This window comes from Aquimarina celericrescens (assembly GCF_042682765.1).
Classification (GTDB): Bacteria; Bacteroidota; Bacteroidia; order Flavobacteriales; family Flavobacteriaceae; genus Aquimarina; species Aquimarina celericrescens.
In genome coordinates this window covers 230,687-288,357 of the sequence record NZ_JBHUHY010000016.1, presented here as the reverse complement: position 1 = coordinate 288,357, position 57,671 = coordinate 230,687, and the positions used below count along the sequence as shown (strand labels likewise).

The following is a 57,671-nucleotide window of genomic DNA, read 5'->3' as shown; positions in this document are numbered from 1 at the left end:
AGGAATTTGAGTAGTGATTATGGCCTCTGCAGGTATCACATCTGGATATTTAACCAACCAAGAGAGAAATAACAACAGCAAAACCAACACCAAAATCAATAAATTACCCCATCTAATCATCCAATGCGGCACTCTGGTAAGGATCTCCTGTACCTCTTCACTTCTTAATTGTATTTCGTCTAAAGCTTCTGGCATTTTTTAAAATTAAAAATAATATTAGAATGTTGAACAAGGTTTTTATAATTTCCAGTATTCAGTATTCAGTATTCAGTATTCAGTATTCAGTATTCAGTATTCAGTATCCCGTGTTTAATTTCTGGTATCTATCATCTAATATCTCAAATCTAATATCAAAAATCTCACTTACCCAATTCTAATTGATTTTTCACCAAATTATAATAACTTCCTTTCTTTTTGATCAGTTCTTCATGATTACCGACTTCTATGATTTCACCTTTATCCAAAACTACAATTTGATGCGCATTTTTCACAGTACTTAAACGGTGTGCGATTACCATTACTGTTTTGTTCTTGAAAAAAGTATCTAATTTCTCCATGATTACTTTTTCATTGTTTGCATCGAGAGCAGACGTTGCCTCGTCAAAGAACAAGAATTTAGGATTTTTATAAACCGAACGCGCAATAAACAAACGTTGTTTTTGACCAGTACTTAAACCTACACCTTCCATTCCGATTTTTGTATTGTAGGACAAAGGAAGTGATTCTATAAATTCCTTGATATTAGCAACATCAACTGCATGCGCCAATTTTTTCTTATCTACATAATCTTCTCCAACAGCAATGTTATTAGCAATAGTATCATTAAAAATATAGCCTTCTTGCATTACTACTCCAAAATGATCTCTCCAAGCTTTTTGTGATACATGTTGCAAATCATGAGGCCCGATAAAAATCTGTCCTTCATCCGGTTCATAAAACTTGAGTAAAAGTTTCATTAGCGTTGTTTTTCCACTTCCGCTAACACCAACTACTGCTGTTATTTTATTGGCAGGGATAGATAAATTCAAATTTTCAAGGACCTTTTTGTCAGATCCAACATATCTAAAAGCAAGGTTTTTGATTTCAAAACCAGAATTTTCAGGAATTTCTTTAATCTTTTCGTCACCAGCATGCTCTTCGTCTTCTTTATTGTGTATTTCTCCCAAACGCTCCAAAGAAATTTGTGCATCCTGTAGCTCTCTTAAAAAATTAATTAGCTGAGTTATAGGAGCATTAAGTTGACCCACAATCGCAGTGATGGCAAGCATCATACCTAGTGTGATATCACCGTCTATCACCAGTTTTGCAGAAAAAACGGTAATAAAAATATTTTTAAGCTCATTAATAAAAGACGATCCTACATTTTGATATTGCTCAAGGGCTAAATTTTCTATTGATATTCTAAATAGTTTGGCTTGAACGAATTCCCAGTTCCATCGCTTTCTTTTTTCAGCATTATGCAGCTTGATTTCCTGCATACCATTAACCAGCTCAATAACTTTACTTTGCTCTTCACTTATTTGAGAAAAGCGTTTGTAATCCAGTTTCTTACGTTTTTTAAAGAAAATAAGGATCCAGGCAAAATAAAATGTACTTCCGATCGCAAAAATACCAAAGATTGGAATGCTATAGTAAATCAACACAATACTGAATACAATGAGGTTAACCATTGAAAACAGCACATTCAATGAGGACATTGTTAATATCTGTTCTATTCGTTTATGATCATTGATTCTCTGTAATAAATCTCCTGTCATCTTAACATCAAAATAGGAGATAGGAAGGTTCATTAATTTAATAAAGAAATCTGAAATCAACGAAATATTAATACGAGTACTTAAATGAAGTAAAATCCAACTTCTAAGCACATCGATTAGCGTTCTTCCTATAAATAATGAAAGCATAGCAATCAAGACAAGGTAGATAAAATTAATGTCTTGATTCTTGATCCCCACATCCACTATACTTTGAGTAAGAAAAGGGGTAATAAGCTGCAATAAACTACCAGCACCCAAACCAAGAGCTAATTGGAACAGGAATGATTTATACTTAAATATGTATTTAGAAATAAATTTAAACCCAAATTTCTCGTCTTCCTCGTCTAAATTATCATTGTAAAATTTTGGAGTAGGTTCTAATAAAAGTGCAACACCTTCTTCTGTATTTTCGTCTGCATTATTTCCAATCCAGGCTTTTATAAATTCTTCTTTGGTATAAGTAATGAGGCCATGAGCAGGATCTGAAACAAAAATAGTGGCATCTCCATTACGCTTATACTTAATTTTATAAACCACTACATAATGTACCTTATTCCAGTGAACAATACAGGGTAGAGGAACTTCATCTAATTTTTTAAGAGAAAGCTTTACACCCAGAGATCTAAACCCTATTTCTTCAACAGCATCACTAAGTCCCAAAAGAGAACTCCCTTCTCGTGTAGTCTCACTTAGTGTTCGAAGTTTTTGGGTATTAAGAACTCTTCCGTAGTGTTTTGCTATTATCTTAATACAAGTTGGTCCACAATCCTTAGATTCAGCTTGTTTATAAAACGGAAATTTAGGCATTAAGCGTATTTAATTATATTGATTTTGTGTAAAATTAAGATCTTCTTAATCCAGAAGATCTTTTACAAAGAAAAGTAATTCTTTTTTATTAAAGTTGAATTAATAAGTTTTGATTTAAAAAATAACTGATCAATGAAAGTTTATATTTTAGTTTATTCTTTATCAGAATTTCGTTTTTTCAAAAAAAAAGGCTGCCTTAAAAAGGCTGCCTTTTAAAATTATTGGCTAATTAGATAAATAGTTGTATATCTATTGTTCCTTTCCTATAGACCAGATCGAAAAACTTCCAGCAGGAGCGTAAATCGTCGTATTGCCTTCAGCATTAGTAACAGGAGTCAATTTTGAATTGTTTGCATAATCAACAAGCGTTTTATTAGACCAATTTGTTTGTATCTCGTATTGCTTTGTATTGTTGCTTATATTCATATATAGGATAAGCCCAGGATTGTCACCGTTACCATTTCTTTTCATAATGTATTCGTCCTTATTCGCTTCAATAATTTCAATATCCCCTGTGGCGATAGTACGATTAATTAAAATAAGGTTTTTAATAGCGTCCTTAAAAGATTCGTTTTCATAGTCAAGATAGAAAATGGTGGGATAGCCATCATGAGTCAGCATATAGGAATAAGCCAAAAGCTTATTAGAATAGCTTATGCTATTATTAACGTTTTCATCTTTTTCTGTATCGTGATTAGCCGTAAAAGTAACTGCCTTGTCAGGATATATTTTACGCAGCATATTGCCTTCTTCTCCTAAAGCCGTTAGATCTTTGTTACGATCTAATGATTCTTCTAACCTGTAGAAGCAAGCAAAATCGAAGGCAGGAGATCCAGAAGCATCAACCCAGTCTTTTAGCACTTGTTGATTACCATCAAAATTTTCTCCCACAGAAAATCCTCCCACTTTATCATTCCAGGCTTTTACCCATTTGGGCGCAAAACTTTTTACATAATCAAAACGCCACCCATCAAAACCTAAGGTGTTTTTATAGAATTCTGCGACGGAGTCATCTCGGCCCCATAACCAATCTTGCACATACTGTTGGTCATGGCATAAGTCAGTTTCAGCAAAAAATAAAGCTTGTTCATCGTTACTATGAATATCATTTGGATGAAAATGTTCATTAGTTCGGTTAAATTTACCGGAAGCGTTTCCGTTTTCTTCATTAAATAAAGAATACACTTCGGTACCTCCTCTAAACGGATTCGACTGTAAACCCCCACCAGAATTATGACCCAGTACAATATCAGCAATGACTTCAATCCCATTATCATGAGATTTTTGTATTAAATTCTCTAACTCTTGTCTTGAACCAAAGCGAGTTTCCTTATTTTCTGCTCCTCGTTGACTAAATTCTCCAACATCAAAATAGTCCATAGGGTCATATCCCATAGAAAATTGACCTGATGCACCCTTACCTGGGGCGGGTAACCAGATTCGGTTGACCCCTGATGCCGACCAATCTTCAATTTTAGAACTTACCTCGTCATACCAACCTCCAATGGGTTCTACATCCCAATAAAATGCCTGCATCATTACGCCGGCATCAGCTTTGGTAAATGCAGTAAGATCCAATCTTAAATCCTCTTGAACAATTATTTCTTCTTGATTGTTTGAAGAGTCATCATCATCCGAACAACTTAAAAAGCCAGCCATACAGGCACCAAGAAAAAGTGTACTTTTTATAGTGTGTTTTATAAATGTTTTCATATTTATTATAGTTTAGAGGCTGTCATAAAAACAGCCTCTTGGATACCACTTTTGTTTAATTTGTTACTGGAGTTAAAGAGTAGGTATATGCTCTTGGATTACTAAGATCCAAGATAATAACATATGTTCCTCCGGTTTCAACAGCGATATTGGATCCTCCTTCGTTTAATGAACCATCTCCGTCATCGTCATTTCCATAATTGAATGACCAAGAATCATTAGCTCTAAATTTTATTTCACCTGAGGTGAGGTCTAAGGTTATAGACCATACTTTAGTATCCTGATCATAAGTTAGATCATGATCTTGATTTGGACCCGCTTCGGGTGGTGCAAAACCTAGCGGTGTAGATGAGCCGGTAACAGCCCAGTCTGTTTTTGTAAGTGAATAGGTCAGTGCTTCGGTATCAACATTTATTCTATAATACCCTGCAACAGGAACAACTATATTTTTACTCGCATTATCTTGAAATAAAGTTCCAGAAGTCCCAGAGTCATCAACATCTCCATAATTTCCATCGAAATTAACATTAGTAGGAGTGATTTTAAAGTTAGAATTGTCGTTGGCAAAGTAAACATATCCTTCAAATTTTGAGCTAGTAAAGTTTTCTGCTGTAAGAGTTGGTGTTAACGGGTCTGCTGGATTCCAGTTTGCTCCATAACCGCTGTCTTGTGCATAATCTCCCGGTAGCCATAACTTAGGTAATTCAGTTGAATAGGGTGTTAACGTGATAGCCAAAATATTTGAATCCATGGATACACCACCATTACTCCCCAAAGAAGAGATTACACGAATTTCTAGTGCTCCTTCCTTATCAATTTCTAATCCAGCTTTAATTGCAAGATTGTTCAAATCTTTTACTGTCCAAGTATAAGAGCGTTCTACTGTTGATGCAGCATTTATTTCATCTTCAAAGTCGGTTCCCGCTGCTGCAACCATAATATTGTAGGTCACCGGTGTTTGAAAATTATATTGTGCATCGTTCCATACTACGGTAAGAGCTTGATTGTCCTCTGCATCTTTATTCAACATTACTGTTGAATTTGCAGTAACGATAGTGGGTGCTGTTGCCTCATTTTCTTGAACCATAAATGTAGGTTCATCATCTTCTACACATGCATTAAAGCATACTAATGCCAAACATGCAAACATTAAAATTGATATCTTTTTCATGACTGTATAAATTAAAATTTTTGTTAAAATATTAGAATCCATCATTTTGTCCTAAATTTGGATTGGCTGATCTACTGGAGGCAGGCACTGGAAATAGCTTAAACTTCTCTGCGATAGCAGTTCCATTTTGGGGACCACCTTTGAAAGACCAGATATAAGCTCCACCAGTATAAAGACCGTATCGAACTAAATCTTGTCTTCTATGAGCTTCCCAATGTAATTCTCTGGCACGTTCATCTAAGATAAAGTCCAGCGTTAGTTCTCCCTCAGTTATATTACCGGAAGTATCGCCAAAAGCACGTTCTCTTAATAGATTAATGTACCTGGTAGCTGTAGTAATATCTCCACCACCACCTTCAAGGTGAGCTTCGGCGTACATTAGATAAACATCGGCGAGTCTAAAGAGAGGAAAATCTGTATCCACAAAAGTTTGATCTTGACCGGGCTCTCCAGTCGAAGTAAGATTAGAATATTTTGCCATTAAATACCCAGAAGAAGTGTCTAATAAATCTGGCCCTACAGCAATATCTCTAGCTTCTGGAGGAGTCGGAGAAGGATCTATAGGTACGTCAAACTTTACCAACGTATTTCTCTCGTCGTTATTAAAAAGGGGATCTTCAAAGGTTAAGGATAACTCTTGTCTAACTCTAAATAAGTTTCCAAAACCAATAACACCAAAATCTGCCGGAGCTGGTTTGAAATCACCATTTCCATTTTGTTGCCCTTGCATAATGATAGAAGCACCACCAAAATTTCGAACAGCAACCCCATCGGCAATAACTGGGAAAATAATTTCATTTTGAGCTCCGTTGGTATTGTTGTCTGCATTGAAATTGTTTAAATAATTAGGCGTTAGACTGTACCCACTATTGATTATTTCATCACAAACTCTTAAACAATCGGCAAAACGTCCATTTTCTGCTCCTAGATATATTTCTGCATTCAAGTAAAGTTTAGCAAGAATCATTTTTGCTACTCCTTTAGTTGCTCTACCATATTGTTCTGCATTACCTGGATTTACATCCAGAAGATCTGCTTCTACTTCGAGTAATTCAGTTTCGATATAATTAAACAGATCCTGTCCTGAAATTTCTGGAACTCTTGTAAATCCTACAAGATCATTTTCTGTTGCAAAAGGCGCTCTTCTGAAAAGGTCAAGTAAATGATAGTTTGCTAAAGCTCTCAGAACTCTGGCTTCAGCTCTATAAGTGATTACTTTTTCTCTAGTCGGGGCATCAACTCCTCGTTGATCAAGTTTTTCATTGGTTGTTTGCCTTAGAAACTCATTGGCCAATGAAATTTCAAAGGTTGCTCTTGCCCAAAACCCTAAAACTATTACATTGTTGGCATCCCAACTATTCCTTTGGATCTGCCGAATACCTTGATCATTTTCGAAATTCCAGATTACCTCGTCAGACGATAAGCTTTGTAAGTTAAAAAGTCCTCTGATGTAATTTCCAGTACCAGCATCGATCCCTGCAAGATTAGAGGTACCAGGGTCATCAAGCCCAACTACGGAAAAGTTTGCGTATACACCTGCAATGGCTCTGTCGTAACCTCCCGGTTGATTGAAAACATCTTCGGCAAGTAAATCATCATCATCTTCGAGTTCAATATCAAGATCTCCTTCGCATGAGCTTAAAATCCCAACAAGGAGAAATGCGTATAAAAAAGATTTATATATTTTCATTTCAATTGTTTTTTAATATTTATAGTTGATTCCAAACAAGAAGGTGCGACCTCTTGGAAATATAGATTGATCCCTACCATCATTTTGAATTTCTGGATCTAAACCAGAGTAGTCTGAAATAAGAAAAGCGTTTTGAACACCTGTCCATAGTCGTAAACTAGATACCCCTTTCATAATATCGCGAAGCGTATATCCTAAAGTAATATTTTCCATTCTGACAAAAGATGCATCTTCAACGTAAAAATCAGAGAGAATAACATCTGGTGTGCTAACGAAGTTAGAATTTAATAGAGAAGTGGGAGCATTGTTAAATACATTTCTGAACAAATTACCAGTTTGGGCGTTTGCAGAGGCCACATTGTTATAAATATCATTACCAATACTTGCTCGTAAGTTAAAACTGAAGTCAAAATTATAAAAATTTAGATTAGATTGTATCCCCATTGTGAAATCTGGAGCAGGTTTTCCGGCAACATATCGGTCATCATTATTTACTTCACCGTCTCCATTAAGATCAGCATAAGCCCCTTCAATAGGTCTTCCATTTGAGTCATAAACTTGAGCAAAAGTAAAAAATGAAAAAGGAGCTTCACCTTGTCTTTGAATTTGAATATTATTTCCTGTACCTCCATCGATACCTCCTACTATAATATCTTGACCAAAAGCTAATTCTTCAATCTCCTGATTGATATAGGTTGCATTATAACTCAAATTCCAATTCACATTTTCGTTTTGTATTATATTGGTATTAATTGAAAACTCAATACCCTCTGTAACGAATTTACCTATGTTTTGAAATCCTTGATTCGAAAAATTAACGGCATCTGGCACCGGGGCTTGAGAAAGTAGATCATCAGACTCTTTTCTAAACACGTCTACAGAACCACTAATGCGATCATTCAAAAATCCATAGTCCAAACCGATATTGTATTCAGTAATTTTTTCCCATTCTATATCTTCATTTCTAAACTGAGCTTGAACAATATTTATTACTTGTCCGTTAAGTATATATTGGGTATTAGGATTACTTCCTCTATATCGTTCTATGTAAGCGTATGCTTGATCGATATCTTGTTGTCCTGTTATACCATACCCTAAGCGCAATCTTAGATTACTTAATGTTGATGAATTCTTAAGAAAGTTTTCTTCACTAATTTGCCATCCAAAAGAGGCGGCAGGGAAATATCCCCATCTATTGTCTTCACTAAATCTAGAAGTACCATCTCTACGTATAGATCCGGTTAAAAAATATTTGTCGCTTAACTTCAAGTTAGCTCTTGCGAAATAAGCCAACAAAACTACGTCGGGTTCGATATTTCTTTCAGGTAATCTATTAGGGTCCCTTTGATCTTCAGTTTTAAATTCTTCTATTTCGAATTTTTGATAAGAATAACCCGCTGTTGTTTCTATATCTAAACCACCAATTTTTTTGTTATACACCAAATAAGCATCTAGTAATTTATTTTCAGAGGTAAAATCTGTATCAGATTTAAATCCATTAAATTCTCCGAATTCGGATCTAAATGTATTTGCACTTTCTGTAGAACGTTCTTCAAATCTTTTTGTCTCACTAGTATCCATACCCAAATTCAATACTGCTCTTAAGTCGGGTAAGAAATGCAATTGATAATCGAATTTTACATTTCCAAAATATCTTCTCACATTAGCAATATTTCTGGTTTGTAATAATTTTGCCACAGGATTTCGCTGAACGTTCGCTTGAGCAAACCCATCGTTATTTAGATATTCAAAAAAACCTCCATAAGGAGAAGTAGGGTCAAAAACAGGTTGCGTAGGGTCAAATGTAATTGCATCTTTTTCAACACCTTCGGCAAATCTATTTTTTTCAAAGTTTAAGTTTGCGTTTACATCAATTTTTAAATGGTTATTAAATAATCTAGGGTTTAAAGAAAGAGAAGTATTTGTTCTTTCAAACTTTGAAGTTTTTCTTAATCCTTCCTGATCTGCTCGTCCAACTGATATCCGAGTTGGCAGAACATCTAGTAATGAACCGCTAATTGAGAGATTATGGAGAGAAGAAAAAGCGTCTCTATATATTTCATCTTGCCAATCTGTGTTGGCATTTCCTAGATCACCTACTCTATCAGGGAATCTTTCAGCAATTAAAGCCCGGTATTCATCGGCAGAAAAAACATCAACAGTTCTGTTTGCAGTTGTAATGCTTGTTTGCGTGTCTAAATTAATTCGTAGATTTTTTTTACCCTTTTTAGTTGTAATAATAATAACCCCATTAGCACCACGATTACCATAAATCGCCGCTGCAGAAGCATCTTTAAGGATTGAGAAAGACTCGATATCATTTGGATTAATAGAAGATAATACAGATCTGGAACCATTATCTTCATCTCCAGGGTCGTTGATAGGTAAACCATCGATTACTATGAGAGCATCATTAGATGCATTCAAAGATGCTCCTCCTCTAATTCTAATCTGTGAGTTTCCTGCCGGCCCACCATTAGTATTAATATTAACCCCGGCGACACGTCCTACAAATAAATTTTCAGCAGTTACATTATTTCCTGTATTAAAATCTTCTGAAGTTACTAATGAAACAGATCCTGTTAGCTCTTTCTTTCTAGACGAACCATATCCAATTAGTACAACTTGCTCTAGTTCTGCTGCATCTTCTTGCAATGTCACATCTATAATCTCTTGACCGGTAAATGTAACTTCCTGCGGTATAAATCCAACATAAGAAAATACAACAATGTCGCCGTTGTTTACATTACTTAGAGTGTAAGCTCCGTCAAAATCGGTTGCGGTACCGATTGTAGTTCCTTTAACAATGATATTTGCGCCAGGAACTGGTTGACCACTTCCGGCATCAGTCACTGTTCCCCTAATAGTTGACTGTGCAAAAAAGCTCATTGGTATCAACCACAATAAAAACAATGCGCTTTTAGTAAATGTTTTCATAAAATTAAATTAGTTTTTGATTGTTTGAAGTCTTATATTTTCACTTTCCGGGAACCAATTTAATGTAAAATTTGTGTTAAGCTTCATGACTATTGTCAGTACAACCTTACGAAAACGTTTGCGTGTGAATAACTTTTAAAATTTCGTTAAAATTTTAAGTTTAATTGTGATCATATGACATATTTTCGCATAGAATTTTGGCTTTTGGATAAAAAATAAGAGTAGAAAAATAAGTTGTAACAAAATACGTTGTTGCCTGATAATTATGATTTATGATCATTTTTTAGTTTTCAAAAAACATCATTCTTTTAAAAATTCAATAACTTTTAATCAAAAAGAAGATGAAACAAAAAGTTACGTTAAAACAAATAGCAAAAGAACTGGATGTTTCTATTTCGACTGTCTCCAAAGCTTTGAAAGACAGTGTAGAAATAAGTTTAGATACTCGACAAAAGGTGAAGGCCTTCGCCAAGCTTTATAATTATAAACCAAATAACATTGCTTTAAGTCTTAAGAATAGAAAAACGAAGACTATAGGGGTTATTATTCCAGAAATTGTTCATCATTTTTTTACTACTGTTATAGGTGGCGTAGAGAAAGTCGCGAATGAAAAAGGGTATAATGTAATTATATGTTCTTCTAATAATTCATTTGATAAAGAAGTGATCAATATGGAAATGTTGGCTAGTGGCAGCGCTGATGGATTTATTTTATCTGTTGCCAAAGAAACACAACTTAAAAAGGATTATCATCATATAGAGGAGACGATGAGTCAAGGTATGCCAGTAGTACTTTTTGATAGAATCATAGATGAGGTAGTTTGTGATAAGGTTATTATTGACGATGCGAAAGGTGCACAAACGGCAACAAATCATTTACTTACTATAGGTTGTAAAAAGATTGCTATTCTTACCACGGTAGATTATATAAGTGTAGGAAAACTTAGGACCAACGGATATTTGAGAGCGTTAAGAGCATATGATATTCCAGAAAAGGAAGAATTTATCCTAAAAATTGAAGATATTGATAATTGTGAAACTGAAATTTCAGAATTTCTTAAAAACAAAGATATAGATGCTGTTTTTGCGGTAAATGAATTGTTTGCGGTTACCGCGATTAAAGTGTTAAACCAACAAGGAAAAAAGGTTCCAAATGATATTGCTGTTATTGGATTTACCGATGGGATTCTTTCAAAACATTTTATCCCAAGTCTAACTACAATTAGTCAACACGGTGAGGATATGGGGATTAGAGCAGCAAAACTACTTATCGATAAACTTGAAGGAGATGAGGCTTCAACCGAAGAGTATAGAACCGTTATAATTGATACTAGTTTGGTTCAGAGACAATCTACAAAAAAAACTAACAAGTGATTCTTGCTTATTGAAAAATAATAATATCTTTGCTTTTAGTCAAAACTTATATTTTCACTTTCTACTAAAATAAGTTTTGATAAGTCATGCGCTTATCAGTGTAATCATTTAATTTCACTTAATGAACAAGCGTAAATTAAGCTTCTGGGAAATTTGGAACATGAGTTTCGGTTTTCTGGGAATTCAATTCGGTTTTGCATTGCAGAACGCGAATACTTCAAGGATTTTTGAAACCTTAGGGGCCAAAGTAGACGAACTAGCTGTTTTTTGGTTGGCTGCACCTATTACAGGATTATTAGTTCAACCAATAATTGGGTATTTTAGTGACAGAACCTGGCATTCTAAACTAGGAAGAAGAAGACCTTATTTTCTGGTAGGAGCAATACTTTCGTCTATTGCTCTATGCATTATGCCAAATTCGCCAACTTTATGGGTGGCCATAGGTACCTTATGGATTATGGATTCTTCAATAAACATTTCTATGGAACCATTTAGGGCTTTTGTGGGAGATAATCTCCCTGAAAGCCAAAGAACCAAAGGTTTTGCTATGCAAAGCTTTTTTATTGGCTTAGGAGCAGTTGTAGGTTCTGCATTGCCCTATATTTTTTCTAACTGGTTAGGTATAAGCAATACCGCAGAAGGAGGTGTTATACCGGATTCTGTAAAATGGTCCTTTTACATAGGAGCTATTGTATTTCTTTTAGCTGTATTGTGGACCGTTTTTAATTCTAAAGAATATTCTCCAGACGAATTAGAAGCTTTTGAGGATCATAAACCCGAATTCACAGTTGAAATTACTCCAAAGGAAAATGTAAATAGAATAGCAAAACTTATGAGAGCAGGAACAATAATGACTGTTTTTGGCGTTATTCTTAATGCATTTCTTATTTATCTAATGTTAGATAAGGAACTATATATTTTGTCAGGAGGTATTCTATTAGTTGGTGTATTATTTCTAATTGCCGCATGGTTCAGAAAGTTAAAAGGAATTAATGGATTTGTAACTATAATGACAGATCTTTTGTATATGCCGAGTACAATGAAACAATTGGCGGTAGTTCAATTTTTTTCTTGGTTTGCATTATTTTCAATGTGGATCTACACTACGCAAGCCGTAACAAGTTATGTTTATGGCTCTACTGATCCAACATCTCAACTATATAACGACGGGGCAGATTGGGTAACGGTTCTCTTTGCAGTATATAATGGAGTTGCAGCGTTGGTTGCATTTTTACTTCCAGTGTTGGCTAAGTTAACGAGTCGAAAAATCACGCATCTTATCAGCTTGGTACTAGGAGGTTTAGGGCTTTTATCTATTACAATTTTTAAAACGCCAGAATTATTGATCATATCAATGGTTGGTATAGGTATAGCTTGGGCTAGTATTTTATCAATGCCATATGCTATGCTCGCAGGTGCATTACCGCCAAGAAAAATGGGTTATTATATGGGAGTTTTTAACTTTTTTATAGTGATACCCCAAATTGTTGCAGCCTCCATATTAGGTTTTTTATTGAACACTTTTTTTGGTAATGAAACTATTTATGCTTTAATAATTGGGGGAATTAGTATGATCGTTTCAGGTTTTTTAACGTTAATAGTTAGTGATAGAGCGACAATAGAAATAAATGAATAATAGGAAATAAATGAAGAAAGGATTTATATTTGACTTAGATGGAGTCATTGTGGATACCGCAAAGTACCATTTTCTTGCTTGGCAAAATCTTGCTAACAGTTTAGGGATTTCTTTTTCGTTAGCACAAAATGAACAACTAAAAGGAGTTAGCCGAGTACGATCTTTAGAAAAAATATTAGAATGGGGGGATAAGACCATTTCAGAAGAAGAATTTACCAGGTTAATGCGTGAAAAAAATGAGGAGTATCTCAATTATATTTCAAAAATGGATATTAACGAGATTTTACCAGATGTACCAAGAATCTTAGATAACCTTATCTCAAGAGGGCAAGCCATTGCTTTAGGTTCGGCAAGTAAAAATGCAAGAGTCATTCTTGAGAAGGTACAACTCATAGATAAGTTTCATGCTATAGTAGATGGAACAAATGTTTCTAAAGCAAAGCCAGATCCCGAGGTGTTTTTAATAGGTGCTCAGCAATTGGATATTTCTCCAGAACATTGCATCGTATTTGAAGATTCTGTAGCAGGAATTCAAGCAGCCAATACAGCCAATATGATAAGTATAGGTATTGGTGACGCCAAAGTATTGCATGAAGCAGATTACATTTTTACAAATTTTACAGAAATAAAAGAAGAGTTTATAAATAATTTGGTTTTGGCCAGAAAAGTTTAGAAGAAGATGAATCAGGATTATATAAAACCAGATAACTGGTCGATTATTGAAGAGGGATTTGATGTTGATAGAGTTAAGTCCTCAGAGAGCCTTTTTAGTATAGGTAACGGAGCAATGGGGCAAAGAGCTAATTTTGAAGAGACATATTCTGGTCCCACTTTTCAGGGAAGTTATATTGCAGGAGTTTATTATCCTGATAAAACTAAAGTGGGTTGGTGGAAGAACGGATATCCAGAGTATTTTGCAAAAGTACTTAATGCTCCTAATTGGATTGGTATAAATGTAGAGGTAAACGGTGAAAAATTAGATCTATACAGATCTAAAGCTGTATCTAATTTCAGAAGAGAACTGAACATGAAAGAAGGTTGGTATCAACGTTCTTTTACTATTGTTTTGCTAAATGGAATTGAATTGTTCGTCAAATCAACCCGATTCTTGAGCCTGGATCTTGACGAAGTAGGAGCAATTAAGTACGAAGTGACCCCTTTAAATCATGATGCAGAGATAGTATTCACGCCGTATCTAGATTCTGGTATCACCAATGAAGATACGAATTGGGATGACAAATTTTGGGATACTTATGAAGTATCACATAAACGTAATTCAGCTTATATTTTGTCAAAAACCATGAAAACTGAGTTTCATGTATGTACGGGAATGCTAAACCAGGTTTTTATTGATGGTGATAAGGAAGAAGTATACCCAAAGGTGGAAACAAGAGAGACATCTGTTAAATTAAATTATGAAGTTCACGTTCCTAAGGCAAAAACAGCTGCCTTAGTTAAGTTTGGCGGATATACTGTATCTCTCAACCATAAAGAAGATGATTTGGTAACGGCTAGTACAACTGTACTTAAGCAAGCATCAGAGTCAGGGTTTAATACATTGTTGGAGCTTCAGAAACAAGCATGGTCCAAAATCTGGGAAATGGCAGATATCGTTATTGAAGGAGATGTAAAAGCTCAACAAGGAATACGATTTAATATCTTTCAGTTAAATCAAACTTATCTTGGTAAAGATGCTAGACTAAATATAGGCCCTAAAGGGTTTACAGGAGAAAAGTATGGCGGTAGTACGTATTGGGATACAGAGGCATATTGTATTCCATTTTATATGGCAACCAAAGATCAGGTAGTAGCCCGCAACCTACTAACGTATCGTTATCAACATCTTGAAAAAGCAATTGAGAATGCAGAAAAACTTGGCTTTACCAATGGTGCTGCATTATATCCTATGGTAACCATGAATGGTGAAGAGTGTCATAACGAATGGGAGATCACATTTGAAGAGATACATCGTAATGGCGCAATGACTTTCGCGATCTACAATTATCATCGTTATACAGGTGATTATAGCTATATCCCAGAAAAAGGTCTAGAGGTAATGATCGGTGTTGCACGTTTTTGGCAGCAAAGGGCTACTTTCTCCACAAATAAGGATAAATATGTAATTCTTGGAGTTACAGGCCCTAATGAATATGAAAACAATGTAAATAATAATTGGTATACTAATTATTTGGCCAAATGGTGTATCGAATATTGTGTTGAAAATATCGAAAAAGTAAAGGCTGAATACAACAATGATTATAAAAGAATCATAAAAAAAACTAATCTGACTCAAAAAGAAATTGATGCAATGTTAGAGGTGGCCAAGAAAATGTATTTTCCATATTCAGAAAAGCATCAGGTATATTTACAGCAAGATGGGTTTTTAGATAAAGAATTAATTACTGTTGCAGATTTAGATAAATCACAACGGCCAATCAATCAAAAGTGGAGCTGGGATCGTATTTTACGTTCGCCTTACATCAAGCAAGCAGATACTTTACAAGGTTTTTACATGTTTGAAGACCAATTTACAAAAGAAGAACTTGCACGTCATTTTGATTTTTATGAGCCGTTTACAGTGCATGAATCTTCACTTTCTCCTTGTGTCCATAGCATTCAAGCCGCTGCTTTAGACAGAATGGATCAGGCATACTCTTTTTATTTAAGAACCTCTAGATTAGATCTTGATGATTATAACAAAGAAGTAGAAGAGGGATTACATATCACAAGTATGGCCGGTACCTGGATGAGTATCGTAGAAGGATTTGGAGGTCTTAGAATTATAAATGACAGATTAGCATTTACACCCAAAATTCCAAAAGAGTGGAAAGGATATACTTTTAATGTGAACTTTAGAAATCAAATTTTAAAAGTTAGTGTTTCTCAGGAAGGTACTTCTTTCAATCTAGAAGGTGATCAGGAGTTGATTATTTATGTAGATGGAAAAGAGTTTAATATCTCTCCAGATAGTCTAATCACAGTATAAATAAATTATGATTTAATTAATAAAGAACACCCCAAGAGCCCTTGTTTTTGGGGTGTTTGTTTCTAGATATAATCACACAAATATAAAATTTAAAATAGATGAAAAGTAAACTAATTGTATTGATGTCTTGCTTTTTCATAGGGTTGACAAATGCTCAAATAGAAAAAGTTGAACCTCCGTTTTGGTGGAGTGGTATGCATAACCACCAATTTCAGTTAATGTGTTACGGTAAAGATATCTCTAAATTCGATGTTCAAATTGAGGGCGTGGTTATTAAGGATGTTACAAAAACTGAAAATCCAAACTATATTTTTATAACCCTAGACACTAAGGAAATAAAACCAGGAACCATTTCCATAGATTTTACAGAAAACGAAAAAGTAGTATTCTCGCAGCCTTATGAGTTTAAGGTAAGGAAAGAAAACTCTGCAAATCGAAAAGGTTTTGATAGCAGCGATGTGATCTATCTTATTATGCCAGATCGATTTGCGAACGGAAATCTAAAAAATGATTCGCATCCCAATACAGTTGAGAAAGCCGATCGATCAAATCCCGGAGGTCGCCACGGAGGCGATATACAAGGTGTGATAAATCACCTGGATTATCTTAAAGATCTTGGAGCTACAACATTATGGAGTACTCCTTTGCTCGAGGATAACGAACCTGTCTATTCTTATCATACCTATGCCCAAAGCGACTTGTATAAAATAGATCCGAGGTATGGCACCAACGAGGATTACAGGCGCCTGGCTTCAGAAATGCATAAGTTGGAGATGAAATTGATCATGGACTACGTAACCAACCATTGGGGCTCTAAACACTGGATGATTAAAGATCTACCTACCAAAGATTGGATACATCAGTGGCCCGAAGGATTTAGAAGGAGTAATTATCGCATGACTACCCAGTTTGATATCAATGCTTCAAAAGCAGATGCAAAGGGATGTATGAATGGCTGGTTTGATACTACTATGCCCGATATGAATCAAAGCAATCCCTTACTTCTTAATTACATCACTCAAAATGCCATTTGGTGGATAGAATATGCAGATCTAGATGGCTTGCGAGTAGATACCTATTCGTATAATGATAAGGAAGGAATTGCAAAATGGACTAAAGCGATTATAGATGAATATCCTGATTTTAATATTGTAGGGGAGGTATGGATGCACGACCAGGCTCAAATGGCCTATTGGCAGAAGGACAGTAAAATAGGGGCGATTGATAATTTTAATGCTCATTTACCTTCTGTCATGGATTTCACATTACACGATGCTTTAACTGTAATTTTTAATGAGGATGAAGACACTTGGGATAAAGGGATGATCAAAGCTTACAATAATTTTACCAATGATTTTCTGTATCCTAATATCAATAATATTCTAGTGTTTCCCGGGAATCACGATACTAATCGTATTAACGAAATATATCAGGGAGATATAGATAAGTATAAGATGGCAATGACCTTGATCTTTACCACTCGAGGGATTCCACAAATTTATTATGGTGATGAAATAGGAATGCTGGGAAATCGGGATAAAAAAGGAGATGGTGATATTCGAAGAGATTTTCCCGGTGGATGGCCAGGAGACACACAAAACGCATTCTTACCATCAAATAACAAAAACGGAAGAACCAATGATCAGGAAGCATTTCATTCTTTTACCAAAAAAGTGTTGAACTGGAGAAAAAACACTTCTGTGATTCATACTGGAAAACTTTTACAATTTATTCCTTTTGATAATGTATATGTATACTTTAGATCTAATGAGGAAAAAAGTATAATGGTGATTATTAACAATAATACCAAAGATCAAAAAATTGATATTGGTCGTTTCAAAGAAGGGCTCAAAAATTTCAAAACAGGTACCGATATTATTACCGATTCTAATATAGATGTTACGGAAGAATTTACCATTAAGGCAAAAACTTCGATGATACTCGAATTAAAATAAACGAATAACCGCAAAACATTTTTATGACCATGAAAAAGATAATTTTAAGCATGCTAACCATAGGGATTATATTTTCCTGTGGAAAAGTACAAAAAGAAGAAACTGTAGGTACAGTACAAACCGAGATTCAAAAAGAAAAGAAGAGCACGCTTCCTCCTGTAAGTGACGCTACGATGGAAAATGCAGTGATCTACGAAGCAAATATTCGTCAATATTCTGAAGAAGGATCTTTTAAAGCATTTACAAAAGATATTCCTGTTCTTAAACAACTAGGGGTTAAAATTCTTTGGTTAATGCCAATTTATCCTATTTCAACAACTAAAAGTAAAGGGTCGTTAGGAAGCTACTATGCCGTTTCTGATTACACCAAGGTGAATCCAGAGTTTGGAACTATAGAAGATTTTAGGGAATTAGTAAAAACTGCACATGATCATAGGATCTATGTAATCTTGGATTGGGTAGCAAATCATACAGGTTGGGATCATGTATGGTTAAAGGAACATCCAGAATATTATACCAAAGATAAAGAAGGAAACATTACGCACACTGTTGGTACAGATTGGACTGATGTAGCAGATCTTAATTATGATAACCAAGAAATGCGTGAGCAGATGAGACAGGATATGATCTATTGGGTAAAAGAAGAAGGAGTGGATGGTTTCCGTTGTGATGTGGCGGGAATGGTACCAGTAGATTTTTGGGAAAATACTGTTGAAGAGATTGAGAAGATCAAACCAGTGATTATGTTAGCCGAAGGTTGGGAACCAGAATTGATGGAAAATGCTTTTGATATGGGATATGGTTGGGATACCCATCATAAAATGAATGATATCGCCCAGGGAAAGGCCAATGTAGAAGAATGGGATAAAAGAATGATCCAGGTGGATACCCTGTATGCAAAAGATGATATCTTAATGAATTTTACCTCTAACCACGACGAGAACTCCTGGAATGGTACTGTGCAAGAGAGAATGGGAGATGCCAAGGAAATGTTTGCAGCACTTTCGTATTTGACACCTGGGATGCCATTAATATATTCTGGACAAGAATATGATATGAATAAAAGACTGTTGTTTTTTGAAAAAGACACCATTATCAAGAAGAAAGGAAAGTTTTTTCCTTTATATGAAAAATTAGGTAAACTTAAAAATAACAATCCTGCTCTTAATGGTGGTAAGAATGCAGCATCGTATGCTCGCATTAAAACTTCTCATGATGATAAAATTTTGGCTTTCAAACGAGAAAAAGAAGGTAGTGAAGTGATTTTTGTGGCTAATATGACAAAAGAACCTGTGAAGTTTGATATAGAATTTCAGGGAAAATTCAAGAATTACCTTTCGCAACAAGAAATAGAACTAAAATCCGATCAAGCTAATAGTCTTGGCGCTTGGGAATATTTAGTACTGGTGCAGGAATAGTCAAATTTATGAACTTAATACTTCATTATTCATGAGGATAAAGATCATTCATTGTAAAAAGAGATCGAGTAACTAATGGTTTTATAATTGTTTATAAGTTATATGCTTAATAAAAACTTATGCTATATTATTAATCGGATTTTAGAAACGGGTCTCATTTATTATTATTGATTTCAATTTTCTGGTAACAAAACAATTGTTGAAAACCTTAAATATATAAACTACAACATAGCAATAAGGGTACATTGATTTATTAATTTTGTTTCTTTGTATTATCACATTAACCAATTGTTATGTTGCACTTTAATACATTTGCCAGGTATGTTGTTGTGCTCAATATACTTTTATATACATTAGGCTCCTTTTCAATCATTGATAAAGACAGTAACGCAGAGAAGAGGATTGATTCCTTAAATAACGTTGCTTACCAGTATTTTTTAAAGAGTAATAAAGATGGTCTTGCTATTGCAAATCAGGCTCTTAAAGAAGCCGAAGCCATAAATTATTTGTATGGAGTTTCAAAAGCTAGAAATAAATTGGCTTTATATCTTACAGTCGATGGTGAATATAAACAAGCTTTGGAGCAATTGTTTATTTCCATAGAAATTCTAAAATCACTTCTTTCTGAAAAAGATCTGAGTAATGATTTGACGAAAAAATACAATAGAGCAATGTATTCTACCTATTTATTGGTTTTTAATACCTATCGTATTTTGGATTACCATGACTTGCAGTTTAAGTATTCTAAATTAGCTGAAGAATATTTATTAAAAACCGATTATAAACCGTCAGAATTAATTAGGATAAAAGCAACCAAGGCCTCAGTTTACCAACAACTTGATTTACTGGATAAATCGCTGTCTCTGTATGAAGAGATAATGGTTTATTTTAAGGATAAACGAGATACTTTGATAATGGCAGACCTTTACGGGGTTATTGCAGGTATTTATAGAGATAAAAATGAATTAACAAAGGCAGAAAGTATAGCAGATACAGCACTATATTTGGCAAAAACGATAGGTCAAGAAGATATTATTAAGAATACATTATTGTTAAAAGCTCAAATATTTAATAAGAAGCAAGATTTTAAAAAAGCACTAGAGTATGCAGATAAAGCTTATAATTCCCCCAAGGGAGAAAGTATTAAGTCATATGTTGACCTAGAAAAAGGTAAAGCCTTTTTGGGTATGCAAAATATTGTGAAAGCCGAAAAATTGTTACAAAATGCACTCTCTTTATTTCTTGAAGAGAATATTAAAAGTAAGATAAAAGAAACTGGCGAAGTTCTAAAACAAGTATATACACAGACCAATAATATTTCTAAACTTACTGAGTTAAATGTCGTCATAGAAAATTATGAAAAAGATTTATTGAAATCTAAACTAGCCGTTTCTTTGGTGGGTTTAAATCAAGATGATCCTTCTTCTGCTATGGATGAAAAATATGTAGATTCTTTAATTGAGTATGATGAAGAAGTATCATTGCTAACAAAGATATTTTTAATATTACTAGTACTTTTCATCGCTATATGGGTACTAAAGAAAATTTATTTAACGAAAAATTAAGATTTTGTAGGTAAACTTTAAATAATGTTGAACTTTAGAAAGATATCAAGATGTCTATTTTTGTATTCATACCATATGTTTCAATTTTGTAAGGTATTAATCTAAATTTACTATTTATACTACTAAGTATATATTAGGATCTTAAAATATATGGTTTTACAAGTTCTTTATTGTGAAGTATTTGAAATTGGAAGGGAAATTATGAGTTAAACATTTAAAGCTACTATTAGGGAGTAGGGTTTTAAACAAGTAACTTTTTTTGGAATTTTTCATGTAACAGTAAAAACTGTGTAAAATGATTTTAAAAAGAAATGTTTTTAAGAAAATACCGAATCTCATTGGTTTTTTAATTTTCAATAACTTAGTTTTTTATATAGGTTTAAAATTTAATTACATCCAGTTACCTATTGAAAAAATAATCTCCTATAACAACTTGCATATACTAGTCTCATTATGTTTTCTTTTTTTGTTTTTTGTTTTATTGCCAGAGTTTATGACTAGAAAATCCAATATAAAAAAGAATAACGTTGATTATGTTGCGTATTTGCTTTTCGTATGGGTAATGATGGCATTAATTTCTGCTATCATTCATCAAAAATTATTACTTTCAGAATATATTTTTGGTCAGATATTTCTTTTTTATGCATTTGTTCATTTGGTAGGGATTTTCATTTTGTCGTTATCTTTTACTTTTTCTCCATTTAGTAATGAAACAGTCATTACTTCCAAAAACAGACAGCATCCAAAAGGTGATAAAACTAAAAGTCATGCCAGTGAGAATGTAAAGTCATATTTGGTGTTAGTAGGCAAGCTAAAAAGTGATCGATTGAAAATAAATATAGAAGATTTATATTATATAAAATCAAGCGATAATTATTGTGAGATTAAATATATAATGGAAGAGAAAATTAATATTGACCTTTTCAGAGTTAGTATTCGGGATTTAGAAACCCAGATACAAAACGATAATATTTTAAGGGTTCATAAATCATATATTCTTAATTTAAATTACATATCTTCTATCGAGGGGAATATAAATAATACGAAGGCTATATTGAAGAATTGTAATGCCAAAATTGCAATTGCTAGGTCTAAAAGGGATATGGTTATAGAAGCGTTTAAGCAAATACAAAAGAGAGATTCTTTTTTTGTTGAAAAAGTGTCGGTTCGCGATTAGATATTAAAAAGAATGTCGAGGACTCATTGGACAGTGTCAAAAGTTACTACCTAAACATTTCTTTACAGGATAGTATCCAGACATCTTAGTCCCTATCGTTGTATTGACAGATATAAAATTCAATATTTTCCAAAGATTGATATTACTTCATGATGATACAAAACCTAAATAATTTTGCATACGTCTTTAAGAAATATCACTAGCAGTTATTTGCTGTTTTTTTATTAACTGCTTTGGGTCTTCTATTTTTAAAATTTTAATATTATGTTTAACGTAATTCTTATGTACTCGCAGAAAATTAAGATCTTGGATCATAATTATATTTTCAATATCTCTTTAAAATAATCCCGTTGAATTGTATGTTTTTTAACTCAGAAAATGCTCTTTTTTACTTATAGCCAATAGGCGTAATTGTAAATTGAGGACCGCATATATGTAAGCAGTCCTCAATTATTAAAAATCATACAAACTCAAGATACTGAGTTAATTTCTATAATTTAAAAACATAGCATTGTACGCCTTCGTACTTAAAACCAAAATTTTTAACCGCATTATTCCCTTCTCCCTTATCTGTAGTGTAGAGATAAGTATCCTTATTGCGATATCTATATAGTGCTACTGTACCATCTTTTGATTTTTTATAAACATAACCAGCTATCCCTTCGTACTTTTGGAAATAATTATCTCCTTCAGATTTATTAGTTGTGTAAAAGTAAGTAACTTTTGATCCGTTATAACTAACAAACCTGTATAGAGGTACTATGTCTGTATCATTGCCTATTCGGCTGTTCAATACATAAAACGCATTTCCTTCGTCTCGATAACGACTGGATTGTTGTCCTAAACTATTAATTTCATTTTGATCATAAGTATAAAAATATGTCTTACCAACGTTATCGTAGAACCTACGCATGGTCTCGTCTCTTAACTTAATCTCATAAAATCTTACAAAATCCTCGTATTTTCTCAAAACGGCAATTGATGAAGGCAAATTATATGTATTACACTTTAAGGCTGATTCCTTATTGCTGGCTGCTTCTGATCTTAATTGTTTTGCCAAATTCCTTGTTCCAGTATCGCCGGCATTATCAACAATTACATCCATTACTTTATATACATAATCCCATTCGTTTTTGAGTTTTATGCATTTCTTAGCAAGTGTAGGATCATCGTTAAACCCTCCTTGTGTTATATATTTGCTGTAGTTAGAGGTTTTTTGCGCTAGTACTACAGAATTGAGAGGATCAGTTTTAACATGATTAGTGAATCTTTTTAATTCGTCGATATATGTCTGAGGATCACTAGTAATACTTTTATCTGGTGTGAATCCTGATGAATTAGTATCAAAATCGACTGTTTGAACCTTGGATAACAATCTTTCTGATTCTACTTTTTGCTTATCAGTACCAAAACCTATCCCAAAAACTTTTAAAATACCTAATCCAAATCCAGCCTTGAGTGTCTTTCTCTCGTACTCAGTTAATAAGGTACTATCAAAATTAAACACGAAATTAAGAGAAGCACCATATATAGCACTTTCAACATACAAATCACCATATTTCTCTCTAAATCTATCGGTATCATTTTTAGCTAGATTTTTGGCTGTACTAGTCAAGGACTCATATCCAGGTTTACCTAGAACATCATACTTTGAGGTAACTACATCTATTTTTACGATGACCGAAACTTTATTTTTATCTTCTGTTGAAACCTTTGTCAGTCCCGGCTGGTAGTAGAAGTTAAAATCGATATAATCTCGATATTTAAAATTAAGACCTAGAGAATCAGCGTTTCCTTTTAATTTGTAGAGATTATAGGTGTCTTCTACGTAAGCATAGCTACCTGATACTGCTTTCAGATCAGATGGAAGGTTTGACTTAACTATGGCCTGATTTCCACCTTTATGCTCAAAGGGTGTGGCGTACAATCGAGATTCTCCTGACGTAAAACCGTATCCGGCCCCAATAAATGTGCCATCGTCTAATTGATAACCTTTTTCTGTAGCAATAGATTCTGTTGTTTGTTCTATGCCATCATCTTTGTCACAAGAATAAAACATGGTAGTTATCGCCAGCGCGAATATAAATCGTTTTTTCATTTTAATAATATTTAAATTTAAGTTAATTGAGTATGATTATTGATCAATATCTAAATGTAAATATATAGTCATATGCACCCTCAATTTTACGTGTTGTTATAAAAGGAAAGGTTTTACTGTTAGGTGTGAGTTTTTGTTGTTAACGGAAAGTTTCTGTTAGAAATACAAAGTATGATATAACTTTTAACTGGTCTGACCAACTCATTAATATGAGTAGTAATAGCTAATATTGCTATTGCAACACCAAGAATTTGAACTTAAAAAACTGAGTTATTTGTTTAATTTAAAGAAATATTTAGGATAATAGAACAGTATATCTTTTGATACAACGATTTGTTGTATCTTAAAATTAAGCTTTTTTGATTTTGAAGTAAATGCCTAAACCTCATGATTTGATTGTAGTACGTTAGTACTGTAAAAAAATCTATTCTTCAGTCCTGTGGTTAGTTAAAAAGTGAATATTTATATATTGTGGAATATCGTCACTAATATAGGATGACCAAATGCCTTTCAATACTTGGTAATAGACAGTATATTGCACATCATTACCTATGTGCTTTCAATGCAGAATAGTTTCTTACGTTAAGAACTTTACTGGTAAATAATCAGAAATAAATTTTAAGCCTAGATGATCTAGAAGAAAGATCGAATTTAGATATGTTTAATCTAAAGAATTCCTCTAGGCTCTGCCTCGGGATTTCCTATTTACCTCCCCTTTGGAAAGGTCGAAACGGCTTTTTCGCAGTTTCGGGTGAGGTAAAATATAATATTTCAGTTTTTGGTGCTAAGATCAAAATGAAATCGGCGAAATGTCTCTATGGCTCTGTCTTGAGGATAGTCGGTTTCAAGAATTTTTTATTAGAAAACCAGGTATGCCTTCAAAAGTATAAAAAACTAAAAATTGCAGGAATTAACATGTTTTTATGAAGCTTGATATCATTGATCATAAAACAAATAAGGAAAAGCTCGCTTTTCCTTATTTGGAGACATACAGAAGATAAAATTGCCAAAGAATTGAATCTTACTTGCGGTCTTGGGGTTTCAGTAGAAGTTTGTTTTTATAACTAGTTTTGTAAAGAAACTACTCCAAAAGGATTGAGTCCAGAATTTGTAACAAAGGATTGTTTAAATTTTCCATTTTCAATTTTCCAGATGGTGGCTTTTCTAGAATTGGCTCCAGAAAACGAAATGATTAATCGTTTTCCGCTATCTGTAATAGCCAAGTTATGCGGTGTTTCGAATTGTGTATTTAGAACATCGGATCTTTTTAGGGTCTTTCTGTCTAGAATCGTTACCTTTTTGTCTTTAATACTTGTTACAAATAGATATTGATCATTACCTGTTATGCCGTGAGCCGATGATAATGGGATCGTACATTTTCTATCTAAATTAAGATCAAACACTACTAATCTGTTGGCATTTTGAACAGGCACATAAACTCTATTTTTGATTGTAAAAAGATGTGCATCTCCACCTACTGTAACTTTTCTAAGCAATTTGAGATTGTCTGTATCGTACATGAAAATTAAACTTTTTTGGTCTCCAATTAGAACAGTTACATATGCTCTTCTTCCATCTTCAGAAATAACAACATCATGTTGTTCAGCATCTCGAGAAATATTTGTAGGAAGTTTTAAGTTTTTAATGACTTTATATAATGTTAGATCTATAACAGAAGTCGTTTTACTTATGATATTGTTCACCCATAATTGGTTTCTGTTTTTGTTAAACCACATATGAAAAGAGCCTTTTTCGACCTTAATTCTTCCCGTTAGCTCCAAGTTATCTTTTCTATATACCCATACCAGGCCTCGCTCAAAATCTGCAACATAAATTTCATTGGTTTGGTTTGTTGCGATATACGTGGGTTGGGCGTTGCCAGGAATATTGATGTTTCTAATTTTTTTAGCATTATTCGCATTGAATAAGGATAGCGTTCCAATGTTGCGATTAGCAACTAAAAATTTAGAATTAGAAATTTGTATAGATTTTTCTTTAATGTCGCGAGATTCGAAGTTTTCTTTAATGGGGTCTTCTTTTTCACATGCTATGTATGAAAAACTTATAAATACCAGGATAATTAAGAGATTTAATTTTTTCATAATTTTTAAACTATATTGAATAGCTTTTTTGAATTTTAATTAGAATTTTATTAAGGTTATTTTGGATTTTTTTAATTTGATGAAAGTTTAACATATCCAACTTTACCTTCTTCTACATATTGTCCAGAGGCTAGTACAGAAGTTCTTTCGTTTGCATCTGCGGTATAAAAATGGCGCCCTGTTGGGGTATGGTTAAATCGATATAGCGGTACTGTGCCGGCTACTTGCGTTTTGCTTATATAGGTATCGCTTCGATAAAGAACTCCTTGAGAATAGAATATATCATTGGTAACATCTATCCAACTTTTGTTTAATAGTCTTCTTCTTTCATTTTTATCTGTGGTCAGGATCATATCGGTTTGAGCGTGATTTTTCAAAAAGTATAATTTGATAGGATCTATAGACCTAAGGTTAGGAGGTAATAAAGGTGAAGAGGGATTTCTCTCCACAAAGGCTACCTGAAATGCAAATCCCTGAAATCTTTGGTTTAAATGATCCCCTATAAAAAAGAAACGGCCTATGCTTTTTGTGAAGAAAAGGTTATAGTATCCAAATATTTGTGTACCTGGATCATTGGTTCGAATAATATTTTTGTTATATGGAGAATTAGCTCCAGATTTAGTTAAGTTTTCTTCTATCTGATTATCATTTACCAAATAGGGCTCATTAATATTCTCTTGCTCACAAGATGAAAAAATGAGCACAAACCAAAAAAGCATTAATGTAGTAATCGATTTTAGAGTTTTCATAATATAGAATTTATATATTGGTGTGGTAAAAAAAGCCAATATTCTTTTTAAGAATACTGGCTAATTTTACATGTAAATATCCCGTTGTGTATTATGATCCAAAATGGTATTCTCCTATTTCTTACTAGATTTTTTTCAATTCATTTAGAAAATTATTGGGAGCTTACTCTTTTCTTAATAGTTCTTTCATAATACAAAGGGTTCAAGCTTATATTGTTTTTAATTATTATCTATGCGGTAAAGTATACCCGATAGTACCTTCTAGTACAAAACCAAAACCTCCTTGCCCTAGTTCATTAGGATCAGTAGTGTAGAAATGAATCCCATTCTTATTATATCTAAGTACGGGAACTCTTCCTGCTGCATTGTTTTTGTATATATATCCTGCAATACCTTCATATGTATATCCTTGACCTCCCGTTGCTCCATTTAATTCGTTAAAGTCGGTCGTATAAAAATAATCTCTAACACTAGGATTATTATAGCGATACAAGGGCTGTTTGTCACTATCATTTTTTCTGCTATTATCAAAAATTCTGGATTGTATACCTTCAACCCTAAAGTCATTGGTACCTTCTCCTATCTCTCTATAATCATAAGTATAGAAATATCCTGAACCAACTTTGCTTCTGTTTCTAAGCCATAAAGGCGCCCCTCGAACACCACTATATATTCCATAGACATTATATAATGCTATTTTGTCCACCAATAAGAACGGTCTCTCAACCCCATCAGGCCGACAAGATAGCATCCACGAGTTTGCAACAGGTGCTCTTGGAGTACCAGGTACTATAAGAACAGTTCCTCCTTCGTTTACTCGAGGACCACCACAACTAAATGATCTATCTTCGGCATCGGTATGTCTAAATCCAATCGTATGACCTAACTCATGGGCAGCAAGCGTTACATTGTTACCTACAGCACCAAGACGACGGCTATTATATGTGATCGTAGAACCAGGATTACCGTTTGAAGGCCAACTTCCTAATGCATTAGCATTTGCAACAGAACCAGTTAATGTTCTAATTCTAAATACAATATCTGCATTGTTTATATTAGTTGTTTCTGAAAAGCGTAATGTTAAGTTTAAAACATTATACCTATTTAATGCAGCTTTGATGGCATTTTTGTTGGACGAGCTGAAATTGGATGCAATATATACCCTAAGGGTTCTAATAGATCTATTGTTGGATACCAAACTTGTACGAACAAAGTGCTTTGAAGAATTTTCATTACTACCTTTTTTAAATTCTTCAATATTTTCGTGTGATATAAAAATATCACCTTCTACGATATATCCGTTTTCATAAGAAATAATATCATGCGTATCAAAACCATTTTTCTTTAAAAGATCGATAATTTCTTTAGAAACTTTTTCCTGTTGTTCTACCGATAGTTCTTCGGTTATTTGTTCTTCGTCTCTTTCACACGACCAAAACACTATTATAAGAATGAAGGAAAATAGGATTCTCGTGAAAAGATGAATCGTTGAGTTTAATTTAAGATGTTTCATTGTTAATTTTTTAGTTAATAGTTATAATTTGTGCACTGCTAAATATCTAAAGAAAACGGCTTCTGAGTTAAAATTTGTTAGGAACTGCAAGGAATACTCTATAATCCACAATCTTTTGTGGTTAAAAGAAAGTTAAGGAAGTTTGCTTTTGTAAATTTTGAAGTAATTCTAATTTAAGAATAATCAAAAATTAGTATCTTAATTTAAGAAAGCGACTTATAAAAATGAGTCGTTTTTGTTTTTTAAGCAATTTTTGGGAAGAGACGGCTATAAAAAAAGTTATGTTGAGATATTGATTTAATCTTAACGTAATCAATGAAAATGTGTTAAAATAAATGCTTTTTTGTCTCTAATTACCAAATTTATCAACCGAAAACGTTTTAGTTTTTCAGCAAATTAGGTTATTACTATCAATAACGATAGATTTGGCTTCGATGACAAAAAAAGTACAAAATATAGCGGTATTAACCTCAGGAGGAGACGCTCCGGGAATGAACGCTGCAATCCGGGCAGTAGTTCGTGCATGCAGTTATTATGACATAAAATGTTTTGGTATATTTAAGGGCTATGAAGGTTTGATACATAATGAAATTGAAGAGCTAAATGCTCGCTCTGTACGTAATATTATCAATAAAGGAGGGACGTTTCTTAAATCAGCCCGTTCAAAAGAATTTCGGTCCATAGAAGGAAGAAAGAAGGCTCATGTTAATTTAGTTGAAAATAGTATTGACGCACTTGTAGTAATTGGTGGTGATGGTAGCTTTACTGGTGCCTTGAAATTATCAGAAGAGTTTAATTTTCCAGTAGTAGGTATTCCGGGTACAATAGATAATGATATTAATGGTACAGATTATACGATAGGCTACGATACTGCACTTAATACTGTAGTAGAAGCGATAGATAAGATACGAGATACTGCAAGCTCTCATAATCGATTATTTCTAATAGAGGTAATGGGGCGTGATGCCGGAGATATAGCCCTAAATGCGGGTATAGGAGCAGGAGCCGAAGAGATTTTAATTCCTGAAGAAGACATGGGAGTTGACAGGCTTATAGAATCGCTTAGAAAAAGTAAGAAAACCGGAAAAACCTCTAGTATTATAGTTGTAGCAGAAGGGGACAAGTCTGGAAAAAATATTTTTGAATTAGGAGAATATGTCGAGGAGCATCTTGACGACTATGAAGTACGAGTGTCGGTTTTGGGGCATATTCAAAGAGGAGGTGCACCAAGCTGTTATGATAGAGTACTAGCCAGTAAACTTGGCGTAGGAGCAGTAGAGGCTCTGTTAGAAGGTAAAAGTGAAGTAATGATTGGTATTGTTCACAAGAGTGTGACAATTGTACCACTTAAAGAAGCATTGGATAAACGATTACATAAACATGATGGACTAATAAAAGTTGCCGATATAACTTCGGTATAATTTTATATAGAATTACTTTTTAAATTAAACAACTAAATTTTTAGATATGAGTACGTTAAAAATTGGAATTAACGGTTTTGGTAGAATAGGAAGAATTGCCTTTAGAATTGCTTCTAAACGCGATAATATAGAGATAGTGGCAATTAATGATTTATTAGATGTAGAGCACTTAGCTTATTTATTAGAATATGATTCTGTACATGGTAGATTTGATGGTACGATTGAGGTCAATAATGGAAATCTTGTCGTAAATGGTAAAGAGATTCGTGTAACTGCAGAGCGTAATCCTGAAGATCTTAAATGGGATGCAGTGGGTGTAGATGTTGTGATGGATTGTACAGGTATTTTTACTACATTGGATACTGCTGATGCACACTTAAAAGCCGGAGCGAAGAAAGTAGTGATTTCAGCTCCATCTAAAGATGCTCCGATGTTTGTGATGGGAGTTAATCATGATGACGTAAAAGCTTCAGATACTATTGTTTCTAATGCTTCTTGTACTACAAACTGTTTAGCTCCTTTGGCCAAAGTAATTGATGATAATTTTGGTATTGAAGAGGGATTGATGACTACAGTACATGCGGGAACTGCTACGCAAGCAGTGGTAGATTCACCATCAAAAAAGAACTATAGATTAGGGCGTAGTGCATTAAATAATATTATTCCTTCAACCACAGGTGCAGCAGTAGCAGTAACAAAAGTGATTCCTTCATTAAAAGGAAAGTTAACGGGTATGGCGTTTAGAGTGCCAACGGCAGATGTTTCTGTAGTAGATCTTACTGTAAAAACCAAAAAGTCGGTATCGTATGATGAGCTTAAAGCTGTAGTGAAAAAAGCATCAGAAAATGAGTTAAAAGGTATTTTAGGATATACTGAAGAAGATGTTGTGTCTCAGGATTTCGTAGGAGAATCGCAAACTTCTGTTTTTGATGCTAACGCAGGAATAGCGCTTAATGATAATTTCTTCAAGCTTATCTCTTGGTATGATAATGAATATGGATACTCTACTAAGTTAGTTGATTTATCGACTTTAGTAGGTAATCTTTAAAAATCTTTTACTATTATATGGTTTAATTTACTGTCTTATAGAGCGTAGTCGAGAGATATTTATCGCAGAGCTACAAATACATGTCGACTACGCTCCGTATGACAATCTATTTAGTTTTTGAATATTATTTTTCTCTTTGCTAATAACAAACAAACTTTGAAATGATCTTATTAACCGACGGAGGTTCTACTAAATGCGATTGGATTCTTCTTGACGAGTCTGGAGAAATCGTTTTTAAAACCCGTACAGAAGGCTTAAATCCTGCTGTATTTGAAAAATCTTTACTTGAAGAAAGAATTAGAGCCAACGACGAATTAACCTCTTATCGTGAGAAAATTGATAAAGTTAATTTCTACGGGGCGGGATGTGGCACTAAAAAGCCTGCGGCGATGCTCAAAAAGGTATTACAAGATTTTTTTGTAAATGCAACCGAAGTTATAGTTAAAGAGGATATGGTGGCTGCAGTTTATGCGGCTACGACCGAACCAGGTATTGTTTGTATTTTGGGTACCGGTTCTAATAGTTGTTATTTTGATGGGGATGATATTCATATGTCAGTAGATTCTCTGGGATATATCCTCATGGACGAGGCTAGTGGAAATTATTTCGGAAAAAGATTGATTCGAGATTATTACTATAAGAGAATGCCTCCAGAGGTTGCTTCAGAGTTTGAGAAGCGTTTTGATCTTTCTTCAGATGCGATAAAAGAGAATTTATATAAAAAGGATAATCCAAATACGTATCTGGCTACCTTTGCAGAGTTTATTTTTACCAGTGAGCGTAACGGATACTTTTATAAAATTGTAACCGAAGGAATTCAGGAATTTGTAGAAAATCGAGTATTATGCTTTCCAGAAGCACAAAATGTACCTATTCACTTTATTGGATCTATAGCTCATTTTAGTGAGGATATCATTAGAGCCGCTGTGTGGCCTTACCATTTAACAGTTGGAAACATTGTTAGAAGACCTATTGATGGAATTATTGATTACTATCGTAATGAGGTTATAAAAAAAAAAGTAAATAACGTTTAAAACCAGGTTTTTGGCATCGTATGATTTAGCATTACTCTGGTTTCTACACCTTGGATAGTGTCGATAAATAGTAGTTCAAAAAAAATGTAATTCGCAAATCAATTTATTAGTAAATTAGAGACTAAACTTCTTCGTTGAATCTGCCCATAGCATCACTTACAACATAATGGATTTAACTTAGGTGTCCAAAAGTTTGATGACCTGAAGATTTTGTTTTTTCAATCATATTATGATAAAGCTCGTTGAACCAAATCTAATGCTTTTTTAGAATACGAAAGTTCTAGGGCAGCTTTATGACCCTTTTCTGACATTTTGCGCCAGGTTTTTTGCAAAATATCAATAACTTTTTCATCGGTATGTTTTTCTGAAAATTCTTCAAAGTAATATTTAAGAAAAACCAGGCATATTACGTCTTCGAGTGTTTGTGTCTCTTCATCTTTTTTTAATTTTTTTTTCTGAAGTAAAAAAGTAACTCTATTGATCACTTCAGACTCATAACCCACTTCTTGAAGAATTTTTGAAGCTTTTATAGCATGAAATTTTTTAAGCTCTTCTCTCCATTGAAGATATCCCACTCGATCCATCGGATAGTTATCTCTGGGAATCTCCCAACGGCAAATGTGTTGAGATCGGGCTGCTAATTTTAATGATTCTGAAGCGTTTGGTTCAAACTTTTCTAAAATCTGTGTCATTCGCTGCCCGTAAATTAATTCCTTGGGTACAAGTGATCCGTGTACTTCTTCTGTATTCGGATCTTGTGCGTTTGCTTTATCAAACAACGAATAGGCTTCAGATAATGTATGAGTTGGCATAAAAGTAAATGATTTGGTATACTAACAAAGTTAGTGCATTTTAATACGATTTATGCATGGTAAGCATACAATGAGGTTTTAAGAAGTAATGAATATAGGTTTTTTCATTATTTTTTAATATAGTATCCTTTAAACTAAAAAAGTAGTGGTATTTGCCATAAGTCAGCGTTACGATAGATTTTCTATCATATAAACTAAGTTGAATGCAACAACCAATGTGCATGGCAATAATGTAAATTCAGACCTCAATCTAAATTCATACTTCAAAATGCATAGATTTTCTTTCAACAGGGAGGGCTGATCTCTGTTTTATACTCATTTTTTAAACGTTGAATTACCAAATAAATAATTTATGCAATTGATTTTTTAATAAAACATAAATTTTTTATGAATACCCTATTTTGAAAAGGGTTTACTTTTAATTTTTACTACTTTATGTATAGATTTGCTTAAAAAATAAGGGTATAATTTTTATGAATACTAATTTTTTAGATAAAACACCCTTTTTGTAAAAAGTGTTCAAAATTCAAATAGTTATGTTTTTTAAACATTTAATAGTAACCAAATTTTATGCATATGAATTTAGATGAAGTAATTATGGCGTCAATCGCAGAGTTTTTGGATGTTGAAGTACATAGGGATACAGAAACCTTGGATTTATCATCCAAAATCGAAATTGTTAGAAAAAGAATAACAGAAAAAGTGAAAAATACTACGAACAATACTTTTACTAAAAATGGTTCGATGAATTACGAATATGAAATGTTTTTTAGTAGTAACCCAAATGATATGATCAAAATCGATGGCTGGATACCAATAGAAACCGAGAAAATTGGAAAATCAGATAAGATTTCTGAGTATATAGAAATTGGCTTATTACGTAAAGCTAAAACACATTATAGTTAACAAACATCGGTTAGATACTTTTCAGTACAATTTATTGTTGCATTTTCCGACCATGATTAATTCATCGTCGGTTTTTGTATTTTAAAAAATGTATTCATCGATGAAAATCCCGGTCTTTTACCAATATATCATCAGTTACAAAAGTATCTACGAAAGTACTTTCAGATGAAAATTGTTTGTGCCTGTATTGTAATTTTAGAGTGTCTTTATCAAGTTTGAGAATCTTAAAATACTTATAATGATTTTTAATATTCATGACTTCTGGTAATTGATTACTTGTCCATTTTAAATAAGATTTTCCATTATCATAAGTGACCATTTCCCAATTTCCTATCAGAGAGTCACCACAATTTTCTTGTTCGCCGTTATTATCTTTAAATGTCAAATTGGATTTATAAGTAATTTTGTAAGAAAGAAAGCAGCCTGCCATATTCATTCGCGTGCCATCATTATAGCGCCATGCAAGTTTCCAGGTTTTTCCGGATGTGGTTGCCAATAATTCGGTTGCATTTTCTGGCAATATGTATCGTTTTTCTTTTGAGTTCGTGCATGAAAGTGTGTTTATTATTAAGACTATAATAAGTACAATTAACCTATGTTTTTTCATAAGAGTTGATTAGTGTGTTTATGTTATCAAAAATTATACCTATTTAATCAAAGACGGGATTGTTAATACTTCTGTGTAAAAGTATTCTGTTCATTGTTTTTATGTGTTGAATTAAAATTTATTTTTATCACTTTATTTAAAAGACTGTCTTTTATAATCATCAATCTTTTGCTCTTACTATACATCTGAAATATGACAGAATATGTGCTTTTAACAGAAGATCAAAATTATTTTGTTGAATATCTTATTGGTGAACTTGTATTATCTAATAGCATTAGCGAGGCTATGAAGTTTGATGACGAGAACTTAGCTCTAAGATTTAAGCAAATGTTGCATAATTCCTGTAAACTCATTACTAGCGTGAATACTTACATAGCCTAACATACGAAAAGTTTCAGTTGATACTTTTTCTAGCCTTGTATAAGTCTAAAAATATAATCTAGCAAAGGGTCTTTGCCTTCAATCAAATCTTCTAATGAAAGGTTGATGTATTTATCAGGAGGAACTCCGGATCCAACCGGAACAGTTTTGTCTTTTATATAATTTTCAACTTTTACCATAGACATTACCATTACAATTTTGGAGTTTGGTAACTCATAATATACAGGAAACTGTCCATTAAAAAAGTAATATCCTCCACCGGTTTCTTCGCCAACTAGCATAGTATCATCATCATTTTTTGCATTCAAAGCGAAAGTAGAAGCCGCAGAAAAAGTAGCTCCTCCAGTTAACACATATACTTTTCCTTTAAATCTATTTTGATCAGGAACCATAATGGCCTCAAGATCATCAAAAGTAAGTTTCCATCCATCATAAACGGGATGATTATTAAATTTATCAGTTAAAAATTGCTTTTCATTAAGAAATGTTCTGGTTGCATATTCTTTTTCGGGTACTGATAAAGAAATTGAATACTCACTAACTATTTGTTTAAATGGTTTTTTGGCTATAAACGAATACAAGTGAACAGAATTTGGCCGAAAACCCCCATCGTTATTGCGGATGTCAATAATTAGATGTTTAATCTTCTTTTTCTTTAACTCTTTAAAAATCTTTACTAGATTAGATTTAAATCTTCTGATATCAATTCCAAAAGAATTGACTACCAAAACAGCTGTGCTAATCTCTTCTTTGTAATAAACAAAAGGATCTTTTGTATTTATGAATTCATTAAAAAAGTCAAACCCATTTTTTTGTTGATGAAACTTTGCGAAATACGAATTTCTTTTGGTGTTTCTCAATTTTACAATAACAAAGGGCTCTGCTTTCAGGTCAATAGATTTTTTGGTTCCGTCTGGTTCTGTGTATTCTATCTTAAACTGTTTGGTTAATCCATATTCGTACGCATAAAATAATCCAAACTTCAGCTCTATATCTCTATATTTTCTTGTAAGGTTATGACCGTCTGTAGCGGTATATTTTTTTAAGCTTTCAATAATTTTAAAGGTCTCATGGTCATTTATTTTGGTAATCTTAGAACCGATAGGGATTCCAAAATCATCAGTATCAGTATAAAAACTGGTGTTGATGATTTTAAGAATAAGAGGAAAATAATATTGCTCTGTTTTTATAGTATTAGGAGCAAAGAGAAGAAGATGACCGTCTCTTACTTGGTCGGTTATTTTAAGCATTTTCTTATACAAATCTATATCAGAGATATTATTTGTGATAGAATTTTTTGTTTCCTCGAAAAGATAATCCAAAGAATCTTGTTTAATATATTCATAAAGACTAGGGTGCCCATTTTTTAGTATATTTTCAAAGACTTCGAAATCCTTTCTTGCGTCCAAAGAATCTAAATGCTTCTGGGCATGAAGAATATTAGTAATTACCGAAAAAAGGACAATGAATGTTATTTTCTTCAATATAAAATTTTTGCAATGGTATATTCTTAATTGAATAACGTTTTTGGGTGGTAGCTGTTGCAATCTTTTTGTATTTCCCGATATAAAATTAGTAAATTAATACATTACAGAGACGTTAAAAATAAGTTTAAAAAAAAGAACATGTCTAGTAACATGTTCTTTTTTATATTACGTGATCTTATTTGTTAATTTAACTTTCTAAGCTGTTTTTGGATTTTCTTTATAGCCGACTCAATAGATTTCTCCGGCTCTATAACATTGTACTCTCCCCAAAATTTTGGATCTGAGAATCCAGAAGCTTCATCAGCAATAACTACTGAAGATTTTAATCTATCTTTTGGCTTCAGGGTTTCATTATCTAAATTTTTCTTCCAATCTGTAACTGCCATTTCTACATTTAACTTATATACTGAATTAAATAATTTCTTCTTCCAGTTTATTTTTATGGTCAAATCTATTCTTCCGTATCCATAATACCATTTCCCATCTTTTTCGCGATAGTCAATATTGTAGGTGGCCTCAGTAGGATAAACTTTAGCATTTCGTGGTTTTTTTCTAACGAACATTTTGCTTACTTCTTCTCTGTTTTCTGTGTTCAGGCTAAAAATTGCTTTGGTCATTGCAAGCGTTTCAGCATCTATATATAATTTTCCATAATACATTGGCTCTTCTATAGTAGGGCGTTGTTTGAAATTTAATACATAAATGTTACGATCATTAATTTTGGTTGAATTATCGAAACTGAATAGGTATCTTTTAATCAGATCCTCTGAAAAAAGAATATCGGGGTTTTTCATTACATCGATATATAATGTACTTGTGGGTCCGCCCTGAAGTTTTACAGTTAAGGTATCTAGCTTTTTATAATCTGCGCTTTTTCTGGCCTTAAATAGCTTGATAATATCTGTTTTTCCAGATGAATAAGGGTTTTTATACACATCGACGACGGCCTCAGATAGGGAAACGTAACTTCTTCGTCTTTTTATGGTTTCTCTATAGAAAGCAGTCATGATTGTATTATCACTAAGATAATTAGTTCCCTTTTTCTTCATGACAGCACGAATAAGGGCTTCTGGATCTCTTGGATCAATACTTACTTCTGATAATTCTATTATAGACAAATCAAGTTTTATTTTCATTGATTTTCCTTTAAATTCAGAAAGTCCGATAATTTTATCTCTATATCCAAGATGCGATATCGTTATCCTATTGTCTACCATCTCTACTGGAACTTTCAACAAAAACTTTCCTTCGTCATTGGTAACGGTAGAAATATTGGTATTGTTTACTGAAATTGTTGCAGATACGATAGGTCTATTGCTTTCACTATCCAGAACTGATCCTTTAAATTCATTGTAATTTGAAGGATCCTGGGTGTCAATATCCTGTAGATATGTTACTGCCTGTATATGAGTAGAATATCCACAAGTCAAGATGATGAGCAATAAAGGGATCAGTCGCTTTTTATAAAAAAATATACTTTTTTGGTTCATGGTTTTTGTGTTTAATTTGAAATTCTATTTAAGAACCTGTAATCTTTACATACAAGATAATAAAATTAATAGAAGTATTATGTTAATACCATTAAAACAATGAGTTATTTGATCATTAGAAACTAATGGTAGTCGTAATGATCACCAAACCAATTTTTTAGTTTGATGTTTAATATTTCAGTGGTAAAAGGCTTTGTGATATAATCATCAAGCCCTTGGCCTATAAATCGTTCTGCATCACCTGGCAATGCATTTGAAGTAAGAGCAATTATGGGAGGGATTTTAGTGTGTTTTTTTCTAATGAGATCACATGTTTGTACACCATTTAAACCAGGTAGATTGATATCCATCAGGATTAAATCATAAGTATCTTCCCTAAAAAGCTCTACAGCCTTTTTTCCGTTTTTTGCAATATCTACCGTACAGCCTAAGTACTTTAAAATCTGTTTGGATACTAATATATTGGTGTCAGAATCTTCTACCAATAAAACATGTAGGTTATATTTGTGATTATTGATATCGACATAGCTCTTATCTTCTTTTGTTATTACTGCATTTGAAGTTTTTGCCTCAAAAGTGAACCAAAAATTACTTCCTTTTCCAAGCTGACTTTGTACGCCTAATTTTCCTTGCATTAATGGGACCAGTTTTTTGCAGATTGCTAAGCCCAAACCGCTTCCTATACCTGAATGAATTGAAGCTTCATGAAATTGGCTATAGCGATTAAATAACTGCTCCTGATCTTCTTTGGTGATACCTATTCCAGAATCAATAACTTCTACTTTAATGATCAACTCATCACCTTTTTTCGATACAATTGAAGCATTAATATGTATAGATCCTTTATCTGTAAATTTAATGGCATTACCAATAAGATTAGAAATGACTTGTGATAGGCGATGACTATCAGCAATCATATTTTCTGGTAATTCTTCAGAATATGTTAAAATTAGGTCGATATCCTTTGCTTTTGCGGTAGCAAGAAAAAGATCTATGTTTTGATGTATAGTGTCCTTAAAATTGATAGTAGTGGGAGAGAGCTTAAATTTTCCGGACTCCATTTTGGAAAGGTCTAAAATTTGATTTAGGATTTCTAACAAATTATAAGAAGATTTCTGGATGGTGCTAACATATTCTTTTTGGATACCGTCTAGCTTAGTGTTTCTAAATAGTAAATCAATCATACCAATGACACCTACCATTGGAGTTCGGATTTCATGACTCATATTAGCTAGAAAATCATGTTTGAATTGTGAAGCTTTGAGTATTTGTTGATTTTTTTCCTTTAGTTTATCCAGATTGCGACCACCAAACATAGCAAACAATCCCAAAAATAACGGAGCAGTATCTATGATATAATGAACAGGGTAATTTTGTTGAACGAAAATTACAGATTCCCATGTAAACTCAAGTCCAAGCTTATTAATATCCATAGATGTGGCAAGAATAGGGAATATTAATCCAAATACAATTCCATAGAAAGTATATTTAGCCGCCTCAGATTTAAACCATAATTCTCGCATCATAATTAGTAACTTTGATTGAGTTTTTTACTTCAATTAGTACTTTAAAATTGGAGGTAATTGGGTTTTAGCCAGGGGATTTTTTGGAAGTTAAATATACTTTTTTTTAAAATACCAGCCTTAAAAGAAGTCTTAAAAAAATCCACGATAAAATTTTATCGTGGATGCTAAACCTTACTTTCTGAGATTATGACTTAACCTTTGAAAACGTATTTTTTTAATTTGTATCCTTCTATTTTTATTAAATATGTTTTTGGATCATTTAGATAATGGATGTAGTCATCAACCTCACCTTTATCTAATAATCTTCCGTCCATAGAGTACAGACTATATTTAAGACCTTGTGGCACTTCTATGATATGTTTAAAGGTTTTTTGGTCAGTGCTTTGTTGGCACGTATCATCAGCTAAGAATCTATTGATAAAAGTAACTCTTCCTTGTTTCTCTCCTTCAAGGGTAACGGTAGCAGTCGAATCTATGTCTATTATACCAGAACCTGATAGATCACCTAAAATTATTAAACATGCGTTTCTTACTTTTATTCGAGCTCCTGCCTCCAAATGAAGACTTTCGGTAATAAAAATAACGCCTTCTTCAGTATTTTCGTCCAAACCATCGATCACAGTATTTTCTGTAACATACATAAGTTTGTAGGAAATGTCAATTTTTGTATTTGCAAATGTAATGCTTGTTAAAAACAAGGCTAAAATGGGTAAAAGTGTTTTCATAAAGTCTGGTTTTTCAGGGTTAAACCTTAATTCTTAAAAAGTAAGTAAAAACCTACATAAAATGATTTTTTATCGCTGTAAAACATAAAATCAACGACAATATACAATATTTTATGTTAAAAGTTTATTTTTTCGGCGCATATTATTGATTTTTTTATAGAATAATACTTAAAGAGTATCGCTCATCCCTTGTAAACACTTGCAATTGAACGAATGTTAAATTTTTAGATTTTATTAACAAAAAAGAGTTTGAAATACGTTATCAAATTGATTTTTAATAGCTAACAAGTAACTTTCAAATTTTATTATCTGTATTTGTTTTATCCTTTAGTTGTACTGATTGTCGACATTCCCAAAAACTTAAATACTATGTAACGGTTAAGTTATTGTTGTACGCTCAGCAATTTAATAATTGATTTAGATTTTTTTACAAGTCGTTTTTGACCATAAAATAGATATCCCTGATTGTTTAACTTTTCTCTATATTACTCGTACCTAGAAAATCGAATGTAACATAGATAATTTCAAAATCGAATATTTTATGAATTAATTAAAAAATATTATTAAATGTAACGTTTTTGTTTCTAGGGATTTAAGATTTGAATATCATATTTTTTCGTTAAAAAATTATTTTTGAATGGTATACATCTTTCATTTTATCTAAATTACGCACTTTTTGCGTAACAAATTCTCAATATTTGCGTCAAATTGCTAATAACTAATCTCAATTTAATAACAGAATGAATATAAAAATGAAAAAAGTATTTTTTTTAGCTGCGTTTGTTTTTGCTTTTGTAAGCTGTAAAAAGGAAACAAAAGAGAGTAAAGATGTTGCTGAGGTAGAAAAAACTCCAGGAATAGTATTGGATAATATGGACAAAAGTGTTAGTCCAAAAGAAGATTTCTATAATTATGTAAATGGTACCTGGATGAAGAATACAGAGATCCCCGCAGATCGCACAAGATGGGGAGGATTTGGTGTACTTCGTAAATCGACCGATAATGATGTGCTAGAAATCTTAGCAAATGCCAAAGAAAGCGGAAAATACGGAGCCGAAACTGATCAGGCAAAGGCCCTCGCTATCTTCGATACAAAACTAGATACCATTGCTAGAAATGAAGCAGGCATTAAGCCTTTAGAAGATGCTCTTAATGATATTGAGTCGATTAAGAATCTTACAGACTTACAAACAGTTTTAGCCAAAAACCCTTCTGTTTCTTCACCATTTATGGGTATAGGAGTACAAGCGGATTTAAATAACAGCTCGATGAATGCTGTTTATCTTGGTGCCAACGGATTGGGACTTCCAGAGAGAGACTATTATTTGGACCAAGATGAAAAATCTAAAGAGATTCGTGAGGAATATAAAAAACATATTATAAGAATGTTGCAAAAGTTAGGAGATTCAGAATCGGATGCTTCAGCTGCTGCAGATAAAATTCTTGAATTAGAGACTCAACTTGCTGAACCTAGATTAAATAAGGTAGAAAGAAGAGATGCGCGTAACTATAATAATCCTAGAACGATTGCTGAAGCTGATAAGATGCTTTCAACAATTGACTTCAATAAATTAATCACAGATCTTGGTATTGAAAAAGAGTTTGATACTATAATAGTTGCCCAATTAAGATACACAAAGGCACTAGATGGTTTCTTAAAAAGTACTCCAATCGAAGATATCAAAACTTTGGTGAGATGGGATACTTTTAATAGTGCAGCTAATCGACTAACTACCGATATTGAGCGTGCGAACTGGGAGTTTTATAGTAAGTATCTAAGAGGGCAAAAAGAACAACGTCCTGCAAAAGAACGAGCTCTAGCTACGGTGAATGGAACTGTAGGAGAGGCCTTGGGGCAGTTATATGTTGATGAAAAATTTCCACCTGAAGCAAAAGCCAAGGCAGAGAAAATGATCGCCAATGTAATTGAAGCTTATAAGGCTAGAATACAAAAATTGGATTGGATGGGCGAAGAGACCAAAACTAAAGCTATAGAGAAACTCAACAAGTTTACGGTTAAAATAGGATACCCAGATAAGTGGGAAGATTATTCTGAAATGGAAGTGTCTGCCGATAAAACTTATTTCGAAAACATGGCTGCTGTTAGTAAATGGGCACAAGACCAGAATTATGACGATATAGGTGAGCCTGTTGATAAGACAAAATGGGGAATGTCTCCACAAACAGTGAATGCATATTTCAATCCACTTAATAATGAAATTGTATTTCCTGCAGCTATCTTACAACCTCCATTCTATAATTATACTGCTGATGAAGCTGTGAACTACGGAGGTATCGGAGCTGTAATAGGTCATGAAATCTCACATGCATTTGATGATAGTGGAGCTCGTTTTGATGCCAATGGAAATCTTAAAAACTGGTGGTCAGAAGATGATCTTAAAGCTTTTACCGAAAGAGGAAACGCTCTAGCAGAACAATACAGTAATATTGAGGTGCTAGATAGTGTATTCATTAACGGGAAATTTACCTTAGGTGAAAACATAGGAGATCTAGGAGGCGTATTAGGTGCTTATGATGGGTTACAATTACATTTAGCCGAGAATGGAAGACCAGAAAATATTGATGGATTCACACCTGAGCAACGTTTCTTTATGTCATGGGCTACTGTATGGAGAACAAAAATTAGAGAGGATGCGTTAAGAACTCAAATCAAAACAGATCCACACTCTCCTGGTACGACAAGAGCTATTCAACCATTGTTAAATGTCCAGGCGTTTTATGATGCGTTCGACATTAAAGAAGGTGATAAAATGTATTTGGCTCCAGAGAAGAGAGTGCAAATATGGTAATATCAGCGAAAACAATAGTAAAAAAACCTGCAGTAATGCAGGTTTTTTTATTATTCCTTATTTATCGATTTTCCTTGATTTCATTCATGAGTAAAAAAGCTTGATTTACATGCTCTTTTTCCAGAAATAATGTAAAATAGTTAGAAGTGGATATGACTTCGAAAACAGGAATTCCTTCATAGGCTAGTAGTCTAAAAATGTAAAAATATAAACCAATCACTTTAGAGTTATCTTCTGGTAGTGCAATCGACATAGAGGATAGATTATCTGCAACAGATATACATGTTTCATTCTTAAAATGCTTTTCTACAATATCTTTAAGAGATGAAGTTACCAATATATTACTTTCCTGAAAATTACTTGAATAGGTAAAGTAGGCTTTGGTTTCATTTTTTACACTATTTAGTAAGTTAGATTGACTAGTTAATATCGTATTGGAGTTTAGAAAGGTATATTCCGTTATTCCCGATCTCACAACAATATCCCCTAAATTTCTAAGATTGTCTATATGTTTAATTTGCTTCGGGTGATAGCGCCTTAGAGCCATGACTATAGAACCTGGTTTCACGGGTTTTCTCATAATTTTTTCTACCTGTGGCCTTAAGTCTATGGCCAAAGAACTGAAATTGATAATATCTCGAGATAAAGCATCTTCTAAAAAAGGTTGATGCCTTAAGATATTGTGCACACAGTCAGTGATAGTTTTCATTGTTATATATTTAACATAAAGTTCAAATTTATAAAATTTAGTTTAAAATATTTATTATTTGTATATAATTAACTACTTATGTACTGTTAAAACAATTTAAAAAAAGAGATTAATGAAAATTTTAAAGTTTGGGGGAACGTCGGTTGGATCTGTTGAAAATCTAAATAAGGTTAAGGAAATTCTTATTTCTGATCAGGAGAATAAAATTGTGGTATGCTCTGCGATGTCTGGGGTAACAGATCAACTGGTCCGTCTGGTAGAGAATATTAAATTTAACGATACTGAGGCTATAACCAGAAATCTGAATAGACTTGAAAATAAACACATTGACGTTATCGATGCTTTAATAGGAGATCAGGAAACCAGAAACGCTCTTAAAAAGGGACTGTCTGCTATAATCACTGAAATGTTTGATGTATCTAGCCAGGAATATTCTGAGATCATTAACTCTAGGATTATTACTTATGGAGAAACTCTTCTTACCTATATTTTTTCAGGCTATCTCAACTTTATCGGAGTAGCCAATGTATTGTTGGATGCAAAAGAATTTATGTATATCGATTCCGTTGAAAACCCTAATATAGAAAAGGTTCAGAATAAACTAGAAAAAGTTTTGGAAAATAGTATTCAGTCTTCAATATATATAACCCAAGGTTTTGTATGTCGAGATAGTGATGGTCGAATAAGTCATTTAAAGAGAGGGGGTAGTGACTATACGGCCACTATCATTGGTTCAGCTTTAAATGCTTCAGAGATACAGATCTGGACAGATATAAATGGTCTGCATAATAATGATCCAAGATATGTTGATGAAACACAGCCCATCGCTCATCTAACCTATAATGAAGCTGCAGAACTTGCTTATTTTGGGGCTAAAATTCTTCATCCTCAAACAGTGTCTCCCGTTGTTGATAAAAACATTCCTGTACTCTTGAAGAACACTTTTGATCCCGAAGCATCAGGAACTATAATATCTAATAAAACCCATAAAAAAGGTCTTAAAGCAATTTCGGCAAAAGATGGAATTACCGCAATAAAAATCAAATCTAACAGGATGTTAATGGCTCATGGTTATCTAAGAAGGATTTTTGAAGTTTTTGATAATTTTCAGACCTCTATAGATATGATTACTACCTCTGAAATAGCAATATCACTTACTATTGATAATACTGTAAACCTGGATAAAATTGTAAATGAAATAGAAAAATATGCAGAGATAACGGTAGAACCAGATCATAGTATTATTTGTATTGTGGGAGAATCAGTTATTAATGATAAAAACTCATATAAACTTTTTGAGATATTAAATTACATTCCGGTGAGGATGGTTTCCTACGGGGGGAGTAATAATAATATTTCAATTTTGGTGGATACCAAAGATAAAATACCCACTTTAAGATTTTTGAACGAAAAACTGTTTCAAATGAAGGAAGAAGTAGTTGTATAGATTGTTTGTTATGTGATTTATGCAGAAAAGTAGGACCTAAGCTTTTAACATCTTTCATACGTGATATAGTCATAGGTCTGATCTTATGAACCTGAAAATACTTAATATTTTCAGGTTTTTTTCTTAAAATATGGCAAACAAAAACTGAGTTTCAAAAAATGAAACTCGCCAGACCTATTTTTGCGCATATATAAAATTTTGAATATGCTAATTAAAGTTTTTGGGAGCGCTGTCTTTGGTGTTGAAGCAACAACTATAACCGTCGAGGTTAATATTAATAAAGGAATTGGATATCATCTTGTTGGATTACCTGATAATGCTATCAAAGAGAGTAGTTATAGAATAGCGGCTGCTTTACAGAATAATGGGTATAAATTACCGGGAAAGAAAATTACAATTAATATGGCACCTGCAGATCTGAGAAAAGAAGGTTCTGCATACGATCTCACCCTGGCACTTGGGATTCTGGCGGCTAGTTCACAGATTAAAAGAGAAAAGGTTTCTGAATATCTGATTATGGGCGAATTGTCCTTAGATGGAAGTTTGCAGCCTATTAAAGGAGCGTTACCAATCGCCATTAAAGCACGTGAAGAGGGTTTTAAAGGTTTTATTCTTCCAAAACAAAATGCAAAAGAAGCGGCTATTGTTGATAATCTTGAAGTATTTGGGGTAGAAAACATCAAAGAAGTTATAGACTATTTTGATGGTAAAAACAAATTAGAAAAAACGAGGGTAGATACCAGGGAAGAGTTTTATGCAGCACTTGATAATCCCGAGTTTGATTTTGCTGATGTAAAGGGACAAGAAAGTATAAAACGCTGTATGGAAATCGCTGCAGCTGGCGGGCACAATATAATCCTGGTTGGTCCTCCTGGAAGTGGAAAAACAATGCTTAGTAAAAGATTACCTAGTATTTTACCACCTATGTCGCTGCAAGAAGCACTTGAAACTACTAAAATACATAGTGTAGTTGGACGTATTAAAGATAATATTGGACTTATGGCACAACGACCATTTAGGAGTCCTCATCACACGATATCGAATGTAGCATTGGTAGGGGGCGGGAGTTATCCTCAACCAGGCGAAATTTCATTATCTCACAATGGAGTATTGTTTCTAGATGAATTACCAGAATTTAAAAGAGAAGTTCTGGAGGTAATGCGTCAACCTCTTGAAGACAGGGAGGTGACTATTTCTAGAGCTAAGTTTACGGTTACTTATCCTTCAAGTTTTATGCTGGTAGCTAGTATGAACCCCAGTCCCGGAGGGTACTTTAATGATCCAGATGCTCCTGTTACGTCGTCACCGGCAGAGATGCAACGCTATCTAAGTAAGATCTCGGGTCCCTTATTAGATAGAATAGATATTCATGTTGAAGTCACACCAGTTCCTTTTGATAAGCTAAGCGAAGAAAGAAGAGGCGAATCCAGTGTTGAAATTAGAAAAAGAGTTATAGCAGCTAGAGATATTCAAACTAAAAGATTTTCTGAGATGTCAAATTTACATTATAATGCGCAAATGGGTGTAAAACAGTTACGCGAGTTTTGTAAACTAGATTCAGACTCAAAAAAATTGCTTAAAACAGCAATGGAACGCTTAAATCTTTCTGCCAGAGCATATGATCGAATTCTAAAAGTTTCACGAACCATCGCAGATCTCGAAAGCTCAAGAAATATAAATGGAGATCATATATCTGAAGCGATACAATATAGAAGCCTTGATCGAGATGGGTGGTTGGGATAAAATTTTGTTTTATGGCAAAAGAGTTTTTAACTTTTTTTTAGTATTCATTCAATATAAATAATCAGAAGCATGAGTTACATTTAATTTCTTAATCAAAAAACCAAAATATGTATACAAAAATGTCAAAAATACTTGCGGTATTTCTGTTCACAATGTTTTTAGGGTTCGTTTCTTGTAAAAAGGAATCTAATTCAGAAACAGCAACAGAAGAAGGTCAATTATCTATTGATTTTGAAAAGTATAAATTAGAAAATGGACTTGAAGTGGTATTGCATCAAGACAAATCCGATCCAATTGTATCTCTGGCAATCCAATATGGAGTAGGCTCCAATAGAGAAAAAACAGGAAGAACAGGATTTGCTCATTTATTTGAACACATGCTGTTTCAGGAATCTGAAAATGTTGGTCAAGATCAGTTTTTTAAGAAAATTCAGGATGCAGGAGGTACACTAAATGGCGGGACATGGCAAGATGGAACAATATATTATGAAGTTGTTCCTAAGAACGCAATGGAAATGGTGATGTGGCTAGAGTCTGATAGAATGGGTTTCTTGATCAATACCGTTACCAAAAGTGCTTTTCAGAACCAACAAGAAGTTGTTCAAAACGAAAAAAGACAGCGAGTGGATAATAGACCATACGGGCATACCAACTGGGTAATAGATAAGAATATCTTTCCTGAAGGGCATCCGTATAATTGGCAGGTAATAGGGGAGCTGGTAGATTTGCAAAATGCTACTGTTGAAGATGTGAAGGAGTTTTACGATAAATATTATGGTCCAAATAATGCTACTTTGGTACTGGCAGGTGATTTTGAAATCGATGAAGCCAAAAAGATGATTCAGAAATATTTTGGAGAGATCAAAAAGCGTCAACCCGTAGAGAAACTTCCGGTACAAAATGTTCAATTATCAGAAACCAAAAGATTTTATCATGAAGACAATTTTGCTACTACGGCTCAATTAAATATGGTATGGCCTACAGTAGAGCAGTTCACAAAAGATGCGTATGCTCTGGATTTTTTGGCAGAATTATTGGCAGAAGGAAAAAAAGCTCCTTTGTATAAAGTGCTGGTAAAAGAAAAAGAACTGACTTCTGATACTAATGCATGGAATCGATCTATGGAGTTGGCTGGGAAATTTAGGATAAATATTACAGCAAATGATGGGAAAAGTTTGTCAGATATTGAAGCTGGTGTTTTTGAAGCATTTAAAAAGTTTGAAGAGGAAGGAATTACAGATACCGATATAGAAAGAATTAAAGCTGGTTTAGAGACTGATTTCTATAATGGGATAAGTAGTGTTTTAGGAAAATCTTTCCAGTTGGCACAGTATAATGAATTTGCGGGTGATCCAAGTTTTATAGCGAAGGATATCGAAAATATTAAAGCGGTATCCAAAGACGATGTTCTTAGAGTGTATAATAAATACATAAAAGATAAACCCTATGTAATTACTAGTTTTGTGCCAAAAGGAAAGACAGATTTGATAGCAAAAGACTCAAAAAAGGCAGCAGTTGTAGAAGAAGAGATAAAGGAAAATGTTGAAACTGCTGTAATTGATGCAGAAGAAGAAATTCAAAAAACTCCATCAGCATTTGATCGTACTATTGAACCAGTACAAGGAGAATCTCCTAAATTAAATATTCCAAATTCCTGGAATACAACACTGTCCAACGGAATTAGAGTGTATGGTATAGAGCACAATGAACTACCTCTGGTGAACTTTAGTTTGGTAATAGAAGGAGGACAACTATTAGATTCTTTTGATAAAGTTGGGGTTGCTAACCTTATGACGGATATCATGATGGAAGGGACAGCGACTAAAACTCCAGAGCAATTAGAAGAAGAAATAGAACTACTAGGAGCTTCAATTAATATGTATACGACCAGAGAAGCAATTATTATTCAAGGTAACACGCTGGTGCGTAATTTTGAGAAAACTGTAGACCTGGTTGAAGAAATTCTAATGGAACCAAGATGGGATGAAGAAGAGTTTGGTAGAATTAAAACAAAGACCATTAATGAAATAAAAAGGTCCGATGCTAATCCTAATGTAGTTGCAAGAAATGTATATAATAAAGTGCTTTATGGCGAAGAGCACATGTTTGCTTATCCAACTGTAGGGACTATAGAATCAGTAGTAGCGATTACCATCAATGATCTCAAGAAATTTTATGAAAATAATTTTTCTCCTTCTATAAGTAAGTTTCAGGTGGTAGGTGATCTTGATAAAGACAAAGTACTAGCCGTATTAAAAGATTTAGAACGTGCCTGGGCTAGTAAAGAAGTTACTATTCCTGAATATAAAATCGTAAACAATAGAGATAAGTCATCCTTATATTTTGTAGATATTCCAAATGCGAAGCAATCGGTAATAAATATAGGAAATATTGCTATTTCCAGAACTCACGAAGATTACTTTCCGGCTACTGTTATGAATTATAAACTGGGGGGATCCTTTTCTGGGAACTTGAATCTAATTCTTAGAGAAGAAAAAGGGTATACATACGGTGCAAGATCTGGATTTAGTGATTTTAAAATACCAGGAACATTTACAGCTTCGTCTAGTGTTAGAACCAATACTACGTTCGAATCTGTCAAAATCTTCAAAGATGAAATCACAAAATATCAAGAGGGTATTTCTGAAGAGGATTTAGAGTTTACCAAAAATGCATTAATAAAATCTAATGCACGTAAATTTGAAACTCAAGGGGCATTATTATGGATGCTTCATGAAATCAACAAATATGATTTGGATCCTAACTTTATTGCCGATCAGGAGGATATAATCCGTAATATGACTTTAGAGCAACATAAAGCGCTTGCTAACCGATATCTCGATGCGTCTAAAATGGCTTATTTGGTCGTTGGTGATGCGGCGACTCAGTTTGAGCAGTTCAAGAATGCAGGGTTTGATGAAGTATTAATGTTGAATAAAGAAGCTAATGAAGTTAAATTTTCAGAAGTAAAAATGTAGTAAAAAGAAAAAGTCAAGAAGAGTTCTTTAATTAGGGTATGAAAAATTCATGCCCTTTTTAATTATAAAAACGGGAAAACTGTGTACTCATTCAAATTTTATGAACTATTTCCTGTTCTTATTAACAATTCATCTACTGTCCTATTAGAAATCAATATTTTTAGGAATACACATATATTCTTATGAAAAAATGGCTTTCTAGTATTGGTCCTGGCACACTAGTTACTGCAGCATTTATAGGTCCGGGTACAGTAACTGTATGCACTTTGGCGGGAGTGCAATTCGGTTTTACACTGTTATGGGCATTGGCACTATCAATTATTGCTTGTATGGTTTTGCAAGAAATGTCAGCACGTCTAGGAGTCGTAACTCAAAATGGATTAAGTGAGGTGTTGACCTCTCAATTTGAAAATAAAATAGTTCGGTTTGTTCTTGTTGCACTAGTTATATCGGCAATTTTTATTGGAAATGCTGCCTATGAGGCAGGTAACATAAGTGGAGGAGTACTTGGATTATCAACCATCATTGATACTCCAAATGTAAACGTAGGGGGGCTTACGATTAATTATGTAAGTGTAATTATTGGCTTTTTCGCTTTTCTTATTTTGTACATGGGTAGTTATAAAATATTAGAACGTAGTCTGGTTCTAATTGTCTTATGTATGAGTATTGCTTTTATAGTAACGGCAATAGTTACCAAACCTGATCTAGCTATGGTGATTAAAGGTTTTGTTCCTCATATTGAATCAGATAAACTTTTTATGGTTATTGGATTAATAGGAACTACCGTTGTTCCTTATAATTTATTTCTTCATGCTTCTTTGGTAAAAGAAAAGTGGAATACCCCAGAAGAATTGCCTTTGGCTCAGAGAGATACTATCATTGCTATAGCAATAGGAGGGCTGATGTCTATGGCTATTATTATCGCAGGAGCAGCTATACAGAATATCGAAGTAAACAGTGCGGCAGACCTGGCAAAAAGTTTGGAACCTGTTTTCGGTGCAGGAGCAAAATATGTGCTCTCTCTAGGGCTTTTTGCTGCCGGTATTACATCTGCAATTACCGCACCATTAGCAACTGCTTATGTGGTAAAAGGATGCATGGGATGGCAAGGAGGCTTAAAAAGTAAAAAATTCAGGGCAGTGTGGATGTTTATTCTTTTACTCGGAGTAGTATTCTCCTCACTAGGCATAAAACCAATAGAGATCATTCAATTTGCTCAAGTTGCCAATGGACTTTTATTACCAATTATTGCCGGCTTTCTTTTATGGGTGATGAACAAGAAGAAATTATTAGGCAGATATACCAATTCACGTATCCAAAATGTCATAGGAATTATAATACTCTTGGTCACAATTTTTCTTGGAGCCAGAAGTATTTGGAAAGTAATACTTAACTTGTAAGAATAAATCACATCATATGTAGGAATATGAATAAAATAATTCTTAATGCAGATGTTGGAGAAGAGGCAGGCTTCGATGCTCAAATTATGCCTTATATTTCCTGGTGTAATATTTCTTGCGGAAGCCATGCAGGAAATGAACAAGTAATCCAAGATACGATCAATTTGGCCCTTAAGTACAAAGTAAAGATAGGAGCACATCCTTCGTATCCCGATAGAGAAAACTTTGGAAGGCTTAGTGTAAAAATGAAGTATGAAGATTTGGTAAAAACCATTACCGGTCAAATTCAATTAGTAAAATATTATACTGAAAAATTAGGAGGTAAATTACATCATGTTAAACCGCATGGAGCACTTTATAATGATGCGATTAAAAGTAAGGAGGTAGCTTTGGCAGTTATTGATGCTGTATTAAATGTCGATAAAAGTTTGTATATAGTCACGGCAAAAGACTCAATATTATCTTATCTTTGTGATGGCAGATTAGATGTGAAATATGAAGCTTTTGCCGATCGTAATTACAATGAAGATTTGACATTAGTTTCACGTTCCGAAAATGATGCCGTGATCACAGATCCGGAAGAGGTTTTTGATCATGTTTTTAAGATGCTTTCTGAAGGTAAAGTAAAAATAAAAAAAGGGAAGGAGCTCACGATTGTTTTTGATACAATTTGTGTGCATGGGGATAATCCAAAATCTGTTGCTATTTTACGGTATTTGGATCAAAAATTTTCTGATTTAAATTTGAATTTTAAGTAGTTTTATGAAGTACAAGTTAAAATACAAAAGGTACTCAGAAAATGCAATTTTGATCGAATGGCCATCAAAAATAGATGAAAATATATTGCAGGATTTACTTTTTTATAAAAAAATTATCGAAAATGAATGTATTAAAGAAATTGTTGAAATAATTACTGCATATAACTCGATATTAATTTATTATGGATCTACTATAGAAAACGTCTATGAGACCGTTTCGGTATTAAAATCACTCTATTCTAATAGTTTTGAATCAAAAGAAATAAAAAGTAGACTGTGGAAAATTCCCGTTTGTTATTCTCCTACTCTTGCGCCTGATTTGGAGTTATTCTCAAAAGCAAAATCACTTACTGTAGATGAGGTAATTTCCTTACACACTGTTGCGATATATAAAGTATATTTTTTGGGTTTTTTACCAGGGTTTTGTTATCTAGGTGGTTTAGATGATAGATTATGTTTACCTAGAAAAAGCACTCCGTCTTTAGAAGTTAAAAAAGGCTCTGTTGCTATCGGTGGAAATCAAACAGGAATATATCCTTTAGACAGCCCAGGCGGATGGCATGTAATTGGTAAATGTCCACTCAATTTTTTTGACTCAAATCTTAATATTCCTTGTCATGTTATGCCTAATGACAGCGTGCAATTTATGTCGATAACAGAGAAAGAATATAACGATATAAGTGCTGCTGTTTTAAACACAGGTTATTTTCCAGAACCTATGTATTTATAATGGGGAAAGTAAAAATTATAGCATCAGGTTTGTTTTCAACAATTCAGGATGAAGGACGTTTTGGTTTCGCAGAATACGGAGTTCCTTTTAGCGGGGCAATGGATCAAAATTCTTATTATTTATCAAATGCACTTTTAGGAAACCATCAGAATGACGCGTGCATCGAATGGGTTTTTCAACCTCCTGTTTTACAATTTGATGAACCCACAATTATATGTGTTACAGGAGCTGCTACAGATTGTTTTTTGAATAGTGAAAAAGTTTTGATGAATCGTCAGATTAGAGTAAATGCTATGGATGTTTTAACAATAAAATTTTGTAAGAATTCAAAATACGGATATGTAGGAATCAAACATGGGTTTCAATCAGAAATTGTGCTGAATAGTCGATCTTTCTTTAAAGAGGTTACGCCCAAAGATGTATTAAAGAAAGATGATGAAATCAACTATACAACGGTTAACATATTTACCGAGCAGTTTTCTACTGTATCTTCTCATTCACCTTTTCAAGGTACTAAAAAACTAGTAGTATACAAAGGTCCCGAATTTGACCAGTTGGATCATAAACAAAGAGATCTGCTATTCAATTCATATTTTACCATATCGGGTGCCAGCAATCGTATGGCTATTCAATTAGAAGAGGTATTACCAAACAGTCTTCCTTCTATGTTAACTTCTCCGGTGCTCCCAGGTACGGTTCAGTTAACTCCTTCGGGTAAACTTATTGTATTAATGCGAGATTGTCAAACCACAGGTGGATACCCTAGGATTTTGCAATTAAGTAAAGAGTCAATTAATACCATAGCTCAAAAGAGAGTTCAGGAAAAATTTCAATTCAGATTAAGTGATGATTTTGAAGAATAGTCGTAAGAAAAATAATACAAAAATTCGACCAGGGGGAAAACCCCCATGTGTTACAGGGGGAAAATCCCCTTTTGTTAATTTTTTCAAAAATTTGGGATAATATTCAAATCGTTGATAATCAATTAATTAAATATACGGTTTTGCCGTAAAATGGAATCGAAAAGGGTCTTCATATTTGTGTAGCACCTTGTTTTTTGGTAATATTAGCGCTAGTTAACGTAAAAAAGTAAAATGTTATGGGAAAAAAACGACCCAAAAAATGTATTAGTAAAGAGGAGGCAAAAGAATTACAGAAGTCATGGTGTGATACCCGTACTCCTGAAATTGATAAATGTATTGGCTTTGAGGATACGAGAGAGTTTTGGTGGAGTGTAGAGGAACTGCAGGAATATCTGAAATATGTAAAAAAACAGTCCAGAAAACAAGGTATCGATAATCCTGGAATACGAATTTATTTTGGAGCATATCCAAAAGAAAAATGTAAAATGAACAGAGGGTATTCTACATTATTTTTAGCACCCACAGGAGCTCCCGCCGGAGGTTTGGGTAAAGATGGCGATAGTGCTCCTAATAATTATGATATCGAGCCTTATAATAGAGGTGGAAGTGGTAAACCTCCACATATTTATTAATGTATTATCAGCTTATAATTAATTTTTTTGAGATTGTGGCAGCAGTGTCTGGAACAATTTTCTTAATCAAATGCCGAGGTAGTAATCATTCTCGGTATTTGGTTTATTTTCTTTGGTTTACAGTTTTTTTTGAATTAATTTTTGCTTGGCTTCCTTATGGTGTAGAGATTTACGAATCTCTCGCTTTTCTAAGAAATAGTATTTTTGAAGAAAATATCTGGATTTATAACCTCTACGATATCGTAAGCTTCTCATTTTATATGATATTTTTTATTTCTTTTATAGAAAGGCAGAAAATAAGGAAGATGGCCATGATTGCTGTGTCTTCTTTCGTTATTTATTTAATTTTGAGCCTTATTTTTTTTGTGGATTTTTCAACAGAAGTTTCTTCTATAAATTTTTCTTTAGGTTCTTTGATTCTTCTAATAATTATAGCAAGTTTCTTTTTTCAAATGTTGCAAAGTGAAAAAATTTTAAACTTCTATAAAATAATTCCATTCTACATTGGTATCGGTGCTTTAATTTTTCATTTGAGTGTAGCTCCCATTCTTATTTACTCAAAATATTACAGTAATGCGAAAAGTCCTGAGTTTGTAAAGGTTTATGACCTTATTCTTACTACTGCTAATATTTTTATGTATACTTGCTATACAATAGGTTTTATTATATGCTTGAAAAAGAAGAAATCTTATTAGTTATCTATTTTGTAGTTATTATTTTGCTGTTTTTGATTTTCGGTATCATTTTTTTTATGGCCTTTCAACGTCGAAAAAACAAATTACTTCTCGAAAAACTTAAAGCAGAACAGCGCTTTGAGGATGAAATATTCAAATCCCGTATCGAAATACAAGAACAAACTCTTAAAAACGTGAGTTGGGAGTTACATGATAATATTGGGCAACTATTGTCTACTGCCGTAATGCAAATTAACATTATGGGCACTACAATCGATGACACCGCATCAGAATCCTTGCAGGACGTTCGTAAATTGGTAGGAGATAGTCTTCAGGAAATTCGTAATTTATCCAAAACTTTAAATAATGAAGTAATTCATAATATAGGTCTGGAGAAATCAATACAGGTAGAGTTAGAAAGATTTGAAAAACTACGTTTTTTAAAAACAGAACTTTCTATTACCGGAGAAGAATTTTATATCGATCCAAAAGATGAGATTATTTTGTATCGTATTATTCAGGAATTTTTCTCTAATACCATAAAGCATGCAGAGGCATCTCATCTTCATGTAGCACTAGTATATGCTCCTGATAGGTTGAATATAAAAGTAGAGGACGACGGTGTTGGATTTGATATGAAATCGGTACAGGCCAATTCAGGATTGTTGAATATGAAAAGTCGTGCTGCATTGGTAAAGGCGGGTTTTGATTACCAATCAGCTCCCGGAAAAGGAGTTTCGATAGTATTATCTTATCCGGTAAAAAATAAAGTTTGATTATAAAGGGTACATGATGAAGAAAAAGACTATTGTTATTGTTGATGACCATCTGCTATTTGCGCAATCACTAGAAAGCTTAATTTCTAAACTCGAGGAGTACGAAGTTCTGGCTATTTTAAAAAATGGAAAAGAGCTTACGCAATATTATATGCATAAGCGGAGGGTGCCGGACCTCATTCTATTAGATGTAAAAATGCCTGTGATGGATGGGATACAAACGATGCAATGGCTCAAAGAGCATCGGCCAGAGCAAAAGGTATTGGCGTTAACTATGGAAGATGACGAGGATACCATCATCAAAATGCTTAGAGGGGGTGCAAAGGGATATTTACTTAAAGATATCCATCCTGAAAATTTTGAATTTGCCATGAAAATGGTCATCGAGCAGGGGTTTTATTACTCGGGCAAAATAGAAAGTGCATTACGTCATGCAGAAGATGGACAGCCCAAGCGAAATCTTCATGAAAAACTAACAGAGAGGGAGTGGAAGTTCCTAAAGTATGCATGTACAGAACTTACCTATAAAGATATTGCAGGAGAAATGGGACTAAGTCCAAAGACGATAGAAAATTATCGAGAGGCGGTTTTTAAAAAACTGGAAGTAAAAACAAGAGTAGGGTTGGTTATCCATTGTATGAGGCACAACCTTATTAAAATTGATTGAAGCCCTATTTTGAAAAGCTAGAATAGCGCATTCAAAATAGTTGGTTGAAATCATCCTGCCGAAGGGCAGGATCTACTTATTATGCGAAAAGTTTTTAATAATAACTGAAGCAAATGAATAATTTTTTCTATATTCGAATTCACAAATGAATACGACAAATACAAATATCATAAATGTCATTAATATTGCAGTGATTATTTCACTTCAATAAAGGGATATTTTTGATCACAAAAGATAAAAGGTCCCTTTGTAGAAACAAAGGGACCTTTTATTGTTAGACTAAAAAATGAATAGATTAAAAAACATAATTATCAATGTCATTAGTATTGTGGTGATTAGCTCACCATAAAGAAGGGATATTGATGTAATCTTTATAAATGAATCCCTTCAAGTTTTTGAAGGGATTTTTTTTACAAAAAAATGAATGTTTTAGAAAAATTAACAAATAGTGATTGTAAATAGAATGATTGTAAGTGTCTGTAAATCAATAATTAAAATTTTTTAAAGTGGTATTGGATGTTGTAAGGAGGTTGAATAATATTCAAACTTTTAAACATAACAAAATAATTTTATCCTAGACTATGATTTTTAATTGTTGATATCCCAAAAAAATAGTTAAAATTTTAAATAATTATGAATTCGTTTTTGTTCAATAACAAAAAGTAAACTACCCCGGGGCAAGCCCATGAGGCATCGGTTGGAAATTAATTTTGATTTCACGGCAAGCCACGGAGCATTTAAATCTCGATTATCGAGTAAAAATGAGTTCAATAAAAATATATATTCAGAACGAATGAGTATAAATAAATACAGTAAACAAGTTACTCAAGATGATACGCAACCGGCAGCTCAGGCAATGTTACACGCCATTGGGCTTACCGATGAAGATTTCAACAAACCCCTAGTAGGAATTGCCAGTACAGGCTATGAGGGCAATCCTTGTAATATGCACCTTAACGATTTGGCAAAATTGGTAAAAAAAGGAACTCAAGAAGAGGAAGTAGTCGGATTGATTTTTAATACAATAGGAGTAAGTGATGGGATTTCGATGGGTACTCCGGGAATGCGTTTTTCGCTCCCGTCTAGAGATGTGATCGCCGATTCTATGGAAACTGTAGTGCAAGCCATGTCGTATGACGGAATGGTAACGGTGGTTGGCTGTGACAAAAATATGCCAGGTGCTTTGATGGCAATGCTGCGATTAAATCGTCCTTCTATTTTAGTGTATGGTGGTACCATCGCTTCTGGATGTCATGAAGGAAAAAAATTGGACGTCGTTTCAGCTTTTGAAGCCTGGGGTGAAAAAGTGGCGGGTACAATTACTCAAAAGGAATATAAAAGTGTTATAGAAAAAGCGTGTCCGGGTGCTGGTGCATGTGGTGGAATGTATACTGCAA

Annotated in this window: 42 protein-coding genes (2 of these 42 running past the window's edge); 25 read left to right on the top strand and 17 right to left on the bottom strand. The window is 33.4% G+C overall.

What is annotated here, in order from left to right; translation table 11 throughout:
* The 6 genes from ACFSJT_RS16270 to ACFSJT_RS16245 form a co-directional block, all read right to left on the bottom strand.
* Positions 1-195 carry the start of an HlyD family secretion protein gene (locus tag ACFSJT_RS16270; RefSeq protein WP_378321394.1) on the bottom strand. The gene continues 1,098 nt to the left of window position 1, outside the view, so 195 of the gene's 1,293 nt are visible here — the first part of the coding sequence; the start codon lies at positions 193-195; its stop codon lies off the left edge, out of view.
* A 164-nt stretch (positions 196-359) separates the two neighbouring features.
* Positions 360-2,564 (bottom strand): peptidase domain-containing ABC transporter, encoded by a 2,205-nt coding sequence (locus ACFSJT_RS16265; protein ID WP_378321393.1) that lies wholly within the window; start codon positions 2,562-2,564, stop codon positions 360-362.
* 249 nt (positions 2,565-2,813) lie between these two features.
* On the bottom strand, positions 2,814-4,277 hold the full coding sequence (locus ACFSJT_RS16260) for an alpha-amylase (RefSeq protein WP_378321392.1): 1,464 nt from the start codon (positions 4,275-4,277) through the stop codon (positions 2,814-2,816).
* A 55-nt stretch (positions 4,278-4,332) separates the two neighbouring features.
* The gene (locus ACFSJT_RS16255) at positions 4,333-5,448 is read right to left on the bottom strand and encodes a SusE domain-containing protein (protein WP_378321391.1); all 1,116 of its coding nucleotides are present in this window, start codon (positions 5,446-5,448) and stop codon (positions 4,333-4,335) included.
* A gap of 31 nt (positions 5,449-5,479) precedes the next feature.
* Positions 5,480-7,138 carry a RagB/SusD family nutrient uptake outer membrane protein gene (locus ACFSJT_RS16250; RefSeq protein WP_378321390.1) on the bottom strand — a complete coding sequence of 553 codons (1,659 nt, stop codon included), beginning with the start codon at positions 7,136-7,138 and terminating at the stop codon, positions 5,480-5,482.
* 12 nt (positions 7,139-7,150) lie between these two features.
* Positions 7,151-10,075 carry a SusC/RagA family TonB-linked outer membrane protein gene (locus ACFSJT_RS16245; protein WP_378321389.1) on the bottom strand — a complete coding sequence of 975 codons (2,925 nt, stop codon included), beginning with the start codon at positions 10,073-10,075 and terminating at the stop codon, positions 7,151-7,153.
* 341 nt (positions 10,076-10,416) lie between these two features.
* Here ACFSJT_RS16245 and ACFSJT_RS16240 point away from each other — a divergent pair, with 341 nt between their 5' ends.
* From ACFSJT_RS16240 to ACFSJT_RS16205, 8 genes are all read left to right on the top strand, one after another.
* Positions 10,417-11,448 (top strand): LacI family DNA-binding transcriptional regulator, encoded by a 1,032-nt coding sequence (locus ACFSJT_RS16240; RefSeq protein WP_378321388.1) that lies wholly within the window; start codon positions 10,417-10,419, stop codon positions 11,446-11,448.
* Between the two features lie 121 nt (positions 11,449-11,569).
* Complete coding sequence (locus ACFSJT_RS16235) at positions 11,570-13,084, top strand: MFS transporter (protein ID WP_378321387.1); 1,515 nt, start codon at positions 11,570-11,572, stop codon at positions 13,082-13,084.
* 10 nt (positions 13,085-13,094) lie between these two features.
* A complete protein-coding gene (gene pgmB, locus ACFSJT_RS16230) occupies positions 13,095-13,757 on the top strand; it encodes a beta-phosphoglucomutase (protein ID WP_378321386.1) in 663 nt (220 codons plus the stop codon).
* A 6-nt stretch (positions 13,758-13,763) separates the two neighbouring features.
* Positions 13,764-16,070, top strand: a complete 2,307-nt coding sequence (locus tag ACFSJT_RS16225) for a glycoside hydrolase family 65 protein (RefSeq protein WP_378321385.1) — start codon at positions 13,764-13,766, stop codon at positions 16,068-16,070.
* Positions 16,071-16,168: 98 nt separating this feature from the next.
* Positions 16,169-18,025: a glycoside hydrolase family 13 protein gene (locus ACFSJT_RS16220; protein ID WP_378321384.1), complete on the top strand. Its 1,857-nt coding sequence runs from the start codon at positions 16,169-16,171 to the stop codon at positions 18,023-18,025.
* A gap of 29 nt (positions 18,026-18,054) precedes the next feature.
* Positions 18,055-19,443, top strand: coding sequence for an alpha-amylase family glycosyl hydrolase (locus ACFSJT_RS16215; RefSeq protein WP_378321383.1), 1,389 nt, complete (start codon positions 18,055-18,057; stop codon positions 19,441-19,443).
* A gap of 293 nt (positions 19,444-19,736) precedes the next feature.
* Positions 19,737-21,008, top strand: a complete 1,272-nt coding sequence (locus tag ACFSJT_RS16210) for a hypothetical protein (protein ID WP_378321382.1) — start codon at positions 19,737-19,739, stop codon at positions 21,006-21,008.
* A 493-nt stretch (positions 21,009-21,501) separates the two neighbouring features.
* Complete coding sequence (locus ACFSJT_RS16205) at positions 21,502-22,185, top strand: LytR/AlgR family response regulator transcription factor (RefSeq protein WP_378321381.1); 684 nt, start codon at positions 21,502-21,504, stop codon at positions 22,183-22,185.
* Between the two features lie 490 nt (positions 22,186-22,675).
* Here ACFSJT_RS16205 and ACFSJT_RS16200 read toward each other — a convergent pair whose 3' ends face one another.
* The 4 genes from ACFSJT_RS16200 to ACFSJT_RS16185 all read right to left on the bottom strand — a co-directional run bounded on the left by ACFSJT_RS16200 (position 22,676) and on the right by ACFSJT_RS16185 (position 28,647).
* Entirely contained in the window at positions 22,676-24,283 is a 1,608-nt protein-coding gene (locus tag ACFSJT_RS16200) for a hypothetical protein (protein WP_378321380.1), read from the bottom strand.
* 1,064 nt (positions 24,284-25,347) lie between these two features.
* Complete coding sequence (locus ACFSJT_RS16195; protein ID WP_378321379.1) at positions 25,348-26,385, bottom strand: YncE family protein; 1,038 nt, start codon at positions 26,383-26,385, stop codon at positions 25,348-25,350.
* 71 nt (positions 26,386-26,456) lie between these two features.
* The gene (locus tag ACFSJT_RS16190) at positions 26,457-27,134 is read right to left on the bottom strand and encodes a hypothetical protein (RefSeq protein ID WP_378321378.1); all 678 of its coding nucleotides are present in this window, start codon (positions 27,132-27,134) and stop codon (positions 26,457-26,459) included.
* A 226-nt stretch (positions 27,135-27,360) separates the two neighbouring features.
* A complete protein-coding gene (locus tag ACFSJT_RS16185) occupies positions 27,361-28,647 on the bottom strand; it encodes a M57 family metalloprotease (protein ID WP_378321377.1) in 1,287 nt (428 codons plus the stop codon).
* A 434-nt stretch (positions 28,648-29,081) separates the two neighbouring features.
* On the opposite strand from ACFSJT_RS16185, the gene pfkA reads away from it, so the two are divergent.
* The 3 genes from pfkA (at position 29,082) to ACFSJT_RS16170 (ending at position 32,150) form a co-directional block, all read left to right on the top strand.
* Positions 29,082-30,068: a 6-phosphofructokinase gene (pfkA, locus tag ACFSJT_RS16180; protein WP_378321376.1), complete on the top strand. Its 987-nt coding sequence runs from the start codon at positions 29,082-29,084 to the stop codon at positions 30,066-30,068.
* A gap of 46 nt (positions 30,069-30,114) precedes the next feature.
* Positions 30,115-31,116: a type I glyceraldehyde-3-phosphate dehydrogenase gene (gene gap / locus ACFSJT_RS16175; RefSeq protein WP_378321375.1), complete on the top strand. Its 1,002-nt coding sequence runs from the start codon at positions 30,115-30,117 to the stop codon at positions 31,114-31,116.
* Between the two features lie 161 nt (positions 31,117-31,277).
* Positions 31,278-32,150: a BadF/BadG/BcrA/BcrD ATPase family protein gene (locus tag ACFSJT_RS16170; protein ID WP_378321374.1), complete on the top strand. Its 873-nt coding sequence runs from the start codon at positions 31,278-31,280 to the stop codon at positions 32,148-32,150.
* Positions 32,151-32,377: 227 nt separating this feature from the next.
* On the opposite strand, the gene ACFSJT_RS16165 is transcribed toward ACFSJT_RS16170, so the two are convergent.
* Complete coding sequence (locus ACFSJT_RS16165; RefSeq protein ID WP_378321373.1) at positions 32,378-32,962, bottom strand: DUF4202 domain-containing protein; 585 nt, start codon at positions 32,960-32,962, stop codon at positions 32,378-32,380.
* A 576-nt stretch (positions 32,963-33,538) separates the two neighbouring features.
* Here ACFSJT_RS16165 and ACFSJT_RS16160 point away from each other — a divergent pair.
* Positions 33,539-33,868 (top strand): hypothetical protein, encoded by a 330-nt coding sequence (locus ACFSJT_RS16160; protein WP_378321372.1) that lies wholly within the window; start codon positions 33,539-33,541, stop codon positions 33,866-33,868.
* 94 nt (positions 33,869-33,962) lie between these two features.
* Here ACFSJT_RS16160 and ACFSJT_RS16155 read toward each other — a convergent pair whose 3' ends face one another.
* The 5 genes from ACFSJT_RS16155 to ACFSJT_RS16135 form a co-directional block, all read right to left on the bottom strand.
* Positions 33,963-34,475 carry a hypothetical protein gene (locus ACFSJT_RS16155; RefSeq protein WP_378321371.1) on the bottom strand — a complete coding sequence of 171 codons (513 nt, stop codon included), beginning with the start codon at positions 34,473-34,475 and terminating at the stop codon, positions 33,963-33,965.
* A 410-nt stretch (positions 34,476-34,885) separates the two neighbouring features.
* The gene (locus ACFSJT_RS16150) at positions 34,886-36,340 is read right to left on the bottom strand and encodes a S41 family peptidase (RefSeq protein WP_378321370.1); all 1,455 of its coding nucleotides are present in this window, start codon (positions 36,338-36,340) and stop codon (positions 34,886-34,888) included.
* 185 nt (positions 36,341-36,525) lie between these two features.
* On the bottom strand, positions 36,526-37,833 hold the full coding sequence (locus tag ACFSJT_RS16145) for a carboxypeptidase-like regulatory domain-containing protein (RefSeq protein WP_378321369.1): 1,308 nt from the start codon (positions 37,831-37,833) through the stop codon (positions 36,526-36,528).
* A gap of 122 nt (positions 37,834-37,955) precedes the next feature.
* Positions 37,956-39,359: an ATP-binding protein gene (locus ACFSJT_RS16140; protein ID WP_378321368.1), complete on the bottom strand. Its 1,404-nt coding sequence runs from the start codon at positions 39,357-39,359 to the stop codon at positions 37,956-37,958.
* A 191-nt stretch (positions 39,360-39,550) separates the two neighbouring features.
* Positions 39,551-40,084: a hypothetical protein gene (locus tag ACFSJT_RS16135; protein WP_378321367.1), complete on the bottom strand. Its 534-nt coding sequence runs from the start codon at positions 40,082-40,084 to the stop codon at positions 39,551-39,553.
* Positions 40,085-40,836: 752 nt separating this feature from the next.
* On the opposite strand from ACFSJT_RS16135, the gene ACFSJT_RS16130 reads away from it, so the two are divergent.
* Positions 40,837-42,894, top strand: a complete 2,058-nt coding sequence (locus tag ACFSJT_RS16130) for a M13 family metallopeptidase (protein WP_378321366.1) — start codon at positions 40,837-40,839, stop codon at positions 42,892-42,894.
* A gap of 61 nt (positions 42,895-42,955) precedes the next feature.
* Here ACFSJT_RS16130 and ACFSJT_RS16125 read toward each other — a convergent pair whose 3' ends face one another.
* Complete coding sequence (locus ACFSJT_RS16125) at positions 42,956-43,603, bottom strand: hypothetical protein (protein WP_378321365.1); 648 nt, start codon at positions 43,601-43,603, stop codon at positions 42,956-42,958.
* Between the two features lie 112 nt (positions 43,604-43,715).
* Between ACFSJT_RS16125 and ACFSJT_RS16120 the strand changes: the two genes are divergently transcribed.
* The 12 genes from ACFSJT_RS16120 to ilvD all read left to right on the top strand — a co-directional run.
* Positions 43,716-45,050 carry an aspartate kinase gene (locus ACFSJT_RS16120; RefSeq protein ID WP_378321364.1) on the top strand — a complete coding sequence of 445 codons (1,335 nt, stop codon included), beginning with the start codon at positions 43,716-43,718 and terminating at the stop codon, positions 45,048-45,050.
* Positions 45,051-45,254: 204 nt separating this feature from the next.
* On the top strand, positions 45,255-46,793 hold the full coding sequence (locus ACFSJT_RS16115) for a YifB family Mg chelatase-like AAA ATPase (RefSeq protein ID WP_378321363.1): 1,539 nt from the start codon (positions 45,255-45,257) through the stop codon (positions 46,791-46,793).
* A 119-nt stretch (positions 46,794-46,912) separates the two neighbouring features.
* A complete protein-coding gene (locus ACFSJT_RS16110) occupies positions 46,913-49,771 on the top strand; it encodes a M16 family metallopeptidase (RefSeq protein ID WP_378321362.1) in 2,859 nt (952 codons plus the stop codon).
* A gap of 182 nt (positions 49,772-49,953) precedes the next feature.
* Positions 49,954-51,174, top strand: a complete 1,221-nt coding sequence (locus ACFSJT_RS16105; protein WP_378321361.1) for an Nramp family divalent metal transporter — start codon at positions 49,954-49,956, stop codon at positions 51,172-51,174.
* Between the two features lie 26 nt (positions 51,175-51,200).
* Positions 51,201-51,932, top strand: coding sequence for a 5-oxoprolinase subunit PxpA (gene pxpA / locus ACFSJT_RS16100; RefSeq protein ID WP_378321360.1), 732 nt, complete (start codon positions 51,201-51,203; stop codon positions 51,930-51,932).
* 4 nt (positions 51,933-51,936) lie between these two features.
* Complete coding sequence (gene pxpB, locus ACFSJT_RS16095) at positions 51,937-52,662, top strand: 5-oxoprolinase subunit PxpB (RefSeq protein ID WP_378321359.1); 726 nt, start codon at positions 51,937-51,939, stop codon at positions 52,660-52,662.
* Positions 52,662-53,525, top strand: coding sequence for a 5-oxoprolinase subunit C family protein (locus ACFSJT_RS16090; RefSeq protein WP_378321358.1), 864 nt, complete (start codon positions 52,662-52,664; stop codon positions 53,523-53,525). Before pxpB ends, ACFSJT_RS16090 begins: the two co-directional genes overlap by 1 nt.
* A gap of 236 nt (positions 53,526-53,761) precedes the next feature.
* A complete protein-coding gene (locus ACFSJT_RS16085) occupies positions 53,762-54,157 on the top strand; it encodes a hypothetical protein (protein ID WP_378321357.1) in 396 nt (131 codons plus the stop codon).
* Positions 54,157-54,852, top strand: coding sequence for a hypothetical protein (locus ACFSJT_RS16080; RefSeq protein ID WP_378321356.1), 696 nt, complete (start codon positions 54,157-54,159; stop codon positions 54,850-54,852). Before ACFSJT_RS16085 ends, ACFSJT_RS16080 begins: the two co-directional genes overlap by 1 nt.
* A complete protein-coding gene (locus ACFSJT_RS16075) occupies positions 54,825-55,607 on the top strand; it encodes a sensor histidine kinase (RefSeq protein ID WP_378321355.1) in 783 nt (260 codons plus the stop codon). The genes ACFSJT_RS16080 and ACFSJT_RS16075 overlap by 28 nt, the downstream gene beginning before the upstream one ends.
* 13 nt (positions 55,608-55,620) lie before the next feature.
* Positions 55,621-56,274 (top strand): response regulator, encoded by a 654-nt coding sequence (locus ACFSJT_RS16070; RefSeq protein ID WP_378321354.1) that lies wholly within the window; start codon positions 55,621-55,623, stop codon positions 56,272-56,274.
* A gap of 793 nt (positions 56,275-57,067) precedes the next feature.
* Positions 57,068-57,671: the start of a dihydroxy-acid dehydratase gene (gene ilvD / locus ACFSJT_RS16065; protein WP_378321353.1), read on the top strand. The gene runs 1,073 nt beyond the window's last position; only the first 604 of its 1,677 coding nucleotides appear in the window; its start codon is at positions 57,068-57,070; its stop codon lies off the right edge, out of view.

Coding starts and splice junctions, on each gene's coding strand:
- ACFSJT_RS16070 (WP_378321354.1), top strand. CDS start 55,621: ATGATGAAGAAAAAGACTATTGTTATTGTTGATGACCATCTGCTATTT.
- ACFSJT_RS16210 (WP_378321382.1), top strand. CDS start 19,737: ATGTTGCACTTTAATACATTTGCCAGGTATGTTGTTGTGCTCAATATA.
- pxpB (WP_378321359.1), top strand. CDS start 51,937: ATGAAGTACAAGTTAAAATACAAAAGGTACTCAGAAAATGCAATTTTG.
- ACFSJT_RS16205 (WP_378321381.1), top strand. CDS start 21,502: ATGACTAGAAAATCCAATATAAAAAAGAATAACGTTGATTATGTTGCG.
- ACFSJT_RS16235 (WP_378321387.1), top strand. CDS start 11,570: ATGAACAAGCGTAAATTAAGCTTCTGGGAAATTTGGAACATGAGTTTC.
- ACFSJT_RS16220 (WP_378321384.1), top strand. CDS start 16,169: ATGAAAAGTAAACTAATTGTATTGATGTCTTGCTTTTTCATAGGGTTG.
- ACFSJT_RS16165 (WP_378321373.1), bottom strand. CDS start 32,962: ATGCCAACTCATACATTATCTGAAGCCTATTCGTTGTTTGATAAAGCA.
- ACFSJT_RS16080 (WP_378321356.1), top strand. CDS start 54,157: ATGTATTATCAGCTTATAATTAATTTTTTTGAGATTGTGGCAGCAGTG.
- ACFSJT_RS16245 (WP_378321389.1), bottom strand. CDS start 10,075: ATGAAAACATTTACTAAAAGCGCATTGTTTTTATTGTGGTTGATACCA.
- ACFSJT_RS16195 (WP_378321379.1), bottom strand. CDS start 26,385: ATGAAAAAATTAAATCTCTTAATTATCCTGGTATTTATAAGTTTTTCA.
- ACFSJT_RS16115 (WP_378321363.1), top strand. CDS start 45,255: ATGCTAATTAAAGTTTTTGGGAGCGCTGTCTTTGGTGTTGAAGCAACA.
- ACFSJT_RS16215 (WP_378321383.1), top strand. CDS start 18,055: ATGAAAAAGATAATTTTAAGCATGCTAACCATAGGGATTATATTTTCC.
- ACFSJT_RS16145 (WP_378321369.1), bottom strand. CDS start 37,833: ATGAACCAAAAAAGTATATTTTTTTATAAAAAGCGACTGATCCCTTTA.
- ACFSJT_RS16250 (WP_378321390.1), bottom strand. CDS start 7,138: ATGAAAATATATAAATCTTTTTTATACGCATTTCTCCTTGTTGGGATT.
- ACFSJT_RS16260 (WP_378321392.1), bottom strand. CDS start 4,277: ATGAAAACATTTATAAAACACACTATAAAAAGTACACTTTTTCTTGGT.
- ACFSJT_RS16105 (WP_378321361.1), top strand. CDS start 49,954: ATGAAAAAATGGCTTTCTAGTATTGGTCCTGGCACACTAGTTACTGCA.
- ACFSJT_RS16125 (WP_378321365.1), bottom strand. CDS start 43,603: ATGAAAACTATCACTGACTGTGTGCACAATATCTTAAGGCATCAACCT.
- ACFSJT_RS16110 (WP_378321362.1), top strand. CDS start 46,913: ATGTCAAAAATACTTGCGGTATTTCTGTTCACAATGTTTTTAGGGTTC.
- ACFSJT_RS16140 (WP_378321368.1), bottom strand. CDS start 39,359: ATGATGCGAGAATTATGGTTTAAATCTGAGGCGGCTAAATATACTTTC.
- ACFSJT_RS16200 (WP_378321380.1), bottom strand. CDS start 24,283: ATGAAAAAACGATTTATATTCGCGCTGGCGATAACTACCATGTTTTAT.
- ACFSJT_RS16185 (WP_378321377.1), bottom strand. CDS start 28,647: ATGAAACATCTTAAATTAAACTCAACGATTCATCTTTTCACGAGAATC.
- ACFSJT_RS16135 (WP_378321367.1), bottom strand. CDS start 40,084: ATGAAAACACTTTTACCCATTTTAGCCTTGTTTTTAACAAGCATTACA.
- pxpA (WP_378321360.1), top strand. CDS start 51,201: ATGAATAAAATAATTCTTAATGCAGATGTTGGAGAAGAGGCAGGCTTC.
- pfkA (WP_378321376.1), top strand. CDS start 29,082: ATGACAAAAAAAGTACAAAATATAGCGGTATTAACCTCAGGAGGAGAC.
- ACFSJT_RS16090 (WP_378321358.1), top strand. CDS start 52,662: ATGGGGAAAGTAAAAATTATAGCATCAGGTTTGTTTTCAACAATTCAG.
- ACFSJT_RS16255 (WP_378321391.1), bottom strand. CDS start 5,448: ATGAAAAAGATATCAATTTTAATGTTTGCATGTTTGGCATTAGTATGC.
- ACFSJT_RS16130 (WP_378321366.1), top strand. CDS start 40,837: ATGAAAAAAGTATTTTTTTTAGCTGCGTTTGTTTTTGCTTTTGTAAGC.
- ACFSJT_RS16075 (WP_378321355.1), top strand. CDS start 54,825: ATGCTTGAAAAAGAAGAAATCTTATTAGTTATCTATTTTGTAGTTATT.
- ACFSJT_RS16190 (WP_378321378.1), bottom strand. CDS start 27,134: ATGAAAACTCTAAAATCGATTACTACATTAATGCTTTTTTGGTTTGTG.
- ACFSJT_RS16160 (WP_378321372.1), top strand. CDS start 33,539: ATGAATTTAGATGAAGTAATTATGGCGTCAATCGCAGAGTTTTTGGAT.
- gap (WP_378321375.1), top strand. CDS start 30,115: ATGAGTACGTTAAAAATTGGAATTAACGGTTTTGGTAGAATAGGAAGA.
- ACFSJT_RS16085 (WP_378321357.1), top strand. CDS start 53,762: ATGGGAAAAAAACGACCCAAAAAATGTATTAGTAAAGAGGAGGCAAAA.
- ACFSJT_RS16170 (WP_378321374.1), top strand. CDS start 31,278: ATGATCTTATTAACCGACGGAGGTTCTACTAAATGCGATTGGATTCTT.
- ACFSJT_RS16225 (WP_378321385.1), top strand. CDS start 13,764: ATGAATCAGGATTATATAAAACCAGATAACTGGTCGATTATTGAAGAG.
- ACFSJT_RS16155 (WP_378321371.1), bottom strand. CDS start 34,475: ATGAAAAAACATAGGTTAATTGTACTTATTATAGTCTTAATAATAAAC.
- ACFSJT_RS16265 (WP_378321393.1), bottom strand. CDS start 2,564: ATGCCTAAATTTCCGTTTTATAAACAAGCTGAATCTAAGGATTGTGGA.
- ACFSJT_RS16240 (WP_378321388.1), top strand. CDS start 10,417: ATGAAACAAAAAGTTACGTTAAAACAAATAGCAAAAGAACTGGATGTT.
- pgmB (WP_378321386.1), top strand. CDS start 13,095: ATGAAGAAAGGATTTATATTTGACTTAGATGGAGTCATTGTGGATACC.
- ACFSJT_RS16120 (WP_378321364.1), top strand. CDS start 43,716: ATGAAAATTTTAAAGTTTGGGGGAACGTCGGTTGGATCTGTTGAAAAT.